54 protein-coding genes, 1 other RNA gene and 1 pseudogene (1 of these 56 cut by a window edge) are annotated in these 55,279 nt (G+C 70.5%); 21 read left to right on the forward strand and 35 right to left on the reverse strand.

Annotated elements, in window-relative coordinates; genetic code table 11:
• Nucleotides 1-634 (reverse strand): transposase (locus tag AC5RWQ_RS11485; RefSeq protein WP_494282727.1); only part of this gene is annotated, 634 nt, incomplete at its 3' end.
• A 13-nt stretch (nucleotides 635-647) separates the two neighbouring features.
• Between AC5RWQ_RS11485 and AC5RWQ_RS11490 the strand changes: the two genes are divergently transcribed.
• From AC5RWQ_RS11490 to AC5RWQ_RS11500, 3 genes are all read left to right on the forward strand, one after another.
• Nucleotides 648-1,016 carry a hypothetical protein gene (locus AC5RWQ_RS11490; RefSeq protein WP_494282728.1) on the forward strand — a complete coding sequence of 123 codons (369 nt, stop codon included), beginning with the start codon at nucleotides 648-650 and terminating at the stop codon, nucleotides 1,014-1,016.
• A 19-nt stretch (nucleotides 1,017-1,035) separates the two neighbouring features.
• Nucleotides 1,036-1,515 carry an NUDIX domain-containing protein gene (locus AC5RWQ_RS11495; protein ID WP_494282729.1) on the forward strand — a complete coding sequence of 160 codons (480 nt, stop codon included), beginning with the start codon at nucleotides 1,036-1,038 and terminating at the stop codon, nucleotides 1,513-1,515.
• Nucleotides 1,516-1,797: 282 nt separating this feature from the next.
• Nucleotides 1,798-2,526, forward strand: coding sequence for a class I SAM-dependent methyltransferase (locus AC5RWQ_RS11500; protein WP_494282730.1), 729 nt, complete (start codon nucleotides 1,798-1,800; stop codon nucleotides 2,524-2,526).
• A gap of 676 nt (nucleotides 2,527-3,202) precedes the next feature.
• Here the strand turns inward: AC5RWQ_RS11500 and AC5RWQ_RS11505 are convergent.
• Entirely contained in the window at nucleotides 3,203-4,132 is a 930-nt protein-coding gene (locus tag AC5RWQ_RS11505) for a DUF4365 domain-containing protein (protein ID WP_494282731.1), read from the reverse strand.
• Nucleotides 4,133-4,344: 212 nt separating this feature from the next.
• Nucleotides 4,345-5,493 carry a DUF4238 domain-containing protein gene (locus AC5RWQ_RS11510; protein WP_494282732.1) on the reverse strand — a complete coding sequence of 383 codons (1,149 nt, stop codon included), beginning with the start codon at nucleotides 5,491-5,493 and terminating at the stop codon, nucleotides 4,345-4,347.
• Nucleotides 5,494-5,911: 418 nt separating this feature from the next.
• Here AC5RWQ_RS11510 and AC5RWQ_RS11515 point away from each other — a divergent pair, with 418 nt between their 5' ends.
• Nucleotides 5,912-6,553 carry an adenylate kinase family protein gene (locus AC5RWQ_RS11515; RefSeq protein WP_494282733.1) on the forward strand — a complete coding sequence of 214 codons (642 nt, stop codon included), beginning with the start codon at nucleotides 5,912-5,914 and terminating at the stop codon, nucleotides 6,551-6,553.
• Nucleotides 6,554-6,723: 170 nt separating this feature from the next.
• On the opposite strand, the gene AC5RWQ_RS11520 is transcribed toward AC5RWQ_RS11515, so the two are convergent.
• Together AC5RWQ_RS11520 and AC5RWQ_RS11525 are read right to left on the reverse strand one after the other, a co-directional pair.
• Nucleotides 6,724-7,338, reverse strand: a complete 615-nt coding sequence (locus tag AC5RWQ_RS11520; protein WP_494282734.1) for a DUF6346 domain-containing protein — start codon at nucleotides 7,336-7,338, stop codon at nucleotides 6,724-6,726.
• 504 nt (nucleotides 7,339-7,842) lie between these two features.
• Nucleotides 7,843-8,475, reverse strand: coding sequence for a DUF6346 domain-containing protein (locus AC5RWQ_RS11525; RefSeq protein WP_494282735.1), 633 nt, complete (start codon nucleotides 8,473-8,475; stop codon nucleotides 7,843-7,845).
• A gap of 231 nt (nucleotides 8,476-8,706) precedes the next feature.
• On the opposite strand from AC5RWQ_RS11525, the gene AC5RWQ_RS11530 reads away from it, so the two are divergent.
• Entirely contained in the window at nucleotides 8,707-9,126 is a 420-nt protein-coding gene (locus tag AC5RWQ_RS11530; protein WP_494282736.1) for a hypothetical protein, read from the forward strand.
• Nucleotides 9,127-9,470: 344 nt separating this feature from the next.
• On the opposite strand, the gene AC5RWQ_RS11535 is transcribed toward AC5RWQ_RS11530, so the two are convergent.
• The 3 genes from AC5RWQ_RS11535 to rnpB form a co-directional block, all read right to left on the reverse strand.
• Nucleotides 9,471-10,280 carry a hypothetical protein gene (locus AC5RWQ_RS11535; RefSeq protein WP_494282737.1) on the reverse strand — a complete coding sequence of 270 codons (810 nt, stop codon included), beginning with the start codon at nucleotides 10,278-10,280 and terminating at the stop codon, nucleotides 9,471-9,473.
• Nucleotides 10,281-10,842: 562 nt separating this feature from the next.
• Nucleotides 10,843-12,015, reverse strand: a complete 1,173-nt coding sequence (locus AC5RWQ_RS11540; protein WP_494282738.1) for a hypothetical protein — start codon at nucleotides 12,013-12,015, stop codon at nucleotides 10,843-10,845.
• A 726-nt stretch (nucleotides 12,016-12,741) separates the two neighbouring features.
• An RNA gene (rnpB, locus tag AC5RWQ_RS11545) (RNase P RNA component class A) lies at nucleotides 12,742-13,158 on the reverse strand.
• Nucleotides 13,159-13,309: 151 nt separating this feature from the next.
• Between rnpB and AC5RWQ_RS11550 the strand changes: the two genes are divergently transcribed.
• Nucleotides 13,310-14,071 (forward strand): sulfite exporter TauE/SafE family protein, encoded by a 762-nt coding sequence (locus tag AC5RWQ_RS11550; protein ID WP_334485830.1) that lies wholly within the window; start codon nucleotides 13,310-13,312, stop codon nucleotides 14,069-14,071.
• 20 nt (nucleotides 14,072-14,091) lie between these two features.
• On the opposite strand, the gene AC5RWQ_RS11555 is transcribed toward AC5RWQ_RS11550, so the two are convergent.
• Nucleotides 14,092-15,324 carry an MFS transporter gene (locus tag AC5RWQ_RS11555; protein ID WP_494282739.1) on the reverse strand — a complete coding sequence of 411 codons (1,233 nt, stop codon included), beginning with the start codon at nucleotides 15,322-15,324 and terminating at the stop codon, nucleotides 14,092-14,094.
• 53 nt (nucleotides 15,325-15,377) lie between these two features.
• On the opposite strand from AC5RWQ_RS11555, the gene AC5RWQ_RS11560 reads away from it, so the two are divergent.
• On the forward strand, nucleotides 15,378-15,830 hold the full coding sequence (locus AC5RWQ_RS11560; protein WP_494282740.1) for a MarR family winged helix-turn-helix transcriptional regulator: 453 nt from the start codon (nucleotides 15,378-15,380) through the stop codon (nucleotides 15,828-15,830).
• 286 nt (nucleotides 15,831-16,116) lie between these two features.
• Here the strand turns inward: AC5RWQ_RS11560 and mctP are convergent, their stop codons facing one another.
• The 7 genes from mctP to AC5RWQ_RS11595 all read right to left on the reverse strand — a co-directional run bounded on the left by mctP (nucleotide 16,117) and on the right by AC5RWQ_RS11595 (nucleotide 22,876).
• Nucleotides 16,117-17,772 (reverse strand): monocarboxylate uptake permease MctP, encoded by a 1,656-nt coding sequence (mctP, locus tag AC5RWQ_RS11565; RefSeq protein WP_494282741.1) that lies wholly within the window; start codon nucleotides 17,770-17,772, stop codon nucleotides 16,117-16,119.
• Nucleotides 17,772-18,014 carry a DUF3311 domain-containing protein gene (locus tag AC5RWQ_RS11570; protein ID WP_494282742.1) on the reverse strand — a complete coding sequence of 81 codons (243 nt, stop codon included), beginning with the start codon at nucleotides 18,012-18,014 and terminating at the stop codon, nucleotides 17,772-17,774. The genes mctP and AC5RWQ_RS11570 overlap by 1 nt, the downstream gene beginning before the upstream one ends.
• Nucleotides 18,015-18,167: 153 nt before the next feature.
• Entirely contained in the window at nucleotides 18,168-19,325 is a 1,158-nt protein-coding gene (locus AC5RWQ_RS11575; RefSeq protein WP_494282743.1) for a bifunctional RNase H/acid phosphatase, read from the reverse strand.
• 4 nt (nucleotides 19,326-19,329) lie between these two features.
• Entirely contained in the window at nucleotides 19,330-20,067 is a 738-nt protein-coding gene (locus AC5RWQ_RS11580; protein WP_334485820.1) for a zinc ribbon domain-containing protein, read from the reverse strand.
• A gap of 2 nt (nucleotides 20,068-20,069) precedes the next feature.
• Nucleotides 20,070-20,930, reverse strand: a complete 861-nt coding sequence (locus AC5RWQ_RS11585) for a Nif3-like dinuclear metal center hexameric protein (protein WP_494282744.1) — start codon at nucleotides 20,928-20,930, stop codon at nucleotides 20,070-20,072.
• Between the two features lie 124 nt (nucleotides 20,931-21,054).
• Entirely contained in the window at nucleotides 21,055-21,633 is a 579-nt protein-coding gene (locus AC5RWQ_RS11590; protein WP_494282745.1) for a flavoprotein, read from the reverse strand.
• Between the two features lie 13 nt (nucleotides 21,634-21,646).
• Nucleotides 21,647-22,876 (reverse strand): helix-turn-helix domain-containing protein, encoded by a 1,230-nt coding sequence (locus AC5RWQ_RS11595; RefSeq protein WP_494282746.1) that lies wholly within the window; start codon nucleotides 22,874-22,876, stop codon nucleotides 21,647-21,649.
• A gap of 250 nt (nucleotides 22,877-23,126) precedes the next feature.
• Here AC5RWQ_RS11595 and AC5RWQ_RS11600 point away from each other — a divergent pair, with 250 nt between their 5' ends.
• Together AC5RWQ_RS11600 and AC5RWQ_RS11605 are read left to right on the forward strand one after the other, a co-directional pair.
• The gene (locus AC5RWQ_RS11600; RefSeq protein WP_494282747.1) at nucleotides 23,127-23,798 is read left to right on the forward strand and encodes a bifunctional DNA primase/polymerase; all 672 of its coding nucleotides are present in this window, start codon (nucleotides 23,127-23,129) and stop codon (nucleotides 23,796-23,798) included.
• Between the two features lie 98 nt (nucleotides 23,799-23,896).
• A complete protein-coding gene (locus AC5RWQ_RS11605; protein ID WP_494282748.1) occupies nucleotides 23,897-24,061 on the forward strand; it encodes a hypothetical protein in 165 nt (54 codons plus the stop codon).
• Between the two features lie 15 nt (nucleotides 24,062-24,076).
• On the opposite strand, the gene AC5RWQ_RS11610 is transcribed toward AC5RWQ_RS11605, so the two are convergent.
• From AC5RWQ_RS11610 to AC5RWQ_RS11630, 5 genes are read right to left on the reverse strand one after another with little or no spacing between them, the layout of a single operon-like run.
• Nucleotides 24,077-24,799, reverse strand: a complete 723-nt coding sequence (locus AC5RWQ_RS11610) for an FAD:protein FMN transferase (RefSeq protein WP_494282971.1) — start codon at nucleotides 24,797-24,799, stop codon at nucleotides 24,077-24,079.
• Nucleotides 24,800-24,848: 49 nt separating this feature from the next.
• Entirely contained in the window at nucleotides 24,849-25,454 is a 606-nt protein-coding gene (locus AC5RWQ_RS11615) for an FMN-binding protein (RefSeq protein WP_494282749.1), read from the reverse strand.
• Between the two features lie 14 nt (nucleotides 25,455-25,468).
• Nucleotides 25,469-26,890 carry a ferredoxin reductase family protein gene (locus AC5RWQ_RS11620; RefSeq protein WP_494282750.1) on the reverse strand — a complete coding sequence of 474 codons (1,422 nt, stop codon included), beginning with the start codon at nucleotides 26,888-26,890 and terminating at the stop codon, nucleotides 25,469-25,471.
• Complete coding sequence (locus tag AC5RWQ_RS11625) at nucleotides 26,887-28,254, reverse strand: DUF1501 domain-containing protein (protein WP_494282751.1); 1,368 nt, start codon at nucleotides 28,252-28,254, stop codon at nucleotides 26,887-26,889. Before AC5RWQ_RS11625 ends, AC5RWQ_RS11620 begins: the two co-directional genes overlap by 4 nt.
• A gap of 20 nt (nucleotides 28,255-28,274) precedes the next feature.
• Entirely contained in the window at nucleotides 28,275-30,341 is a 2,067-nt protein-coding gene (locus AC5RWQ_RS11630; RefSeq protein WP_494282752.1) for a DUF1800 domain-containing protein, read from the reverse strand.
• A 448-nt stretch (nucleotides 30,342-30,789) separates the two neighbouring features.
• On the opposite strand from AC5RWQ_RS11630, the gene AC5RWQ_RS11635 reads away from it, so the two are divergent.
• A complete protein-coding gene (locus AC5RWQ_RS11635; protein ID WP_334485799.1) occupies nucleotides 30,790-31,047 on the forward strand; it encodes a DUF3040 domain-containing protein in 258 nt (85 codons plus the stop codon).
• 99 nt (nucleotides 31,048-31,146) lie between these two features.
• On the opposite strand, the gene AC5RWQ_RS11640 is transcribed toward AC5RWQ_RS11635, so the two are convergent.
• Together AC5RWQ_RS11640 and AC5RWQ_RS11645 are read right to left on the reverse strand one after the other, a co-directional pair.
• Nucleotides 31,147-32,082 (reverse strand): SWIM zinc finger family protein, encoded by a 936-nt coding sequence (locus AC5RWQ_RS11640; protein ID WP_494282753.1) that lies wholly within the window; start codon nucleotides 32,080-32,082, stop codon nucleotides 31,147-31,149.
• The gene (locus AC5RWQ_RS11645) at nucleotides 32,079-35,222 is read right to left on the reverse strand and encodes an SNF2-related protein (RefSeq protein WP_494282754.1); all 3,144 of its coding nucleotides are present in this window, start codon (nucleotides 35,220-35,222) and stop codon (nucleotides 32,079-32,081) included. The genes AC5RWQ_RS11640 and AC5RWQ_RS11645 overlap by 4 nt, the downstream gene beginning before the upstream one ends.
• A 63-nt stretch (nucleotides 35,223-35,285) precedes the next feature.
• Between AC5RWQ_RS11645 and AC5RWQ_RS11650 the strand changes: the two genes are divergently transcribed.
• Together AC5RWQ_RS11650 and AC5RWQ_RS11655 are read left to right on the forward strand one after the other, a co-directional pair.
• Complete coding sequence (locus tag AC5RWQ_RS11650; RefSeq protein WP_494282755.1) at nucleotides 35,286-36,158, forward strand: carbohydrate kinase family protein; 873 nt, start codon at nucleotides 35,286-35,288, stop codon at nucleotides 36,156-36,158.
• A 95-nt stretch (nucleotides 36,159-36,253) separates the two neighbouring features.
• The gene (locus AC5RWQ_RS11655) at nucleotides 36,254-36,460 is read left to right on the forward strand and encodes a DUF8847 domain-containing protein (protein WP_494282756.1); all 207 of its coding nucleotides are present in this window, start codon (nucleotides 36,254-36,256) and stop codon (nucleotides 36,458-36,460) included.
• Nucleotides 36,461-36,473: 13 nt separating this feature from the next.
• Here the strand turns inward: AC5RWQ_RS11655 and AC5RWQ_RS11660 are convergent, their stop codons facing one another.
• Nucleotides 36,474-37,622: a polysaccharide pyruvyl transferase family protein gene (locus AC5RWQ_RS11660; RefSeq protein ID WP_494282757.1), complete on the reverse strand. Its 1,149-nt coding sequence runs from the start codon at nucleotides 37,620-37,622 to the stop codon at nucleotides 36,474-36,476.
• 188 nt (nucleotides 37,623-37,810) lie between these two features.
• Between AC5RWQ_RS11660 and AC5RWQ_RS11665 the strand changes: the two genes are divergently transcribed.
• The gene (locus AC5RWQ_RS11665) at nucleotides 37,811-38,857 is read left to right on the forward strand and encodes a phosphotransferase family protein (protein WP_494282758.1); all 1,047 of its coding nucleotides are present in this window, start codon (nucleotides 37,811-37,813) and stop codon (nucleotides 38,855-38,857) included.
• Here AC5RWQ_RS11665 and AC5RWQ_RS11670 read toward each other — a convergent pair.
• Nucleotides 38,779-39,576 carry an alpha/beta fold hydrolase gene (locus tag AC5RWQ_RS11670; RefSeq protein ID WP_494282759.1) on the reverse strand — a complete coding sequence of 266 codons (798 nt, stop codon included), beginning with the start codon at nucleotides 39,574-39,576 and terminating at the stop codon, nucleotides 38,779-38,781. The genes AC5RWQ_RS11665 and AC5RWQ_RS11670 overlap by 79 nt on opposite strands.
• Nucleotides 39,573-40,136 carry a GNAT family N-acetyltransferase gene (locus AC5RWQ_RS11675; protein WP_494282760.1) on the reverse strand — a complete coding sequence of 188 codons (564 nt, stop codon included), beginning with the start codon at nucleotides 40,134-40,136 and terminating at the stop codon, nucleotides 39,573-39,575. The genes AC5RWQ_RS11670 and AC5RWQ_RS11675 overlap by 4 nt, the downstream gene beginning before the upstream one ends.
• A 290-nt stretch (nucleotides 40,137-40,426) precedes the next feature.
• On the opposite strand from AC5RWQ_RS11675, the gene AC5RWQ_RS11680 reads away from it, so the two are divergent.
• The gene (locus AC5RWQ_RS11680; protein WP_494282761.1) at nucleotides 40,427-40,816 is read left to right on the forward strand and encodes a hypothetical protein; all 390 of its coding nucleotides are present in this window, start codon (nucleotides 40,427-40,429) and stop codon (nucleotides 40,814-40,816) included.
• 119 nt (nucleotides 40,817-40,935) lie between these two features.
• Entirely contained in the window at nucleotides 40,936-41,862 is a 927-nt protein-coding gene (locus AC5RWQ_RS11685; protein ID WP_494282762.1) for an SCO6745 family protein, read from the forward strand.
• A 33-nt stretch (nucleotides 41,863-41,895) separates the two neighbouring features.
• Here the strand turns inward: AC5RWQ_RS11685 and AC5RWQ_RS11690 are convergent, their stop codons facing one another.
• The 3 genes from AC5RWQ_RS11690 to AC5RWQ_RS11700 all read right to left on the reverse strand — a co-directional run bounded on the left by AC5RWQ_RS11690 (nucleotide 41,896) and on the right by AC5RWQ_RS11700 (nucleotide 45,901).
• Nucleotides 41,896-42,522: a response regulator gene (locus AC5RWQ_RS11690; protein ID WP_494282763.1), complete on the reverse strand. Its 627-nt coding sequence runs from the start codon at nucleotides 42,520-42,522 to the stop codon at nucleotides 41,896-41,898.
• Entirely contained in the window at nucleotides 42,515-43,696 is a 1,182-nt protein-coding gene (locus AC5RWQ_RS11695; protein ID WP_494282764.1) for a sensor histidine kinase, read from the reverse strand. The genes AC5RWQ_RS11690 and AC5RWQ_RS11695 overlap by 8 nt, the downstream gene beginning before the upstream one ends.
• Before the next feature lie 69 nt (nucleotides 43,697-43,765).
• Nucleotides 43,766-45,901: an MMPL family transporter gene (locus AC5RWQ_RS11700; protein WP_494282765.1), complete on the reverse strand. Its 2,136-nt coding sequence runs from the start codon at nucleotides 45,899-45,901 to the stop codon at nucleotides 43,766-43,768.
• Nucleotides 45,902-46,175: 274 nt separating this feature from the next.
• Here AC5RWQ_RS11700 and AC5RWQ_RS11705 point away from each other — a divergent pair, with 274 nt between their 5' ends.
• Nucleotides 46,176-46,586, forward strand: a complete 411-nt coding sequence (locus AC5RWQ_RS11705; protein ID WP_494282766.1) for an NUDIX hydrolase — start codon at nucleotides 46,176-46,178, stop codon at nucleotides 46,584-46,586.
• Nucleotides 46,587-46,636: 50 nt separating this feature from the next.
• On the opposite strand, the gene AC5RWQ_RS11710 is transcribed toward AC5RWQ_RS11705, so the two are convergent.
• Both AC5RWQ_RS11710 and AC5RWQ_RS11715 read right to left on the reverse strand, forming a co-directional pair.
• The gene (locus AC5RWQ_RS11710) at nucleotides 46,637-47,023 is read right to left on the reverse strand and encodes a hypothetical protein (RefSeq protein WP_494282767.1); all 387 of its coding nucleotides are present in this window, start codon (nucleotides 47,021-47,023) and stop codon (nucleotides 46,637-46,639) included.
• 202 nt (nucleotides 47,024-47,225) lie between these two features.
• Entirely contained in the window at nucleotides 47,226-47,543 is a 318-nt protein-coding gene (locus AC5RWQ_RS11715) for a hypothetical protein (protein ID WP_494282768.1), read from the reverse strand.
• A gap of 538 nt (nucleotides 47,544-48,081) precedes the next feature.
• On the opposite strand from AC5RWQ_RS11715, the gene AC5RWQ_RS11720 reads away from it, so the two are divergent.
• Together AC5RWQ_RS11720 and AC5RWQ_RS11725 are read left to right on the forward strand one after the other, a co-directional pair.
• On the forward strand, nucleotides 48,082-48,801 hold the full coding sequence (locus tag AC5RWQ_RS11720) for an alpha/beta fold hydrolase (RefSeq protein WP_494282769.1): 720 nt from the start codon (nucleotides 48,082-48,084) through the stop codon (nucleotides 48,799-48,801).
• 113 nt (nucleotides 48,802-48,914) lie between these two features.
• On the forward strand, nucleotides 48,915-49,523 hold the full coding sequence (locus tag AC5RWQ_RS11725; protein ID WP_494282770.1) for a hypothetical protein: 609 nt from the start codon (nucleotides 48,915-48,917) through the stop codon (nucleotides 49,521-49,523).
• Between the two features lie 314 nt (nucleotides 49,524-49,837).
• On the opposite strand, the gene AC5RWQ_RS11730 is transcribed toward AC5RWQ_RS11725, so the two are convergent.
• A complete protein-coding gene (locus AC5RWQ_RS11730; protein ID WP_494282771.1) occupies nucleotides 49,838-50,035 on the reverse strand; it encodes a hypothetical protein in 198 nt (65 codons plus the stop codon).
• A 48-nt stretch (nucleotides 50,036-50,083) separates the two neighbouring features.
• On the opposite strand from AC5RWQ_RS11730, the gene AC5RWQ_RS11735 reads away from it, so the two are divergent.
• Nucleotides 50,084-50,533 carry a helix-turn-helix domain-containing protein gene (locus AC5RWQ_RS11735; protein ID WP_494282772.1) on the forward strand — a complete coding sequence of 150 codons (450 nt, stop codon included), beginning with the start codon at nucleotides 50,084-50,086 and terminating at the stop codon, nucleotides 50,531-50,533.
• 54 nt (nucleotides 50,534-50,587) lie between these two features.
• Nucleotides 50,588-51,040, forward strand: a complete 453-nt coding sequence (locus tag AC5RWQ_RS11740) for an IS30 family transposase (protein ID WP_494282773.1) — start codon at nucleotides 50,588-50,590, stop codon at nucleotides 51,038-51,040.
• On the opposite strand, the pseudogene AC5RWQ_RS11745 reads toward AC5RWQ_RS11740, so the two are convergent.
• Both AC5RWQ_RS11745 and AC5RWQ_RS11750 read right to left on the reverse strand, forming a co-directional pair.
• Nucleotides 50,979-51,205, reverse strand: a pseudogene (locus AC5RWQ_RS11745) (NF041680 family putative transposase); the annotation flags it as partial. The gene AC5RWQ_RS11740 and the pseudogene AC5RWQ_RS11745 sit on opposite strands and share 62 nt — an antisense overlap.
• Before the next feature lie 153 nt (nucleotides 51,206-51,358).
• Nucleotides 51,359-51,913, reverse strand: coding sequence for a hypothetical protein (locus tag AC5RWQ_RS11750; RefSeq protein ID WP_494282774.1), 555 nt, complete (start codon nucleotides 51,911-51,913; stop codon nucleotides 51,359-51,361).
• Nucleotides 51,914-53,530: 1,617 nt separating this feature from the next.
• On the opposite strand from AC5RWQ_RS11750, the gene AC5RWQ_RS11755 reads away from it, so the two are divergent.
• Entirely contained in the window at nucleotides 53,531-54,061 is a 531-nt protein-coding gene (locus tag AC5RWQ_RS11755; protein ID WP_494282775.1) for a hypothetical protein, read from the forward strand.
• A 1,051-nt stretch (nucleotides 54,062-55,112) separates the two neighbouring features.
• On the opposite strand, the gene AC5RWQ_RS11760 is transcribed toward AC5RWQ_RS11755, so the two are convergent.
• Nucleotides 55,113-55,279, reverse strand: partial view of a hypothetical protein gene (locus AC5RWQ_RS11760; protein ID WP_494282776.1) — the 3' end only. 187 nt of this gene lie beyond the right edge of the window; the window shows 167 of its 354 coding nt (coding positions 188-354); its start codon lies beyond the right edge, outside the window; its stop codon occupies nucleotides 55,113-55,115.

Consider the following 55,279-nt stretch of genomic DNA (forward strand, 5'->3'; position numbering starts at 1 on the left):
GACATCTTGTTCGGCGCGTATCTCGGCATGCGGACCCCGTCTCACCAGGATTCGCAACGACCGGTAGAAACCGCCCCGGGTCGAGTGGCCGGTTCTGCCACTCGGTCATCCCCTCGACGACCTTGTCGGTGATCGTGGAGATCGTCTGCCGGGACACCTCCGCGCCATACACCTCGGCCAAGTGGGCCTGGATCTCCCCGGTCGTCAATCCCTTGGCCGACAAGGAGATCACCATGTCCTCGACCCCGGACAGCCGGCGCTGACGCTTGCGCACGATCTGCGGCTCGAAGCTGCCGTCGCGATCGCGGGGCACCTCGATCTGCACCGGGCCGAACTCCGTCAGCACCGTCTTGCCCCGCACCCCGTTGCGGGAGTTCCCACCGTTGTTCCCGGCTGGGTCGCCCTTGTCATAGCCCAGGTGATCGGTGATCTCACCGTCCAGAGCGGCTTCCAGGACCCGCTTGGTCAGCTGCTGCAGCAGCCCACCCTCGCCGGTGAGCTGCAGACCCGCCGCGCGGGCCTGTTCCACCACCTGGGCGACGAGCTGATCGTCGACCCCGTCTCCCACCGGCCGCGCCGGTCCACGCTTCGCCACCTGGCCAGTATCGACCTCGGTGATCACGACATCCGTCATCAGGTGCTGCTCCTTGATCAGGAGTTACACCGTTCGTTTTACAGTCCCTTTGGCGACGAACGTGGCTATCCACCGCGTGACGACGGCGATGGACCTCGATGACGTACAGGTCGCAATCGACCTCGGCCCGCGCATCGACACCACGGGGCTGCCAGTCGAGCGGCAAGCGAGGCACGCCTTGGAGACCGCCCGGGCGCTGAGTGCGTGGAACAGATCGGATGAGGCACTGGCCGTCGTCCTTGCCGCCGAACAGAAGGCACCCGAGCAGATCCGCCACCACGCGATCAGCAGGCAGCTCGTGCAGAACTGGATGCGCCGCGGCCGAGGCCGTCCCAGCTACCAGCTGGCCAGCCTGGCACAGCGCGTGCATGTCACGGCCTAGATCCGTAGAGTCCGAGAGCGTGACCGACCAAGCCAAGAACGCGCGTCCGCAGGCCACTCCCAAGGTGGCGGCGGGCGCGCTCTTCGTTGACGAGCGAAACCGGCTGATGCTCGTCCGGCCTACATACAAGAGCCACTGGGACATACCAGGTGGTTATGTCGAGGAGGGCGAGAGCCCGCTGTCGGCCTGCACCAGGGAGGTCTACGAGGAGTTGGGTCTCCGAGTCACGATCGGACCTCTACTCACAGTCGACTGGGCTCCCAGACCAGACGAGGGCGACAAAGTCCTCTTCATCTTCGACGGCGGCACGCTCTCGACCGACCAGCTATCAGCCGTCGCCTTCCGGGACGGCGAGATCGCGGAATGGGCGTTCGTGGAGGCCGGGCAGCTCGACGAGCTGACCATCCCGAGGCTCGCACGTCGGCTCCGAGCCACCATGCAGGCGCGGAAGCAAGGCTTTGCGTATCTCGAAGAGGGCGCCGTTCCCGCCAAAGGTTGAGCGGGTCTTGGGCCGGACGGCCGGCCGCCGGCGATGCCGGGCTCCACTTGATCCGTTACACATCGACTTCACTTGAAGGGTGCCAGTTGGCCGGCTCTCTCCGGGCTCGGCTGTCACGGTGCGTAACTGGCGTGCCGCCTATCGCTTGGGCATGCGATCCTCGACGCTGGTCATGACGCGCGATCAGCGGCAGAAGCGGACATCTCTTGGCGGGCCGCAACTCACCAGATGTGGCACTCAGCGTCGGGGTGCCCGGCCGGCTGGCCGGGCTAGATTGCGGTCGTGATCGATTACAACCTAGAGGCCGACCGCTACGACGAGTCTCGCGGGGGCGAGGCGCGCGCCGCGGCGGCGGCTGCCGCGGTCGACCAACTCCTGCCACCCAGCGCACGGCTGCTTCTCGACGTGGCCTGCGGTACCGGCGTTGTCAGCGCCCGCTTGCGCCGGCCGGGCCGGACCATCGTTGGCGTCGACCGGTCCGCGGGCATGATTGCGAAGGCCGCCGGCCGGCTTCCCGGTAACGTGTTATTGGGCGACGCAGCGGCGCTGCCAGTGAGGTCGGGCTGGGGCGACGGGGTGCTGATGATCTGGCTGCTGCACCTCGTGCCGAATTCGGAGCAGATGATTGCCGAGGCGGCGCGGGTACTCGGCCCAACCGGTCTGCTGCTCACGACGGTGGACAAGAACGAGGCGCCGTTCACGGTGGCAAGCGACGTCGCCGAGCTGACCGGATCGCTGCGGTGCCGGTACGCCGGCGAGCGGGCTGACGGGCACGGCCGGGTTATCGCCGCGGCAGACCGGCATGGGCTGCGCCAAGTGGCCGAGACGACGTTCGCTGGCGTCGGCCAGGGCCGTACGCCGCGGCAATGGATCGGGCGCATCCGTGGCGAAGTGATCCCCTGGGTGGGCAAGGACGAATCGGACGAGCTGTGCAGTGCCCTCGCGGCGCTGCCCGATCAACACACGCCCCGGCCGGACCCGGTGTACCGCTTGGTCGCACTCGCCCGCTGACGAGAACGCCGACCAAGCGCCGAAGCCCGTCGGCACCGGACGGATCAGTGCAGACTCAAGGCGTCCAAGATGCAGTGCACCCACCTCGGCAGAAGCGGATGCCTGGCACACCAGCCGTCGTGGACAGTCGGCGTCACGGTCCGTATCCGGCATGCTCAAGGCCCTGTTAACCCATCAACTGAAGTCACCGTTTAGTGCATCAAGCGGAGTACGACAGCCGGCCGCCGGCGATGTGGTTCAAACTTTCTGTACGTCTTCAAGGCGGCCCGCAACGGGCCGCACGCGCCGCCGCCAGGGCGCGCGCCGGCCGCTGCCGCTGGCGCTCTGCGGCCGTCACGCCTGATGCCCGGCGGCTGGCGCGGACAGCGGAAAGCCCGGGGGGCCGCCGCTGAACGACACGCCGTTGACCGGTGGTGTGGTGGGCCGGCAGCCGGTCGGGCCGCGCGGCCAGGACCCGCGCGGCGTAGGGGAGCGCACGCCGGCCGCGTCGGCGATCTGGCGGCGAGTGCGGGGTTGCGGTTAGTGCGCCTCCGGCGGGGGCGCTCCGGCTCCAGGATGGCCGGGGCTCCGCCGGCGGGTCACGGTTCGTGGGTGGTTGCGGCAGGCCATCCCGTCTGCCACCGACCCGGGCGAGCCGAGCAGACCACCGCCCGACCCGCCACCGCTCGAACGTGCGTCAAGGTCCGCCTGACGTGGCGGGCCGGGCGGCGGCCCGCTCCCCGGAGGGCGGGTCGACGGCAGACGGGATGGCAAGGGAGCGTCGTGGCTGGGGAACCCAGTCTGGTATACCGCCATACTTAGCCTCAACCGCGCTCCTGGTGGCATTTGCTAAGCCTGACCACAACACACTCCGCAAGCCACTGCCGGTCACCCTATCGAAGTGACCTAGCACCGCTAGCGACAGGGCCATGTCCAGGACATCTTCTCTGGGCTTGTCGGGAAATTCTCGGCGAATATTGCTGCACGCATTATTAACGGCTTGCTCGAATTCAACAAGAATTCCATCGGGGGCGAAAATGCCAACCGAACATAGTAGATCCCATAAGACGAACGCTCCGTAGCTGTGAGCGGCGTCAGCGGCCTTCCGGTTCTCGCGTTCCTTCGCCTCTCTAAACCATTCTTCGCCCAGAAGAAACTTTCCCTCCGCGTGACTAATCCGCGCCTTCCATGCAATTTTACGCGCCGCGTCCTCATCGAACACGGCGCCGTTACGAAAATTAATCAGGCAACTCTTCTTGCTTGACGTAATCAGCTCGTATGGGTGCACCTGCTCACGAGGGTAGGCATACCAACCTTGATCCTGCGCCACATCCCAGAGGACCAGGACGACAATGTCGGCGCTGCTCACCCATCGAACTGCGTGCTCCCAAGGTACTCGGAGAGAGCGGTGTGACGTGTCGACTGCAAGGGGCGAGCTAGATGTTCCTTTTACCTGCACCCAAAATCGCGATGCATCTACTCTGTCGTCAAGGCATGTCTGGACTAACAGATCTTCCCCATAATCGTTTCTGATTTCTTCTGCCGCCGCACCGACAGCCGCCCATACACGGGAAACGGCGGCGACAGCTATAGATCCGACCCTGTGCTCGTGTGCACCCCGAGGCATTCAATCTCCTGGGTAGCGTTTGGTCCCCGAGATGACTGAGGATATATCAACGGGGGTTGTTGGCCCAATGAGCGAAGGTCGCGAGCGAGGACCGATTGTCGGGTGGCCGACACGACGGCGCCCTGCTGCCGAAGAGGCCGTCACGGCGAGAGGGTAGCGCTTCCGAATGCTGTCCCAACCCTGCCCTGACTATTCCTGAGCCCCTGCCCTGACTATTCCTGAGCCTCGTCGGGGAGAACCTGGCCAGTAACTAAATCCCACGGCACGCTGCCATCTCTGGCGTCTGTATAGCCCTCGACGCCCGTCATGAACAACGAGACGGACCGGCCTCTCAGGCGTAAACCGCCGCGGAAACTCGGAAGGTTAGTCGGGAACATCGGAATAGGATGCCAACCTCTTGCGACTTCGTCCCATTCTATTTCGAATTGGTCATTCCTTAGCGCCGACGAGGGGCGGGCGATCAAGCTAACTGCCTTGTACCAATCGAACTCGTGAACCTTTTGCAAGCGCGGAAAGGTTAAGACGCTCAAATCCACATCAACGGGATCGGGATTTCTCTGTAGGAATTTCAGACAACTTTCTGCGTCTAAGCGAGAACTGCACACAAGGAATGCTTGTGCGCTTCGGCAAACCGATACATTGATTTTGCCAACATCTTTGTCTGAAAGGTGGGAATGTTCAATGATGGCGCGCCAATTTCCCTCGCCCGACTCAAAAAGAATCTTGCGGCCGTAATGTAGCGGCGTAGGAGAAAGGCTGAGTGCAGTCGAGGGGTCAAGGGGAATCATGATGTTAGAAGTCCCGGCAGGGTGATTGGCATAACCCACGTCGGAGGTTACGAATGACGTGCCGACGGGGGCGTGAAGGACCACCCACCTGCTGGCCATGATGGGGGCCAGAGCCCTCTGGAGGGCAATGTTCCTCGACATATTGACGCTATCTCGATAGAACCGCTCGGGATTCTGCTGACTCTCGGCTAGAAGAGAAAGCGTTGATGAATCCAACTGGGTCCGGTCGAAATGCGTGCCTCTCACGAACATCCCGGCGGCAAAGGGGACAAGTGTCCTAAGCCAGAGCCCCGCGTCGCATGATGGTGGTGCGATGTCGACAATGCTGTCGATCGCGGGACTAAGGGGACCTTCATATTCGGCCCAGATATCATCGATCACGGTAGGCGGCGATAAGGCCGGATCGGATATTCGGTAATAACCGCCAATGGCCGCAATGTGCTCCGCGCGTCCGCGATAAACTTTGCTAGGCGAACGGTTCGCCACCCACAAACGTCTATGGCGCGCTACCGAAAAAGTATCAAGTGAGAAGCGCGCTAAGAAACCTGCAGGAATATAATGGTCCTTTGCCATTTGGCCCTCGCCTACATCGACTCGCATTGTCTAGGGTAGGGCGGCCGTCAAGCAGCAGCTCGGCCGCACGGACGCGGACAGACCCCACCGGACGAAGCGCCCAGCGAAATCATCGATCACGATCCGTCTCTGACGACAAGTAGCGATGGCCGGGACCTGCATGGCGACCTGGTTTGGTGTCGACCGTCGACCGTCGGCAGGTTGGATCCGGCTCCCCCGACGGGGGTCGGAGCCCAGCGGGGTCGGCGGGCTGAGTAGCCACCGAAGTAGCCAAGGCGGCGTACCCGGTCGGACCACCCCGTACTTCGGCGGAACCGCTGAGCAGCGCCGGGCGAGGCTGACGGGCCTCTGCCTGCTCCTGGCAGTGTGGGGGTCAGGGGGTCGAGTGCCATCGACTCCAGCGGAATAGGATCGAGTCGTGGCATTGGCGGAGACCAGGCTGGTCTTGATTGGGTCACCTGGTGCGGAGACGGCTGAGGTGGCCGATCATCTCGCCGCCCGGCTCGGACTTCCCTCGATCTCCATTCGGGACGCGATTCAGTCAGCGGTGCGTGCGGGATCGGAGCTCGGCGACGATCTGCGTCGGTTCATGAACGCCGAGCAGCTGCCACCGCCCGAGCTCATCGCCGCGATCGTGCAGCGCCGGCTTGGCGAACCCGACGCTGTCGACGGCTTCGTGTACTGGACGGAGTTCCCAACGCTGGCGGTGATGCGGTCGCTGGAGACATTGGGGATTCAAGCGGTGGAGCTGGTCCTAGCCGATGCCGAGGCAACGCGGCGTTTGACTGGACGCCGCACGTGCCGGGGCTGCGGGAAGATCTGGCACATCGAGTCGTTACCGACGCTCGTCGAAGGTGTCTGCGACCGGTGCGGTAGCAAGTTGTTCCATCGTGACGACGACGCCCCTGCCGCCGTCGCCCATCAATTGAGCGTCTACCACAAGCACAGCGCCCCCGTCCTGGCCCATTACCGCGCCGCAGGTTTCTTGACCAGCGTCGACGCCACCCGCCCAACAGAAGAGATCGTGACCGAGCTGACCAGTCGACTTGAGCGGAGTTGAGCACACAAGTGGGTCCAACCGGGCCGGCGAACACCCGTCCGGGGCGATTGGTGCCGACAGCATCGGTGACAGCAACGAGAACGGACTCGGGAGGCCGTGGCCAGCGGGCGGCGGACAGCTCCCCGAGGTCGCAGACGGAGACGGACGCGGGCGGCCACGACGCCCAGAACTTACAAACGAGGGGTCGCCGGAGGTCGGCGCCCGCGGAAGCGCAAGTACCGGGGCGCGCCAAGGAGCGCCCGGGTCAGGAACATCACGACCCCGAAGCCGCTGAAGACCGACACCACCAAGCCCAACTTGACGATGACCAGTAAGCCGGCTTCGAGCAGGCGGCTGGTCGGCCTGCCGTACGAGCAGTCGGTGAAGCCTTCCTTGTCACGGCAACCCTCGCGCAGCTTGACCGACCGGCCCCGATGCTCCGGTGTGACGACAGACGGGCCGATCCGGGCCTTCCGGACAGTGCCGTCGGCCGCGGTCACCACCGCATCACACTCCCACCAGTAACCGAAGCCCCGCCGGCTGATCGGGCCAACCCGCTGGCAGTCGTCGACGACCACCCGCACAGGGTGCTCGCCTGGGCCCTGAACGACAGCCCCGCTACCCGGGAAGAGGCTGCCGACGGTCATGAACCCCAGAAAGACCGTCGCTCCGGCCAGGGCCAGCAGGGCGGCGAGTCCGGCGGATCGCAGACGATACTTGGCCGGCCCCAGCGTCTGCCAGAGCCGCATCTCGCGGCCATAAATGTCGGGGTCCATCAGGTCGGAGCCGAGCAACTTCCGGATCACGGCGAGGTACCGCCGAGACTTCCACCGGGCAGCCTGCCCGCAATGCACATGGACCGGCCTCCACTCTTACACATCAGGTATCCGGCGGTCAGGTCCGTCGATCCTCCATCAACGGCCACCACCGGCGGCAGTGCCGCCACTCGTGAGTGAGCCCGCGCGCGGGCCGCGGTTACGCCGTGTGGGGCACACAGGGGGCGCAAGACGCCGTGAAGCGTCGTCAAGCAGCAGCGACCAGTGGCAGCCCTAGACGCCCTGTAGGCAGGTGTCGGACAGGATAGCGCCGGACAGCTTCCACGCCTCCGACCCTAACCACGGTCAGCAACGCGCGCCGCGACCAGCAGGACAGCCGACCGTGGACGTCGTGCGGCAGGATGGGGCGGGTGAGCGACACGCAGGACTCTGACGAGGGCGTCGACAGCGCCGCGCGGCAGTCTAAGCGGTCAGGGAAAGCGCTCTGGGAAGCTGAACGATGAGCCGGTCAACTCCCAATGATCGCCAGGCAGTTCATCGCGGGACAGAAGTTGCGGAGCGACGGCGCCTGCGCCGGTTGTACCAGGCGAAGTACCTGGGGACGCCAACCACTGCGCGTACCAGATAGAAGCCGGCACCAATTATCAAGCAAAGCGATAGTGCGCGACTGACCATGCCCACCACCGCTCCGGCGAGTCCCCAGAAGAGGGAAGCTGGCCGGCCGTAGGGCCGGCCGTAGTTGCACTCGGTGTTGTTCTTGCCAAAGCAAGCCTCACGGAACTCCACCGGCCGTCCGCGGTCATCCGGCGTGACAACCGAGTGGCCCACTGTAGCCGAAACAGTCCGACCGTCGCTCATCCGCACCGTCACGCCGCAGCGCCACCAGTAGCCGAACCCGTAGACGCTCACCGGGCCCACCCGCTGACACTTCTCCACCATCGCTACCGCGGGCTGTTCCTTGGGGGAGGATTTTATGACCCCAGTTCCGGAATAGAAACTTGTGACGGTGCTGGCCAGCCCGGTCGAAAGGACCACCCCCGAAAGCAGTGCGAGTGCCGTCAGGAACTGGGTCAGCCGGCCCCAGAATGGCCCCCGCCGTTCATACGCGACGATCTGCTCGCGCACAAGCTCAGGGGTGCTCTTGGTCGGGCCACCCTTGTTTGGCACCTGCCACTTCCTTCCTGCAGCGTTTCAGCAGCATAGGAGGCACCGTCAAGCCGACATCTACCGCTGACATCAACCGTTGCAGACGCCGGCGGACAGATGAGGAGTCGCGGCGCGCCCGGCCAGGACGTGGTAGCCGTCGGGGGACGCTGCCGCTCGTGCCGGAGCAAGCGAGGGGGTTGCCGGCGGCGGTGATGATCGACGCAGGGCCGTACCTTGCGGCAGGATGGCTCGGTGAGCGACGCACACGACGCCGACGAGGCCGTCAACCAGGGGTGGTTCTCGGTGCGGTGCGTTTTCCAATACGGCAGCGAGGCGCCGTTCGTGTATGAGGAACGCATTACGGTGTGGCGGGCGGTGAGCTTCGACGCGGCCGTCGCCCTGGCCGAGGCTGAAGCCGCCGAGTACGCGAACGAGGCTGACCGCAGCTACCTCGGCTTCGCGCAGGCATACCGCATGTTTGATGAGCTTGGCCACGGTGCCGAGGTCTACTCGCTGATGAGAGACAGTGAGCTCCCTCCGGACGCGTACCTGACAGCGTTCTTCGACACCGGCGAGGAGCGGCAGGGGACCTTGGACGAGCCAGCGGCCGATCAGCAGGTACAGCCGAGAGGCACAGCAACCAACCACGAGGAACACGGAACCATCAGTTGAGCTCCGTATTGGCGCCGCGTTGAAACGCCTTGCTGGCAATCCGTAGATCCAGGGCCCAGCAGACAAGATCCGGAACATGCGCGGAATGATCAAGGGACGTGCTGGGAAGCCGTCGGGCGTATGTCCTGGTAGAACGACGGGTGCCCCAGCGGGCGCTACACCCTTCCTAAACCGTGTGTCGCTGCTACCGGCTACCCCGGACGGTGGAAGCCCGAGGGCCGGCAACGGGAAGCACGCACCTTCACTGGGTCCGGGCGGGCAATCGTTGGGCTAGCCCTCAGCGCAGGGGGTCGTGGCCGGGGCTCATCCAGTCGACCGCGAGTGACCGGACCTGCGGCTGCTGTTCATCTGTCAGAGCCTCCAGAGAGCCCGAACAAGTATGGCGAACCGCGCCGATACTTGATCCCGTCCAAGAACTGCGATTCTGCTTCTTGCAGGACGCTAAGGGCGCTCTGTTCTCCGGTAGGCGGTGCGTGTTCCAACGGTATCGCGTTGAAAAGCAAGTCAGTCCAGGCCCCTTCCTCTTTCGACCACATTGTCAAATGGTCCGGGGCCCACAACACCCATACCGTATCCAAGTCCCTAACCGGCAATGGAGCAAGAACGGCAGCCATGACCGGAGACTCATACGCTTCGATAGCGAACCGGTCAAAAGGATGAACGATTAAGAAGGCGTTCCTTGAGTCCGCTTCGCCGGCCTTCCTGGTCAAGCTGCTGGCCGCGCGATTGAGCAAGGGTTCGGCGTCCTCAAGGATGCTATTAGCGCTCTCCACCTTGACTTGGAGTCCAAGGCCTCTAGCCTCTCCGCCTCTGCCTTCTATCCGATCTATCGAGCTTTCGAGCTCACGGAAAGGACCTGGCATCGACTTCACTTCAAAAGCTGCAGACCTAACGTCCGGCGGAAGCAAGGCAGGCGGTGAGGATGGTGTCAACTCGAATCGGAGGTCGACATCGCCGTCGACATCTAAAGCATGTGGGGCTGTCCCGAGGAATGCTGTAACCAGAATCGCCGCAAGGTGCTCGCCCGACCGCAACTTCATGCCGCGGAGCAGGGCCGGGTCAAGTTTGTGCAGCTGGACGACACTCCATGAGACGGCTTGGGGCGAAATCATGAATACGCGGCCACCCGCGTACTTCGTCAACTTCTCGTCCAACAGAACTCCTCCGAGTGAGGAGGGGTGCGGAAGAGTGTCCGCCCGACCAATGCTTGCAACGATACGCCGTCGCGGGTGCCTTCGATGACGCCGAGCAGCTCGCCAGGTCAGCAGGCTCCGCATACGCTGCCGACCTTCCTGCGCCGCAGAGGAGCCCGCCGTGTCCAAGCCCCGTTCGTTCCCTGCCGACCCTGTGAACGCCTTGTGCGCCCTGATCGCAGGGCATGGCCGCGACGCCCGCCACGCGATGCACCTCGACTACCAGCCAGCGCCGGAGCGGCCCGCGCATCGCCCGGGGCCCCGACCAGGGAGTAAGCGGGCGGGAACGGTGTCGACAGCAACGCTGACAGCAACCCCACCGGACGACGGCGCGCAAGCGAGTGCGGAGACGGACGGCACTCCGAGCTAACGACCGTTCCCGGACAAGGACGGACGTGCTGCACAGAGCTTGTAAGCGAGAAGTCGTCGGTTTTGCGAGTCCGGTCACCGCTGCGCCGCACACGTGGCGAAGCGCACGGCGGGCCCCGGAGGGGGCCCGCCGTGGCGGCTGGTGCTGTGCCGGTTATCTGGGTGGGAACTGCGATTTGCGGGCCGGTTCTGCGAGGTTGGCGGTGGGTGCCTCGGCGGTGAAGCCGATGACCGCGCAGTTGATGTCGACACCGACCGAGCCGTAGGGTGCGGGCTCGCCGGTGGCCGGGTCGACGCCGGTCAGCAGGTCGGGTCGGGTGGCTGCCAGGTTGAAGACCTCGACCTCGTCGGTTTGGCGTGTGTTGAGCCCCTGCTCGACGGCCTTCTCGGTCCACAGGCCGAGCTGCGCGTCCCACAGCGGGCTGTAGGCGTGGGAGTGACGCGGGTCGGCCAGGGTCGGGAAGTCACCGAACACGTTGAGCAGGTCACCGCCGTTACGCAGCGCGTTGATCAGGCGCTCGTTGTCGGCGCGGGCGTCCTGGGAGATGTGCCCGTCTTCGGCCAGGTGGACGAAGCCTTGCGCCTCGGGGTTGTCGGCCCCGGTCTGGCCGTTGATGAAGCCGAACAGCCGTTCGCGGGCGGAGCCGAGGAAGTCGTCGCCGCCGTTGAAGGCCGCCCTGTCCAGCGCGGGTACGAAGGTGGAGCGCTCCAGCACTGCGGTCAGCGGCTGACCGGCGTCGGTGCTGAGGTAGAGGATCGGCTGGCCGGCGTCGAAGCCCTTGACGAACAGCATGTCGACCCAGGACTCGTTGAACTGGCCGGGCGGTGAGGGGGGTGCGATGTGCACGCCCAGGACCCGGTCGCCCGTGTCGGTGTGGTGCTTGACGTCGAAGTCGGGGCCGTCGCCGGTGGCCACGATCGGGGCGTTGTAGACGACGTTGGATCCCTTGATGCGGATGAACGGGCTGTACCCTTCGTTGGCCACCGCCCCGGGCTGGAACTCGGCGAGCGGGAAGCCGTTGGGCCCCGGTACCGCGACGCGGGTCGGGCTGAAGTCCGGCACGCCCTGGAAGTTGACCACCGCGGGTCCGAACCGGTTCTCCTGCGGGGTGGGCGAGTCGAGGGTCACCGTCTGCACGCACTCGCGGCAGCCGATGGCGAGGTTGGCCAGCTTGGGCGCGAAGTTCACGCCCAGGTCGTTCGCCAACCCCTCATCGGAGGCGTCCATCAGCACGAACCACACCGTCTCGCCGTCGGGACCCCTGCCCGGGTACAGCGGCAGCCGCACCGTCTCCTTGCTCAGATCGACCTGGATCGCGCTACCCAAGGTCAGCTTGTCCCGGGGCAGCAGCCCGTTCAGCTGCCCCAGGCCCTCAGCTGCACCCGGCCGGCCATGGGTGGGCGGCGGGCCCTGGTCCCCGTCATGCCGGGGCCCGTCATCGGCGAAGACAGGCTCAAGGATGGGTGGTCCAGCGGCGGACAGCACCGCAGCAGCCGCCAACACAGCCAGCCCGGCGATCCGTTTCCTTCGCATAATGCTCCTTCCGCAGCCTATGACGGCTAAGCGAGAAATCCACCGGTCTGGAGGCTATGCGAAGAACCGTTCAGGTTTGCCCGAGAAGCGGCCAGTGCACCAGAACGGGTGGTGGTGCGCCAAAACCCATTCCAACGGCACGGACGATGCGAGGGAGTCTGGACGGCTTCGAGGGATTGCAGCCAGTCTCGATCGTCCCCCCGATGCGCCCCCAGACCCTGAGCGACGACGGGTGATGGCTGGACTCAGCCGGACTAGACGAGAACGGCCCCCAACCGGCATTTCTGCTGGTCAGCGGCCGTTCTCGCACCTGGTGGCGGGTAGAGGATTCGAACCTCTGTAGCTTTCGCGACGGATTTACACGCCGCCGCCGCGGTGTCGCTGAACTGGGCCGTCTTCGGGCCGTCTGGGCCGTCAACGGGCCGTCAAACGTCGACCAACGATGACCGTGGACAACAAGCAGCACCCGAAGAAGCAGCAGGTCAGCCACCCCGTAAGGGCGGCTGACCTGGTGGGCGACGGACGAGTCGACCTGTACGCCGGATTCTGTGCGCGGCGCGTACCCCTCGCGAGTCACGCGCCGGCGGCGGCCATCCATCTCGGCCTGCCGTTGCCGACAGGCTCATGCGGCCTACCCGCAGACATCGGGCGGGCAGCCCTCAAGCGTCTGCGCCGGGTCGTCACCTTGCGGTGACTGCCCTTGCTTGGCCTTGCTCCGGGTGGGGTTTACCGAGCCACCCCGGTCACCCGGGGTGCTGGTGGGCTCTTACCCCACCGTTTCACCCTTACCGACCCGAATGGGCCGGCGGTCTGTTTTCTGTGGCACTGTCCCGCGGGTCACCCCGGGTTGCCGTTAGCAACCACCCTGCCCTGTGGAGTCCGGACGTTCCTCGGCGACGGGCCGGAGCCCGTCGACGCGACCGCCCGGTCGACTCGTCCGTCGCACCCCATCTTAACGACGCGGCGGTGCCGCCCATTTCCGCCCTGACGGAACGTCGCCTCAGTGCTCCGCGAGCGGTTCGGCGGCCGCCGGCCCACCGGACACGGCCCGAGCGGCGCGGACCGGGGCGTACTAGCCTCGGGCACCATGGATCTTTCCGACGCCGCGCTCCTGCTCGCCGCCGGTCTCGCCGCGGGCACGGTGAACGCGGTGGCCGGGGGCGGTTCACTCATCACCTTCCCCGCCCTGATCGCGGTCGGCCTGCCGCCGGTGCCGGCGAACGTGACCAACTCGGTCTCGGTCTGCCCCGGCTACCTGGCGAGCGTGGCGGGCAGCCGGGCCGACCTGCCGCCGGTCCGTCGGCTGGCGCCCCTGGTGCCCACCACCGTCGTCGGCGCGGTGCTGGGCTGCCTGCTGCTGCTGGCCACCCCGGCGCGCGCCTTCGAGCTGGTCGTACCGTTCCTGGTGCTCGGCGCGACGGCGGTGCTGGCCTTCCAGGATCCGCTGCGCCGGCTGGTCGGGCACCCGCGGGACCTGTCGCCGCGCCGCCGGACGGTCACCGTGCAGGCGATGGTCGCGGTGGGCGCGGTGTACGGCGGCTACTTCGGCGCGGCCCTGGGCGTCATGTTGGTCGCCGGGCTGGCCCTGGTGCTGGACAGCACGCTGGCCCGGGTGACCGCGATCAAGAACCTGCTCTCCGCGGTGGTCGGGCTGACCACGGTCGCGGTGTTCGCGCTCTTCGGCCCGGTGAACTGGGCGGCGGTCGCGGTGGTCGCGCCGGCCACGCTGGTCGGCGGGTACGCCGGCGCCCGGCTGGTCCGACGGCTGCCGCCAGTGCTGTTGAAGGCGCTGATCGTCGCCTTCGGCACGGTGATCGGGCTCTACCTGCTCTGGCGCGCGCTGCGTTAGAGCGGCCGGAGCACGGCCGGTCAGTACGCCTCGCCGACCGGCTCCTCCGGCGCGTGCTCGGCCTGCCGGGCGGCGCGGTTCCAGCGGGACCAGAGCACCCGCTCGCCGTAGCCGGCGGCCATCAGGTGCGCGAAGGCCAGGTAGACCAGCACCCCGACGGCGAGCACCCCGAAGCCCAGCCAGAAGGGCAGCGCGAGGCCGTGCTCGGCGAGCTTGCCGGAGATGATCGGCGCGGGCGCGGCGGCGCCCCAGCGGACCAGGTTGAACGCGCCGGTGGCGACCCGCCGGTCGGTGGAGCCGAGACCGAGCGCGAGGTCGGTGAGGTTGGCGTTGGCCAGGCCCATGCAGAGCCCGGCGAGCACCAGCACCACCAGCGACTCCGCGGTGCTGCCGGAGGTGGCGAAGAGGACCATGCAGACCAGCAGGCCGGCGATGGCCACGCCGACGGTCTGCACCGCGCCGATCCGGTGCGCGAGCCGGTGGCCGATCACCAGGATGCCGGCGGCCAGGCCCAGGCCCCAGCCGGTGAAGGCCAGGCCCAACGGGATGACGTCGAGGCCGAGGAAGAGCGGCGTGTAGCCGAGCACCACGAAGAAGACGAAGTTGTAGGCGGCGGTGACCACGCAGAGGGTGACGAACGCCGGCCTGCGGTAGGTCGCGAAGATCTGACCCACCCGTACGGGCGCCTGCCGGTTGGCCGGCTCGCGGAGCTTGCGGGACGCCACGGCCAGGGCGAGCACCATGAACACGCCGCAGACGAAGAACGGCAGCCGCCAGCTCACCTCGCCGAGCAGGCCGCCGATCAGCGGGCCGACGGCGAAGCCGAGGCCGAGCGCGGTCTCGAAGAGGCCGACCACCCACTCCCGGTCGTTGGCCAGGTTGACCAGCACCACCATGGCCGTGGCGAAGAACATCGCGTTGCCCAGCCCCCAGACGCCGCGCAGCACCGACAGCTGCACGATGTCGTTGCTGAACGAGGCGAGCATGGCGGCCAGGCCGACCACCGAGACGCCGGTGACCAGCACCGGCTTGAAGCCGAACTTCCCGCTGGCCAGGGTGGCCGGGATCATGCCGAGCGCCATCACCGCGATGTACGCGGTGAAGAGCAGCTCGACCTGCCAGGCGGTGACGCCGATCGCCGCGCCGATGGCGGGCAGGATCGGGTCCACCACGGCGATGCCGGCGATGGCGAGGAAGGCCACCAGCGTGGTGGCGTAGATGGCACTGCGGTTGGGCTCGGTACGCCGATCCACTTCGCCTCCCAGGTAGCTGTATCGTACAGGTAAATCTGTTGTATCATACAGTTATGAGCGACGAGATCACCCTCGGACGGATCGAGACCCAGGTCGCCCTGCTGATGCGGCTCGGCGAGGCCACCCGGCGGGCCACCGGCACCGCCGAGCACCGGGTGCTCGACCGGGCGGCGTACGTGATCCTGCGACACCTGGACACCGCCGGCCCGCAGAACGTCTCCACGCTGGCCGCCCGGCTCAACCTGGACGGCTCGACGGTGACCCGCCAGGTGTCCGCCATGCAGCGCGACGGTTTGATCACCCGCGCCCCCGACCCGGCGGACGGCCGCGGCACGGTGATCTCGGCCACCCCGGCCGGATTGCAGCGGATGGGCGCCGTGCAGGTGGCCCGCACCCGGCTCTACGGCGACATCCTCGCCGACTGGACCAGCGACGAGCGGGACACGCTGGCGACGATGCTGGGCCGGCTCAACGAGGCCCTGGAGTCCCGCACCCGCCGCCGTTGACCCAGCCGGCGCCCCGCTGGGTGGCGCCGCCCGCCGACCCCCTCGCCGGGGTCCACCGGCCCGACGCTGCAACCGGGGGTCTGCTCGGCACGGTACGAAACTGATGACGTGGATGCATCGCCCGGCCCGGTCGGGACCGATTCGTTGACGACATCAAGTTCGTAGCGTGGCAGGAAGGGACCCGGCACCCAGCGCCGGCCGGTGGGCGACGCACCCCGACCAACCCGCACCCACGGCACCGCCCGGGTACCCGTCGTCGGAACGGGCACCCGGGCGGAGACGTGCGTTACGCGACCGGCTCGCGAGCGGAGTCGGCGTCCCGGGCCGTACCCGGGACCAGCCGCGGGTCGCCCTCGTCGGCGAAGTAGTCGTCCGGCGTGGTGCCGTCCGCCCCGTCGGCCACCTTCGTCGCCCGCAGCACCAGGGTCACCAGCGCGGCCACCACCAGGTTCACCAGCACGGCCACGATCCCGACGTAGATCGTCTTCTTGGTGTCGAAGCCGAAGTCGGAGAGCGGGAACGCCGAGCCACCGAAGTGCGCGCGCTTCGTCGCCGCGTTCGGGACCTGGTAGAGCATCCACAGGCCCATGCCCATGCCGGCCGCCCAACCGGCGATCAGCGCGGTCCGGTGGAACCAACGGGTGTAGAGCCCCAACGCCACCGCCGGCAGCGTCTGCAGGATGATCACGCCGCCGATCAGCTGGAGGTCGATGGAGAACTGCGGGTCGAGGAAGATGATGCAGGCCACCGCGCCGACCTTGACCACCAGCGAGGTGATCTTCGAGACGTTCGCCTCCTGGGCCGGGCTGGCATCCCGCTTCAGGTACTCCTTGTAGATGTTGCGGGTGAACAGGTTCGCCGCCGCGATCGACATGATCGCCGCCGGCACCAGCGCCCCGATGCCGATGGCCGCGTACGCGACCCCGGCGAACCAGTCCGGGAACTGCTGGTCGAACAGGACCGGCACCACGGTGTTGCTGTCCACCGTGCCCGCCTTCGCCCCCGGCAGCGGCTTCACCCCGGCCGCGATGGCCATGAAGCCGAGCAGCGCGATCAGCCCGAGCAGCAGGCTGTACGCCGGCAGCGCGGACATGTTCCGCTTGATCACGTCCCGGTTCCGGCTGGCCAGCACGCCGGTGATGCTGTGCGGGTAGAGGAAGAGCGCCAGCGCCGAGCCGAACGCCAGGGTGACGTACTGGAGTTGGTTGTTGGCGTTGAGCAGGATGCCGTCGTTCGGGCTCGGTGAGGCTTTGAACTTGGCGTCGGCGGCGTCGAAGATCGAGCCCCAGCCGCCCAGCTTCCACGGCAGGTAGATGATCGCGACCAGGATGACGATGTAGATCAGCGTGTCCTTGACGAAGGCGATCAACGCCGGTGCACGCAGCCCGGACTGGTAGGTGTAGGCCGCCAGGATCGCGAACGCGATGATGATCGGCAGGTGCCGGGCGACCACGTTGTCCCCGGTCACCCCCATCGTCTTGAGCACCGCCTCGATGCCGACCAGCTGCAACGCGATGTACGGCATGGTGGCGACGATGCCGGTGATGGCGATCAACAGCGCCAGCACCGGCGAGTCGAACCGGGTCCGGACGAAATCGGCCGGCGTGACGAAGCCGTGCCGGTGCGACACCGACCAGAGCCGGCAGAGCACCAGGAACACCAGCGGGTAGATGACGATCGTGTACGGCACGGCGAAGAAGCCGGCCGCGCCGGCCCCGAACATCAGCGCCGGCACCGCGACGAAGGTGTACGCGGTGTACAGGTCACCGCCGACCAGGAACCAGGTGATCCAGCCGCCGAAGCTGCGGCCACCCAGCCCCCACTCGTCGAGGTGGGCCATGTCCTTCGGGGCGCGCCACCGGGCCGCCACGAAACCCATCGCACTGACCAGCAGGAAGAGCACCGAGAAGACGATGATCTCGGTCAAATGGTCGCGCCACATCACCGATCACCCCGCTTCTTCGTCATCTGGTAGACCAGCGTGGTGGTGGTGACGCCGAGCAGGATCCAGGCCAGCTGGAGCCAGTAGAACCGCGGGAAGCCGAAGAGCCGGGGCGAGTCCGCGTTGAACAAGGCCGGGATCAGCGGCACCACGATCGGTATGAAAAGCAACCAGTTCCAGGGACTGTGGTCCTTCGCCCTGGACGACGCCGTTGCCGGCGCCTCCGGTTCCGGTGCAGCCATCTGACACACCTCCGGGAAGTCGTAACTCGCCATGTGACGGCCGGAGGCTACGACCCTGTGAGCGCAGTCACGTTCGACCGGGGAACGGCCCTGCGCCCAACGGCCGCCGGGCTGCGCCGAACGGCGTCGGCGGGCGGCCCGGCGGCCGGGAGTTCAGCGGGCGGCGAGGTGGGCGGTGTCGTTGACCGAGCGGACCGCGACCCCGCCGTCGGGCCACATGTCCAGTACCGAAATGCCGGCCGCGTCCAGGTAGAGCCGGTGCAGGAAGGCATCGCCGGCCGCCAGGGCATCGCGCAACGCCAGCTTGATCGGCGAGACGTGCGAGACCACCACCACGGTCTCCCCGGTGTACGCCTCGCGCAGCGCCGCCACCGCCCGGTCCACCCGTTCGGCGACGACGGTGAACGACTCCCCGCCGGGCGGCGCGATCCGGGTCGAGGCGAGCCAGGCGTCCAGCTCGCCCGGCCAGCCCTCGCGCACCTCGGCGAAGGTCTTGCCGTCCCAGTCGCCGAAGTCGCACTCCACCCAGTCGTCCTGCCGGCGCACCGTCAGGTCGCCGAGCGCCCCGGCGATCGCCTCGGCGGTGGCCGTACACCTCGACAGCGGGGAGCTGACCACGGCCGCGACGGACGGCGCCAGCTCGGCCACCCGCGCCGCGGTGGCCCGGGCCTGGGCCCGGCCCTGGTCGGACAGCGGCACGTCCGCGCGACCGGCGTAGCGGTGCTGGACGGTCCACTCGGTCTCGCCGTGCCGGACCAGGATCAACCGGGTCGCGGTGAAGCTCGGCCGGGGCTCCCAGGAGGGCTTCGCGGTGGCCGGATCGGTGCCGGTGTGGCGGGTCGCCGCGCGGGCGGCCACCTCACGGGGCGGCTCGGCCGCCGCCCGCTTGGCCGGCTTGCCGGCGGCGGCGTCCATCGCCGCGTTGGCCAGCGCGTCGGCGTGCCGGTTGCGCTCCCGGGGGATCCAGCTGAACCGGACGTTCTCGAAGCGGTCCACCAGCGCGGCGGCCCGGGCGGCGAGCGGGCGCAGCCCGGGGTGCTTGATCTGCCAGCGGCCGCACATCTGCTCGACCACCAGCTTGGAGTCCATCCGTGCCTCGACCTCGGCGGCGCCCAGCTCGGCCGCGGCCTCCAGCCCGGCGATCAGCCCCCGGTACTCGGCGACGTTGTTGGTGGCCGTCCCGATCGCCTCGGAGCGCTCCACCAGCACCTCGCCGGAGGCCGGGTCCCGGACCACCGCCCCGTAACCGGCCGGCCCCGGGTTGCCCCGGGACCCGCCGTCGGCCTCGACGACGACCGCGCGTACCGCCACCGGGCTACAGGCCCGACTCGTTGGTACGCACCATGATCCGCCGGCACTCCTCGCAGCGGACCACCTCGTCCGGCGCCGCCTTGCGGATCCGGCCCAGGTCCGCGCCGGAGAGCTCCAGCCGGCATCCGCCGCAGCGGCCCGAGGTGAGCAGCGCGGCGCCCAGGCCGGTGTCCTCGCGGATCTTGTCGTAGAGGGTGATCAGGTCGGCCGGGAGGTCGGCGGCGAGGGGCTTGCGGGCGTTCCGCTTGAACTCCTCCTCCTTGGCGATCTCGGCCAGGCTGTCGTCGCGGCGCTGCTCGGCGGCGGCCCGCCGGTCCCGCGCCTCGGCCATCCGGGCCTCGATCCCGTCGAGCACGCCCTGGGCGGTCTCCCGCTGCTCCATCAGCTCCAGCTCGGCGTCCTCCAGATCGCCCTGCCGGCGGTTCAGCGACGCCAGCTCGTGCTGCAGCGCCTCCAGCTCCCGGGACGGGCCGGTGCCGGCGGCGAGCCGCGCCTCGTCCTTGCTCTTGCGGGCCCGGACCTGGTCGATGTCCTTCTCCAGCCGGGCGATGTCCCGGTCCAGGTCGTCGACCGCGACCTGGGCGCGGACCCGGTCGTCCTCCAGCGCGGAGAGCTCGCGGGCCAGCCCCTCCAGCTCGGCCCGCTCGGGCAGCGTCCGACGTCGGTGGGCGAGCTGGGCGAGGGTGGTGTCGATGGCCTGCAGATCGAGCAGGCGGCGCTGGACCTGGGGTTCAGCCTTCACAGTCAGGGCTCCTTGTCGTCCAGTGCGGGCGCGGCGGCGTGCACGGTCCAGGGGTCGGTGTCCAGGTCGGACACCACGGTCTCGACACCGAGGCCGGCCCGCAACTGGGCGGCCAGGTCGTCGAGCCAGGGTCGTTCGGTCGCCCAGTGGGCGGCGTCGAGCAGGGCGGGCCCGCCGGCGGCGAGGTGCTCGCCGGCCGGATGGTGCCGCAGGTCGGCGGTGAGGAACGCGTCCACCCCGGCGGCGGCCGCCTCGGCGAGGAAGTCGTCGCCGGCGCCACCGCTGACCGCGAGGGTACGCACGATACGCCCGGGATCGCCCGCGGCGCGAACGCCCCAGACGGTGGCGGGCAGGACGGCGGCCGCGTGCCGGGTCAGGTCGGCCAGGGTCATCGGGGTGGGCAGCTCGCCGATCCGGCCGATGCCCCGGCCCGGGCCGGCGGCCGGGGAGCCGGGTGCCGGCGGGTGCAGCGGGCGCAGCCCGGTCAGCCCGAACCGGGCGGCGAGCGAGTCGGAGACGCCCGGGTCGGCGACGTCGGCGTTGGTGTGCGCCACGTACAGGGCCACCCCGGCACGGATCAGGTCGTGCACGATCCGCCCCTTGTACGTGGTGGGGGCGACCGAGGAGACCCCGCGCAGCAGCAGCGGGTGGTGCGCGACGATCATGTCGGCGCCCACGGCGAGCGCCTCGGCGACGGTCTCCGGGACCACGTCGACCGTGCAGAAGACGCGGCGGACCGCGGCGGCGGGCTCGCCGAGCACCAGGCCCACCCGGTCCCACTCCTCGGCCCAGGCGGACGGGTGACGCCGCTCCAGCTCGGCCACCACGTCGGCGACGGTCGGCGGGGCTGCGCTTGTGCTCACGGGCGGTCAGCTTACCGGCGCGGGGCGGCGGGCACGGCCACGCCCGCCGCCCGTGTCCCCCGGCCCGACCCGAATCGCCCGGGCGACCGGGTGGCAACGACCTCGTCCGGTCACGCGGGCCGGCTCAGGCGGCGGACGTGACGCGGGACCGGTCGCGCAGCGGGGCGAGCCCGACCTCCCAGGGGAAGACCTGGAGGTGTCGCTCGCCCGCGCCCGGCGGGTGCAGGGGGAAGACGTGGTCGCCGAAGAGCACCGTGGTCCCCCACTCGCGCAGCCGAGCCAGCCCGGCCTGGAACGCGGGATGAGCCGCCATGGCGGCGTTGGTGAACGGGACGGCCACCACCGGCAGCCCCCTGCCCTGCCCCTCGATCAGTAGGCCCAGGGCCAGCGTGTCGGTGATCCCGGCCGCCCACTTGTTGATCGTGTTCACCGTCGCGGGGCAGACGATCATCGCGTCGGCGGGCGGCAGCAGATCCGGGTCGCCGGGGAACTTGTAGTGGGTACGGACCGGATGACCGGTCTGCCGGGCCAGCGCGGCCCGATCGACGAACTTCGCCCCGTCCGGCGTGGTGACCACGCACACCTCCCAGCCGTCGGACTGGGCCAGCTCGACGAGGCGACCGACGTGGCGGGCCAGCGGCGAACCGCAGGCGATGACGTAGAGCACCTCGGGGCGCTCACTGCTCGGGTGCGGGCCGTTCATCCGGCCGGCACCCTCATACTCCGACTCCCATGTGCCCAGCCAACTCCGCAATCGGCGGAGGCGGCGCACCCCGTGTGCGACGCAGCACGTCCGCCATCACCTCGTGGGCGATCGGGCGGCAACGGATCTCCGAGGCAGCGAGGCGGTCGCCGAGCAGCAGCATTTCCCCCGCGTTGGCCACGTCGCCGAGCTGCGCGTAGCCGCGGGCGATGTCGAGCAGGTGGTGGGCGCGGCGCTCGGGCAGCAGCGCGTTGAACGACGCCTGCGGGATCCGCTGGTGGATCTCCACCGCCCGGCCGCCGTCGCCCAGCTCCACCGCGGCGGCGGCCCGGTGCAGCTCCAGGTTGGTGGGGCCGAACGAGGTCCAGTAGCGGTTCTGGTCGCTGCCGAGGAGGTTCGCCGCCTCGTGCGCGCCGTTGAGCAGGTCGTCAACCGTCGCGGAGTCGCCGATCCGGGCGGCGGCCATCGCGCCCTGCAGGAGCAGCATGCCGTAGACGGAGAGCCGGTCCGGGTCGTCGTGGTCGGCGCCGCCGGCGGGGGCGAGCCGGTTGGCGATGGTGACGTTCAGCTCCAGGGCGGGGCGGGGCCGCCCCATGGCGACCAGGGCGTTGCAGACCCGGGTGGTGGCGACGCCGGCCAGCAACTGGTCGTCGGCCCGCTGGGCGACCGCCATCGACCGGTCCGCCGCCAGCCAGGCCAGGTCGCACTCGCCGAGCTTGCGCAGCACCGACGAGGCGATCTGGTAGACCTGCCCGAGCAGGTGGGCGGCCTCCTTCGCCTGGTCGCCGCCGTAGCCGGCGTCGGCCGCCTGGGCGTCGCGCAGCAGCTTCGGCAGGGCCCGGGTGAGCATCCCGTAACGGCCGTACTGGTAGGTGAGCCAGGCGTGGTTGACGGCCTTGCGCATGTCGAGCAGCGGTGGCGGGTACGGCGCCGCGTCGAAGTACGCGCTCATCGAGTCGTACCGCTCGAGGGCGGCCCGGATCTCCTGCACCTCGATCTGGTCGATGCAGTTGAGCCCGTCGGTGCGCCGCTCCGGATCCTTGCCGAGCAGGAGTTGGACGTCGACCTGGAGGATGTCGGCGATCTCGTAGAGGACGGAGAACTTGTCCAGCCGACGCACGCCGCGCTCGACCTTGTCGACCCAGCTCTTGGACTTGCCCAGCCGGTCGGCGAAGACCTGCTGGGACATCTTGCGCCGCCCGCGCCAGTAGGCCACCCGTCGCCCTATCGGAAGCTCGTCCATCTCCCCCTGCTCCTCCCCCTGGTCTCCGTCCGGCCACTCTCCGGGCGGTCCCCCGCGGGTGCGGCGGTCCGTCCGTCTCAGGTTTTCGCTGGTCGCACAGGTTGTACGTCAGCCATACAGCCAGTCCTCGTACTTTTCGTGCAAGTTGCACGAGCCGTTTCGTCAGCTCAACGATCGCGGGTTACGGCAGTGACGGTGCTCGACGTGCAGCGCGGCGGGCGTCCGGGCTGGCGAGGGGAGATCACGGGTTATGTGGGGAAACGTCGGACCGCGGGTCGCCCAGTTGTCGCCGATCGAGCGGGTCCGACTGCGCCGGATCGCCGTGCGGTACGCCCTGCACGGCTGGGAGGTGACCCCCGGCGCCTGCCTGGCCCGCAGCCGCTTCGTCTGCGGCCGGGCCGGCTGCCCGACCGTCGGCTGCCATCCGGCCCTGGAGGACTGGGAGCACGCGGCGAGCGCCGACCCGGCCCGGGTGGCGACCTGGTGGCGCGACCGGCCATACGGCGTGCTGCTCCCCACCGGCCGGGCCTTCGACGTGCTGGAGGTGGCCGCGCACCTCGGCCGGCACGTGCTCGACGCGCTGCCGCACCACCCCGCCGGCACTGGGGTGCGCGGCCCGGTGGTGGTCACCCCGACCGGACGGTGGATGTTCCTGGTCCGCCTCGGCGACCCGCTCCGGCCCGAGCTGGAGCACTGCTTCCACGTGGTCCGCCACGGCCCTGGCTCGTGGATCCCGGCGCCGCCGACCCGGCTGCCCGAGGGGGCCGTGCGCTGGGCGGTCGCCCCCGAACAGGCACGCTGGCAGCTGCCCGACGCCTACCTGGTGCAGAACGCCCTGATCGACGCGCTCCGGGAGACCGGCGTGACGCTCACCCCCGAGCTGCTCCCCGGCCAACTGCCGCTGCCCCGCCGGGGTTACTGAGGCCCGCACCGGGTAGCCGGGCGGCCAGTCGCGTCCCCGACGCGGCCGACCTCGTTGGACAGGTGACGGCGCGCGGACGCCAGGAGCGGGGGTACGTAATGGCCAGCGACGACGCGACTCAGCCCACCGGCGGCACCGAACCGCCGCCGCCGCCCTACCGGCGCGCCCACCGCTGGCCGGGCACCCGCCCGCCCGGCGCCCGCCCCGGCCGCCCCCGCCCGACCAACACCCGCCCCGCCGGGACCCAGCGCACCATCCGCTGAACCGCCGGCGACGGATCAGGCGTCGACCGGCAGGGCGGTGGAGTGCAGCAGGCGGCCGTCGTCGGTCACCACGGCGTGCAGGTGCCCGTCGAGGCGGTCGAGCCAGCCGATGCCCGCCATCCCCATCGCCACCGCCGCGGTGGCGTACGCGTCGGCGAGGCCGAGGTCGGAGCCGACCACGGTGACCGAGCGCAGGCCCTTCGCCGGCTCGCCCCGACGCGGGTCGACCACGTGGTGCCCCCGCTCGTACACGCCGGAGGTGGCCACCGCCAGATCGGTGCCGGTGAGCACCAGGCAGGTCGACGCCGGGTCCCACGGATGCCGGACGCCGATCCGCCACGGCCGGCCGGCCGACGACAGGCCCCGGACGCGGACGTCCCCGCCGGCGTTGAGGCAGTGGTTGGCCGCCCCCGCGGCGACCAGCCGGTCCGAGGCGACCTGCGCCGACCAGCCCTTCACATAGCCGGACGGGTCCAGCCGGCCGGTGGCGTACGCGTCGAAGAACCCGTCGGTGACGTCCCACAGGTCGGCGCAGCGTTCGAGAACCCGGCGCAGGTCCGCCGACGCCTCGGAGAGCAGCAGCTCGCCCCGTTCGAAGCGGCACACCTCGCTGTCGTCGGAGTAGGTGCTGAACCGGGTGTCGACCTCGCGCAGCCAGCAGAAGGTCTCCTCGGCCAGCTCGTGCAGGGTCGCGGTGGGCAGGTCGTCGGCCAGGTCGAGGCTGATCGCCGTACCCATGATCTGCTCGACCCGGCGCAGGCCCGGCCGGGCCGGCGGCGCGGTCACCTCAGCGGGCCTGGTCGATCGCGGCCTGGAGCGACTGCTTGTAGGAATTGCTGGTGTAGGTGGCCCCGGAGACGGTGTCCAGGTTGGCGCTCTGCCGCTTCACCACCTGGCCGGAGGTCCCGCTGTACGCGGCGTCGACCTTGTCACTGCGCAGCGAGGACTGGCCGCCGTCCGGCAGCTCCAGGGCGACCGCGTTGACGATCTTCGTGCCGGAGAGGGTGATCTGCACCTGCACGTTGCCGTACTCGTTGCTGATCACCGGGCCGGTCACCTTGCGGGTGGTGGCCGTCGGCGCGGCGGTGGTGGTGCGCGGCGCGGCGGTGGTGGTCCGGGGCGCCGCCGTGCTGGTGCCGCCGCTGCTGGTGCTGGTGCGGGCGCCCGGGGTACGGCTCGCCGTGGCGCTCGCCCGGGCGGTCGGCGAGACGGCCGGACCGGCCGACGGGGTCGCGCCTGGGGTGCCGCCGGGGGGCGGCCCGCCCGGCGTCGCCGTCGCCTGGCCGGCGGGCAGGTCCTGGGCGACCGGGCTGGCGTTCGGCGCGCCCTTGAACGCCACCAGCGCGGTGGTGCTGGCGGCCAGGCCGGTGATCGCGAGCAGCGCGCGACGCATGTTCCGATGCCTCTCTACAGCTCGAACGTGGCGAGATGGATCTGCCGCCGGGGCACGCCGGCCTCCCGCAGCACCCGCACGGACTGGGCGACCAGCCCGGCCGGACCACACAGGTAGACGTCCCGGCGGGGCAGGTCGGGCACCAGCTTGCGCAGCCCCGCGGGGCTCATCACCTGGCGCGGACCCGGGTCGTCCCGGGAGCCGATGACGTACCAGACGGACGTCTGCCGGGCCTGGGCCAGCCAGTCCAGCTCGTGGTGCAGCAGCACGTCGGCGGGGGTACGGGCCCGGTAGATCAGCGCCGCGCCGGGCGGCAACTCCTCCAGCATGGCGCGCAGCGGGGCGATGCCGCTGCCGCCGGCGATCAGCAGGGCCCGTTCCCGGGTCCGGTGCGCGGCGGTGAAGGTGCCGGACGGGCCCTCCGCCCAGACCCGGGTGCCCGGGTCGAGGTCGCGCAGGTCGGCGGTGTGCGCGCCGACCACCTTGACGGTCAGCCGCAGCCAGCGGCCGTTGGCCGCGGCGGAGAGCGAGAACGGGTGCGACTGCCACCAGCAGCCGGGGGTGAGGAAGCGCCAGCGGAAGTACTGCCCGCCGAGCATGTCGAGCTGGTTGAGCCGGCGGCCGGTCAGGTAGACCGAGATGGTGTCCGGACTCTCCGCCACCACGTCGGCCACCCGCAGCCGGTGCCGCAGGTTCAACGCCAGCGGCGCGACCAGCCGACCCCAGACCAGCGCGGCGGCCACCAGCAGGTACGCCGCGATCCAGCCGATGCGTACCGGCCCGGGCGGGAAGAGCTGCGCGCCGTTGCTGAACTGGTGGCCGAAGCCGAGCAGCAGCGCGGCGTAGCTGACCAGGTGCAGGTGGTACCAGAGCTCGTAGGGCATCACCCGGCGGATCGCCCGGATGCCGGTGAAGCCGACCAGCACCATGATGCCGGCGGCGGCGAACGCGGAGACCATGTCCTCGTAGTCGCGCAGCAGCACCCCGACCTCGCCGAAGATCGAGTGGCTCTCGATGTCGGCGTAGGCCACCACGATCAACGACAGGTGGGCGAGCACGGCGACCAGCAGGGTCGCGCCCAGGTCGCGGTGCAGGCGGGAGATCCGCTCCCCGCCGAGCCACCGTTCCAGCGCGCCGAGCCGGCTCATCATCAGCACCTGCACCAGCAGCAGGTAGCCGGCGACCAGCCCGGTGATCCGGCCGGCGGCGGTGAGCACGTCGGCGGTGCCGGTGAACGACCCGGCCGGCGTGTCCAGCCACCAGGGCAGCACCGCGGCCACCAGGCCGAGCCAGAAGAGCGCGGCGAGGATCCGTCGACCGCCCGGTCCGCGGCGCGGCAGGGCCGGGGGCGGGGGTACGGGGCCAGCCGAACGGCCGCCGTACGGGAATGGATCCCCGGTACGACGGCCGGCGGCGTGGATGTCCTGATATGTCACGCGTACAGCTTCATCGGGGTGTACTTCTGCCTCGGGAAGATCTTGTCCACCTCCGCGTTGGTCAGGCCGAACCGGCCCTGCGCGACGCTTCCGTAGACGTTGAACATGTTGTTGTACTCGGGTACGTCTCCGCTGTCCAGATCGTTCAACCCGTTCCAGGCGCCGAGCAGCGAGCCGGCGAGCTTGCGCCCGGACAGGATGGTGACCACCCCGCCGTGGCCGTGGTCGGTGCCGCCGCTGTTGGAGGCGACCCGGCGGCCGAACTCGCTGGACACCATGATCGTGACGTCGGCGGCCCGGTCGCCCAGGTCGGTGAAGAACGCCGCCATCGCGCCGGCCAGCTCGCCCAGCCGCCGGTGCAGCTGCCCGCCCTCGCGGGGGCCCTGGTTCTCGTGGGTGTCGTAGCCACCCATGCCGACCGTGGCGACCCGGACGTTCGCGCCGCCCTTGATCAGCTGGGCGAGTTGCTCGAACGCGTAACCGACGCCCTTGTACTCCACGCCCTCGCCCGGCTGGTACGGCTTCGCGGCGAGCTTCTGGGCGGTGGCCAGCGCCCCCATGCCCTCCAGCACCGCCTCCTCCACCGGGTGGTTGATCCCGGTGAAGAGGCCCCGGATGGCCCGCTCGGTGGCCTCGCGATACTTGTCGTCGCCGTTGAGCCGCAGCGAGCCGACGTTGTTGATGGAGAGCGCGCCGTTGGTGCCGACCAGCGACCGGGGCAGCGTGCTGCCGATGCCGACGCTGCGGAACGCGGTGCCCTTGCCGAGCGCGTCCACCAGGCTGTCCAGCCAGCCCCGGCCGCCGGTCTCGCTGGGCAGGCCGCCCAGGTTGCAGGCGTCCGCGGCCTGGAAGTGGCTGCGGGACAGCCGCTCGTCGGAGACCGCCGGAATGAAGCCGAGCTGTCCGGCCCTGAGCCACTGCTCCAGCGGCTTGAAGGCGCTGGTCAGCTTGAAGCCGCGGCCCAGGGCCAGCGAGTCGTCGCCGAGCAGCAGGTCCGGCCGGGCCTTCGCCAGGACCGGGTCGTCGGCCGGGGCGACCAGGCTGAGCCCGTCCAGCCCGCCGTAGAGGAACACGTGGATCAGGGTGCCGGTCTTCGTCGCGGCGAAGGACGCCGAGGTGGTGACGAACTGGGCGGTGGCCAGCGCGGTCGCGGTGGCGGCGGCGCCGGCGACGAAGGTCCGCCGGGTCACTCCCCGGCCGTCCTGCTGGGCCTCCTCCAGGTCCTCCAGCCGGCGGTAACGGTCGGCCTCTGCGGCGTTCTCGGCGGCGACGACGTCGGCCTCGGCGCGAAGCACCGCCTCCGCCGGGTTGTCGGCCAGGCGGCGGAGGTCGGGGCATTCGGGGTGCAGGGGGAACGTGTGCACAGTCTTCTCCATCGGGTGCCTCACCGGAGGTGGTGCTGGGGGGAAGCGAGGATCGCCCGCGCGACGGCGGTGATGGCCCCGTTGAACGTGGCATCGACCCTGGCGGTCGCCGGCACGCCGGCCACCCCGAGGATCAACGCCTTCTCCTTGGCGCTCAGCTTCTGGTGCACCAGCCGCAGGGCGAGCGCGTCCACGTACGCCCCGGCCGTGGCCGGCGGCTTCGCCACCAGCTTCTCGGGCTTGGTGAACGTGAACTGGTTGCGGTAGCCGGCGAGCAGCTCACCGGCCTCGTTCCAGCCGTTGACCATCGTGCCGGCGGAGGTCCACGCCACGTAGACGTCCGGGTAGCCGTCCGGGGTGGGCTGGCCCATCGGGTACTGGCCCAGCTCGCGCAGCTTGTCGTGGATCTGCCGCAGCCCCTGGGCGTACGCGGTCCGCTTGCTGTCACCCAGCCTGAACTCCGGCGACGCCTCCGGCGAGACGCCGAGGGTCCGGTACGTGGCGACCAGGTACTCCATCGGGCGGCGCACCTTCTGGCCGACCGCGGCCCAGAACTCCGAGGAGCTGAAGAGCGCCATCACCAGGGGCTTCACCATGCCCTTGTTGACCGTGTAGACCTTCGCCAGCCGGTCCACCAGGGACTTCGGCGGGGTGTCCGAGACGAACCGGGTGGCCAGGCTGCGGGCCACGTACCGGGCGGTCGACGGGTGCAGCGCGATGTAGCGGATGTACGCGTCGATCACCGCGTCGGCCTTCTCGGCCGAGGCGTTGGGGTGGCTGAAGCCGAGAATCTGCACCTTGCCGACGTAGTGCCGGTCGGGCCGGAAGACGTACTTGCCGTCGTCGACGCCGCGGCCGGTCTGGAGCATGGCCGCCTGCCGGACGTCCTTCTCGGTGTAGCCGCCGTCGACGCCGACCGAGTAGAGCTCCAGGTTCTCCCGGGCCAGGTTCTCGTTGATCGCGTCCTTGCGGGAGTCGACCTGGCTCAGGTAGAGCAGCAGCGCCGGGTGCTTGTTGGCCGCGACCAGCATGTCCGGGTAGCTGCCCAGGGCGTTGGCCCGGATCACGTCCCGGTCGAAGGAGTTGCGGTGGATCTCGCCGCCGTCGAAGTCGGCCGAGACGTGCAGGAAGTCGTTCCAGAAGTCGACCATCACCTCGAAGAGCTGCCGCTCCGACCAGATCTGCCGGGCGAGGGTGGCGTCGACCGTCTCCTTCTCCGGCTGCACGCCCCGCTCGTTGAGCTGGTCCCGCTGCTCGCGCAGCTGCTGGGTGGTCAGCTTGAGGCTGGGCAGGTCGGCGAGCTTCAGCTCGGCCTTCGTCGGCGCGATCTTCTCCGGGTCGAGCTGCGAGCGGATCCAGGCGTCGATGCCCATCCGCCTGATGTCGGCGATCACCTTGGGCGTGGCGCCGAAGGTGGCCCGGCTGGCGAGGTGCCGGACCGGGTCCTTGGCCAGCACGGTCTTCACCGTCACCTTGGTCTCCGCCGCGGCCGCTGCCGGCCCGGAGAAGGTCCGACCACCGCTGGGGGCGTTCTTCTTCAGCGCCGCGCCGGCCCGCGAGCCCATGTAGGACTCGTTCTGCTCGGTGTAGGTGCGTACCGTGCTCGCCTGCTGGCCGCTGGGGCGGGCGGCGGTGCCGTCGGTGACCCTGGCGCGGGTGGCGTCCCCGGCGACCGAGGCCTCGTCGCCGCCGAAGAGGCCCCGGACCTGGGGGCTCATCGCCAGGGCACCACCGGCGACCACCGCGGCGGTGCCACCGAGCGCGACGAGGGCGCGCCGCCGGCCGACCCGGCCGTCCCGGTCGTCGTCGTCCAGGTTGGGCAGTCCCGCGCCGGCCGGCTGGTACGGCGCCTGCGGGGCGAGGCCCTGCGGGCCCACCCACTGCGGACCACGGGCCGGCGACCGGACGGCGGTGGGATACCCGGCGTGCGCGTGCTCGGCGGGGTCCGCGGCGTACGGGTAGGCCTGCTGCTGCTCGTACGGGGTGAAGCCGTGGACGTCGCGGTACCCGTCCGAGGTGGGGTGCTGACGCCCGTCCCAGCCGCGGTCGTCCCGCAGTCGACGTGGTGGCACAGTCTGGTCGGCCATGTACCAATCCCGTTTTCTTCAAGGCGCCACACGCTGCGACCGGGGCGGGGCGAGGGTGCGGCGACTGTTGCCTGAGGAGTTGCTACGGGAAAGTAGCCAAGGCCCCAGGCCCCTTCAAGGCGGTCGCGAGCGGGCCCGGAGCGCACTTAAGGCACCGCTCACCACCCCACCCGTCTGGCCGGTTTCGCCCCCGGTGGGTGGCGACGTCCGGAGCAGGGGCGACACGGCCGGACGCGACACCGACGTAACGTTTTCGGCTCACGCGACGCTTCTTGCCACATTCACCGGCACAGCGAAACTTAAGGAACGGATAAGCCGGTACTGAGGTCCCTCCCATCGCTGTCCGGGTCCCGTCCGCGCGGCAAAAGTGCCAGCAGCAGGGGCGCGTGAGTCGCCGCCGCAGCGGGTAAGCCGCCGAACCGCTGAAGCCTGAGGGGAAGGCATCGCCATGCTCAGCAAAGAGGATCAGCGCAGATTCGAACAGATCACCCGGCAGCTCCGGGAGAGCGACCCGAAGTTCTTCGCGAGACTCGACCATCGAGCCCGGGCCCGACGTGGACGCTGGCTGATGCTGCTGACGGTCGTGCTGTGGGCGTCGCTGCCGGCGATGACCGTACTGGCCGGGCGGCTCGCCGGCGCGATCTGCGCCGTGGTGCTGGCTGCCAACGCCGGCCTGATGTGGCGGATGCGCCGCCGCTGGCTATGACCGCGGCGGGTCACCACGCGCAGCAGCCGGTCCGAGATCCTGGACGGTCACCGTTCGCGCGGAACGGTCACTGTCCAGGATCCAGGGCGGCGTCCGCGTTCAGGGGTGGCCGAACTCGCGGTAGGCGCGACGCAGCCGTTCCAGCAGGCCCGGCCCGCCGATGGCCGGGGCGGGCGCGCCGAGCTGGCGCAGCAGCAGGTCCGGGCCGGTGGCCAGGCTCGGCGGCCGGTCCGGCAGGGGAACCGGGGCCAGCCAGAACCGGTCCACCGCCTCGTCCAGCGGGGCGGGGGGCAGACCGGTGAGCACCCGCGCCGCTCCGGCGGCGGGCAGGTCCCGCCCGGGCACGCCCGGCGGCGCCGCGCCGGCACCGTCCCCGGTGGACGCTGCGGCGGCCGGCGTGGCGTCCGTTCCGGCCGCCTCGGCGCGCAGAGCGCGCAGCCGGTCGAGCAGCTCGGCGCGACCGCGACCCCGCCAGTGCAGCAGCTGGAACGGGTCGGCGTCGAACGCCTCGGCGAGCAGGTAGAACGTCGCCGCCAGATGCTTGCACGGCACCGCGAAGTCGGGGCAGCTGCACCGCTGGGTCAGCTCCCCCACCCCGCCCGGGAAGAGTGGGGCGCCGGCGGCCGCGAACACCTCCTCCAGCTCCGGTGGGAGATCCCCGGCAAGCAGCCGGGCGCTGAAGAACGCCTGCCCGGCCAGCTCCCGCTCGACCCGGTCCCAGAGCGCCGCCGGGAAGGGCGCCAGCGCGATCGTGACCCGGTACGGCTGCGGCCGGGAGCCCTGCACGTCGGCCTCGACCCGGCCCGGGGTGACCTCGAGCCGGATCACCTGACCCCGCCGCGCGTACGACCGGCCGCGGGTCAGCCGGGTGCCGAGGGCGAACGACTCCAGCACCTCCAGGAACCGGCGGGACCACCAGGAGACCCCGATGGCGCCCCGGGTGCTGCGCGCCTTCAACCCCCCGTCGACCCGGCGCGGCCGGCCGTAGTCGGCGAACCGGCCGGCGCCGTCCGGCGGGGACCCCGGGGCGCTCACTCGACCACCGCCCCGGACTCCAACGCGAAGAGTTCGCGCAGCTGAGAGGTGGAGAGCTCGGTGACCCACTGCTCGCCGGTGCCGACCACCGAGGCGGCCAGGCCGCGCTTGTCGGCGATCATCGCGGCCACCTTCTCCTCGACGGTGCCCGCGCAGACGAACTTGCGGACCTGGACCCGCCGGCGCTGGCCGATCCGGAACGCCCGGTCGGTGGCCTGGTCCTCGACCGCCGGGTTCCACCACCGGTCGACGTGCACGACGTGGTTCGCGGCGGTCAGGGTGAGCCCGGTGCCGCCGGCCTTGAGGGAGAGCACGAAGAGCGCCGGGCCGTCCGCGGACTGGAACCGGGTGACCATCGCGTCCCGGTCGGCCTTGCCGACGCCGCCGTGAAGGAAGAGCACCTCCCGGCCGAAGCGGGCCGAAAGGTGGCCGCGAAGCATCCCGCCGAACTCGGCGTACTGGGTGAAGAGCAGGGCCTTCTCCCCCGCCGCGAGCACCTCGTCGACGATCTCCTCCAGCCGCTCCAGCTTTCCCGAGCGCCCCGGCAGCGGCGAGCCGTCGCGCAGCAGCTGGGCTGGATGGTTGCAGACCTGCTTGAGCCGGGTCATCGTGGCCAGCACCAGGCCGCGCCGCGCCATCCCGTCGCTGGTCTCGATCTTCGCCAGCATGTCGTCGACGATCGCCCGGTAGAGCGAGGCCTGCTCGGCGGTGAGGTTGCAGACCACCTCCATCTCCAGCTTCTCCGGCAGGTCGGAGATGATCGAGGAGTCGGTCTTGAGCCGGCGCAGCACGAACGGGCCGGTGATCCGGCGCAGCCGGGCGGCGGTCTCGGCGTCGCCGTGCCGCTCGATCGGCACCGCGTACGACTGGCGGAAGCTGGCGGCCGGGCCGAGCAGCCCCGGGTTGGCGAACTGCATGATCGACCAGAGGTCGGCCAGCCGGTTCTCCACCGGCGTACCGGTGACCGCGACCCGGTGCCGCGCGGGCAGCGACCGGACCGCCTCGGCCTGCCGGGTGGAGGCGTTCTTGATCGCCTGGGCCTCGTCCACCACCACCCGGTGCCAGCCGACCGAGGCCAACGCGACGGCGTCCCGGGCGGCCACCGAGTACGTGGTCAGCACCAGGTCGGCCTGGTGCACCGCCTCCTCGAACGCCGCGCCCCGGGCCCGGTCCGCGCCGTGGTGCACGTGCACCCGCAGCCCGGGGGTGAACTTCGCCGCCTCCCGCTGCCAGTTGCCGACCAGCGACATCGGGCAGACCAGCAGGGTCGGCGGCGCCTCCGGCGGGTCGGCGGCCAGCAGCGCGAGCAGCTGCACCGTCTTGCCCAGTCCCATGTCGTCGGCGAGCACCCCGCCCAGCCCGAGCGACTGGAGGAAGGCGAGCCAGGCCAGCCCGCGCCGCTGGTACGGCCGCAGGGTGCCCTTGAAGCCCGGCGGCGGGTCCAGCGGGGTCAGCCGCCGCTCCGCCTCCCCGGCGAGCAGGTCGCCGAGGGGGCCGTCCGCGGTCACCTCCAGCACCGGCAGCGCCTCCGCCCGGTCGGCCTCGCCGAGGCCGAGCCGGAGCAGGTCGGCGACGGTCAGCTCACCGGCGGAGCGGAGCAGCCGCAGGCCGGCGGCGAGACGCTTCGGGTCCAGCTCGACCCACCGGCCACGCATCCGCACCAGCGGGGTCTTCAGTTCCGCGAGCGCGGCCAGCTCGTCGGCGCCGATCGTCTGGTCGCCGAGCGCCACCTCCCAGCGGTAGTCGACCAGCGCGTCCAGGCCCAGCCCACCGGAGGTGCTGGCGACGGTGCCCGGCGCGGTCCGGCTGCGCGCCTGGAGGCGGGCGCCGAGCCGGGTCGACGGGCGCTGCCACCACGACGGCAGCAGCACCCCGAACCCGGCGGCGTGCAGCACCGGCGCGCCGTCGCGCAGGAACCGGTGGGCACCCTCGGCGTCCAGCTCCAGCCGTTCCGGCGCGGGCGTCCGCAGCGCGCCGTCCAGCTCCGACCAGAGCCGCCCGGCCCGGCCCAGCTCGGCCAGCAGGGTCTCCTGCGGGCTGTCCAGCCGGCCGACGAGCCCGGCCAGCGTCCCCGGCGCGCGCCAGACCTGGCCGGCGTCGACGTGCAGGCCGGGCTCGTCGGCGGCCTGGAGGCCGAACTCGACCCGCCACGGGCCGCCGGGACGGACCACGGTCGACGGGTCCGCGGGGACCACCACCAGCGGCTCGGCGATCTCGTCCTCGGCGGGCTCGACGAGTCGGAAACTGGCCCGGACCGCGCCACCGGCGGCGTCGCGCTGCCAGGCGTCCAGCTCGGCGCGGAGGGTGGCCAGCGCGTCCGGGTCGGCGGTGAAGCCGCGGTCCGGTCCGGTCAGCGCGGCCAGCCACCGGCCCACCGCCCCGTCGCGCCGGCCGCCGCGGGCCAGGTCGGTGTCGACGAGCGCGACCCGGGCGGCGGCGTCGGTGAGCGCGTCCAGCGCGTCGGCCGCTACCACGCCCGGTCCGGGGTCGACGGCGGCGGCCCGGGCGGCCGGTGGCAGGGCCAGCGCCAGCGAGCGCGCCCAGCCGGCGTCGGTGCCGGTGAGCAGGGGCCGCCACACCGCCCGGGCGACCTCGCCGCCGGCGACCGGTAACCACGGGTCGTCCCCCGGCGCGACGGACCGTTCTCCCGGCGGGACGGGCACCGCCCCGGGCGGGACGGCCGGGCCGGCGACGCCGGGCAGCAGCCGCCCGCGGGCCACCAGGTCGGCCGCGAACGAGGCCAGCTCGGCGAGGTGGCGCAGGCTCGCCCCGGGTACGACCGCCCCGTCCAGGGCCGAGAGCAGGGCGTACGCGGCGTCCGGGGCGTACCGGAGGACGGGTGCCCGCCAACCGGCGAGGGTGACCGGCCCGCGGACCGGTTCCGCGACGGCGGTCCGGACCAGCTCCGGCGAGTCCAGCGGCGAACCGGCCCGGGTGGGCAGGCGCAGCACCACCGTGTCGGCCTCGGCCGGCACGTCACCGAGCGCGGCGGTCAGCGTGGCGTGGTCGGCGGCGAACGGGTGGGGGCGCTCGCGCGGGGCGCGGCCGGGCCGGCGCGGCGCGCGGGCCGGCAGCGCGCTGTTCTCCGCCCAGACGGCGAGACCGGCGCCGACCAGCCACACCCCGTGGATGACCAGCACATGCTCCCCCTCGTCGACGCCCGGGCCAAGGATAGGCGGCGCCGACCGGCTAGCGTCGGCGCCATGTTCGACCTTCTCGTCATCGGCGGCCTCGGCGTGGACATCCGGGCCCGGGTGCCGCAGCTCCCGTTGCCGGCGGCCGACTCGCTCACCGTCCCGCCGATCGAGCTGCGGATCGGCAATACCGGCGCCGGGGTGGCGCTGGCCGCCGCCGCGATCGGGCTGCGGGTGGCCGTGGTGGACGTGCTCGGCACCGACCCGCCGGGCGACGTGGTCCGGGCGGCGCTGGCCCGCAGCACGGTGCGGTCCGTGCTGGCCGACGACCCCGGCGGCACCCGCCGGTCGGTGAATCTGGTCGACCCGGCCGGCCGCCGGATGTCGCTCTACGATCCGCGCCCCTGGCACGGCGGAGCGCCGTTCCCGGCGGACGACCTGGCGGAGCTGGTGCGGGACGCGGCGCACGTCCACGTATCGATCATGGACTGGGCCAGGGACGCCCTCCCGGCGCTGCGCGACGCCCGCGCCGACGGCGTGTCGCTCTCCACCGACCTGCACGACTGGGACGGCGCCAACCCGTACCACCGCCCCTTCGCCGAGGCCGCCGACCTGGTCTTCGTCAGCGGCGTCCAGTTGGGTGAGCGGGCCGGGAAGGTCGCCGCCGGGCTGGCGCCGCGCACGGTCGTGGTGACCCGGGGCGCGGACGGCGCAGAGCTGCACACCGGCCAGGGCGAGCCGCTGCCGGTGGCCGTCGCCACGCCGCCCGCCGCGGTGGTCGACACCAACGGCGCCGGGGACGCCTTCGCCGCCGGGCTCATCGCCGGCCGGCTGCGCGGCGCGGCGCTGCCGGAGGCGGCCGGGTACGCCGCCCGGGTGGCCGCCGCCGCCTGCACCCACGACGGCATGGAGTACCCCGCGGGCCTGCTGCCGCGCGCCTGAGCCGGCCGCCGGGAATCCGGGTCGGAGCGCGCCGGTCTCGCCCCACTGCCCCGGCAAATCCTGCGGGCCGGCGGCGACCGGGGCAGGATGGGCGCATGGCTTCGAACGTGCGGATCCCCCTGGTGGACGGCCCGGCCGACGGCGAGTCGGTCGACGTCGAGCTGGACAGCAACGACCGCCCCCCGCTGACCCACCACCACATGGGGCCGCACGGCCTGGCCGAGGCGCAGATCTACGAGCTGGAGACGGTCGACCACGACGCCCGGCGGTGGTGCTACCGCTGGCGCGGCCCGGCGGTCTGAGGCCGCGGGGGCGTCAGACGACCGCCCGGGACAGGCTCCGGGAGCGGATGCTCTCCAGCACCGCCCGGGTGACGTGGGAGGTGCCGCGGGCCTGGTCGCAGACCTCGGCGACCCGCCGCGCGGTGGACTCCGCCCGGGACTCCCGCTCGTCCCAGAGCCGGTCGACCTCGGCCAGCAGCGGACCCTCGACCTCCCGCTGCAGCCCGCGCAGCGCCGGCACCCCGAGCCGCTGGGCCAGGTCGAAGACCTTGCCGGCGTACGGCAGCGGCAGGAACGGCGTGCCCACCATGGCGGCGAAGATCAGGAAGTGCAGCCGCATGCCGACCGCCAGGTCGAAGTGCTTCATCAGGCCGAGCACCTGCCGGGGCGAGTAGTCACCGTGCAGGATCCGGCCCCGCTCGGCGGCGATCATGTGGGAGAGCACGCCGTGCGAGTGGCGGATGTCGTCGCGCTCCATCGGCACGAAGAGCACGTACGCGTCGATCCGGTGCACCAGGAAGTCGCCGATCTGGGCGAGCAGCCGGTGGTACCCGTCGACGTCGAGCCGCTCGGCGGCCCGGCCGGGCTCTCGGACGCTCAGCCCGACCAGACGCGCCCCGGCGGGTACCCCCTCCTCCCGCAGCAGCTGGGCCGGGAAGTCCTCCGGTTCGAGCAGGAACGCCGGGTCGGCGGTGACGGTGATCGGGTTGACCAGTCCTGCCTCCTCCAGCACCATCCGGGACTCCTGGTCCCGGACGGTCACCTCGGCGGCGGCGGAGAGGGTCTCCCGCACCATGCCGGTGTCCACCGCGTCCGACAGCGGCCCGACCCCCACCGCGTACGTGAGCAGGGGCAGTCCCCGTTCCTGGGCGACCCGGACGACCCGCAGGTAGCGCCGCGCCTCCTTGTCGTAGAGGATGCCGCCACCGCCGAGGATGAGCAGGTCCAGCTCGGCCAGCACCTGGGCCGAGTCGACCCGGCTGACCCCCTCCCAGGGCACCGCCTCCACGTCGGGGTGGGCCAGCGCGGTGTGCGCCGGATTGCGGGAGAAGACGATGATCCGGGCGTTCGGCTCCTGCTGGCGCAGGTCCGCCAGGAGCCCACTGAGGATCGCCTCGTCGCCGAGGTTCCGCCCGCCGTACGAGCCGAGCACACCGATGGTCAGGCCGGTGTCGTCCGTCATCCTCACTCCTCCCGGGTACGTCGGGGCGCGGTTTCCCGCTGCGCGGGTGGACATACCTCAGGCGCGCGGGAGCGGGCCGGTCCGGACACCGACCTCGGACGGCGACGGGCCACGCGACCGGGTCGGAACAGGGCGGCCACGCCGTAATCTGCTTGCCCGGGCCACGGCTGCGGGTCACCGTGGGTGACATGGACGGCCTGACGAAGACCCGGCTCGACTGGGTCGACCTGCCCGCGCACGTCCGGTCGGCCGTGGAGGGGATCCTCGGCGACCAGGTGGTCGAGGCCGTCTCGCAGCCCGGCGGCTACTCCCCCGGCACGGCCGACCGGGTCCGCACCGCCGGTGGCCGGCGGGCGTTCGTCAAGGCGGTCAGCCCGGCGCAGAACGGGGACTCCCCCGGGATGCACCGCACCGAGGCCCGCAACACCGCCGCCCTTCCGGCGTACGCGCCGACCCCCCGGCTGCTGGGCTGCCACGACGACGGCGAGTGGGTGGCGCTGGTCCTCACCGACGTCGACGGCCGGCACCCGGCGACGCCGTGGCGGCCCGACGAGCTCGACGCGGTGCTCGGCGCGCTGGAGACCATGTCCGCCGCGCTCACCCCGAGCCCGGTCGGGCACGCGCCGACCGCCGCCGACCACCTGGCGTACGACTTCGCCGGCTGGCAGCGGATCGCCGCCGACCCGCCGGACGGCCTCGACCCGTGGGCCCGGGCCCACCTGGACGAGCTGTGCGACGCGGCGGACCGGGGCATCGCGGCGCTCGGCGGCGACACGCTCTGCCATCTCGACGTCCGGGCCGACAACCTGCTGGTGGACGCGGCCGGCGCGGTGACCGTGGTCGACTGGCCGTGGGCCAGCCGGGGACCGGCCTGGCTGGACACCGCCCTGCTGCTGGTCAACGTGCGGCTGCACGGCGGCCACGACACCGAGGCGCTGCTCCGCCGGTCACCGCTCACCGCCGACGTCGACCCCCACGCCCTGACCGGCGTGTACGCCGGGCTGGCCGGCTTCTTCGCCGACGCGGCCCGGCGGCCGGCGCCGCTGGGCATCCCCACCGTGCGGGCGTTCCAGCAGGCCCAGGCGGACGCCCTGCTGCCCTGGGTCGCCCAGCGGCTGGGCCAGGCCGCCGACCCGCCGACCGGCCCCGGGGAGGCTCAGCCCGGCGAGCGGACCTCGTGGGTGAGGAACGGCAGCACGACCCCGGGCAATGCCGGCGAGGCGACGATGTCGTAGTGGGTCAGGCCGGGCAGCACGGCCAGCCGGGCCGCGGGCCGGTCGGCGCCGTCCCAGCCGGCGTCCCGGTGGCCGCCGCCGAGCAGGCCGAAGAAATCCGCCATGTGGGTCACCGGAATTGAGTCCGCGTCGGCGTAGACCAGCATGGTGGGTACCGTGAGGGCGGCCACCTCCGCCGACCAGTCGTACTCCCGGCGCAGCAGGTCACCGGTCTTGACCCAGAGGGCCGGCCAGTCCTGCGGGCGGGGCGCGAGCCGCTCGTAGAGCTGGTGCATGGGCGTGCCGCGCATCTGCTCGCCGACCCGCTCGTCCTGGGTCGCCATCGCGGCGAGCACCTCCGGGTACCAGCCCCGCCGCCGGCACGGCACGGAGACCAGCACCAGCCGGCGGAGCAGCCCCGGATGCTGGATCGCGGTACGCAGGGCGACGCCGCCGCCGAGGGAGTAGCCCAGCACGTCCGTCTCGGGCAGGCCCAGGTGGTGGATCAGCGCCGCGACGTCGTCGGCCATCGACTCGTACCGCAGTGGACGGTCCACGTCGGCGGTGCGGCCGTGCCCCTGGAGGTCCACGGCGATCACCTGCCGCCGCGCGGCGAGCGCCGGCAGGACCGGGGCGAACATCTCCACCGCCCCGTAGCCGCCGTGCAGCAGCACCAGCGGGTGACCGCTGCCGTGGACCTCGTACCACAGGCGCAGCCCGTTGACGTCCGCGTAGCTCATCGGGCGCCTCCCTCCGGTCGTGTCCCGTCGCCACCGGGTACCACGTCGTGGGCGCCGATCACGTACCGGCGCAGTTCCCCGTCCGCCCGGGCGGAGCGCACGGCGGTGGGGGTTCGCCGCAGGCCCGCCTTCTCCAGCACCCCGACCGAGGCCACGTTGGCCGGGTCGACGTCCGCGACCACGGTACGCACGCCGGGCAGGGTGAGCGCGAAGGCGACGATCGCCCGGGCGGCCTCGGTGGCGTACCCGAGGCGGCGGCGGGACGGCACGACGCCGTAGCCGAACTCGACCACGCCGTCGGTGGGCGGCCAGAACAGCCCGATCGCGCCGACCACCAGGCCGGTGTCGCGTTCGATGAGCTGGCGGTGGCCGTACGGGTGCTGGCGCTCCGGGTCGGCCGCGAGCTGGCCGACTCTGATCCGGTCCACCTCGGACGGGAAGTCGGCCGTCCAGTGCGGCAGCCGGTCGCCGGAGACGACGGCGGTGATCTCGGGGAGCGACCACGGCCGCAGCACGAGGCGGTCGGTGGTCAGGTCGGTGTCACAAGGTGCGGGTACCACGCGGATCTCCTGGTCACGAGGAGCGACCGGGTCGCGGGCTTCAGCGCGACGCAACCCGGATGAGGGCATGATGCGGCGACTCCTGGTGTCCCATGGCCTCATCCTCCTCGCTGCCGGTCGCGGACGCCCGCGCCGTCGGACCGTACCAGCGCGACGGCCGGCACGCGCACGTCTTTTCGGCCCGGCGCCGGTCCGGGTGTCAGCCGACCCGGTCGGCGAGCACGCCTCGACCGACCGTCGCGCGGTCTCCGGGGTGACCGCCGTGCCCGGCGCGCGTTACGTTGCCCGCCATGACCGCCGACCAGCCGGACGACCTTGTACCCGGGCAGGTGCTCGCCTACCGGGCCCGCAGCGGCCGGTACCACCTGTTGCGGGTGGCCGGGTTGCTCGACATGGGCGCCGGCTGCACCCAGACGGCCATCCGCTTCCTGGCGTACAACGAGCCACGGCTGCCCGATCCGGCGCTGCTGGCCACCATCCCGGACCGCCGCCGCCATCCCCGGTGGAAGAAGACCGAGCTGCGGATCGTTGACGACGAGCCAGCCTCCCGCGCCGCGGCGGGGCTGACCGCGGTAGGTGCCCTGCCCGGTCCCGCCTCGTCCGAGGAGGCGGATCCGAAGGGCACCGCCACCTGGCAGCAGGTCGCGGCGTACCTCGAGACCCGGGACGCGATGATCTGACGGCACGCCTGCCTGCCGGGGCGGGCCCGGGAAGGAGCGGCGCGGAACTGGTGGGTGACACGGCCGTCGCCGGCATGGGAAGCTACCGGCCGGTAACGTCGTCGACGGAAGGCAGCGACATGACGGACGTGGCGGATCCCAGCTGGCCGAAGCCGGCGGCGCTCGACCCCGCCGTCGCGCGCCACGCCTGGCGGGTGACCGAGCCCCTGCACGGGATGATCTACTTCGTGCCCGAGGCGCACGAGCGGTACGCCGCCCTCGGCATCGCCGAGCCGGCCGGCTACTTCGCCTCCCGGGCGGCTGCCCTGGGGCCGGTCGGCCCCGGCCCGGTCGTCGCCACCTTCTTCAACTTCAATCCGGACCTCGTCGCCCGGGTGCTGCCGGCCGCCTGGGAGCGGGCGACGCCGGCGGCCGTGCTGACCGCCCGGCTGGAGGCCGCCGGTGCGGCCCTGACCCGCGCGCTCGGCGACGCGGTGCACGGCCCGGAGATGGTCGAGGCCGCCGAGCTGGCCCGGCGCGCGGCCGAGTCCGCGACCGTCTATCCCGAGGGGCGGCCACTGTTCGCCGCCCACGCTGCGCTGCCCTGGCCGGAGCAGCCGCACCTGGTTCTCTGGCAGGCCCAGACGGTGCTGCGGGAGTTCCGCGGCGACGGGCACGTGGCCGCACTGGTGCTCGCCGGCCTGACCGGGTTGGAGGCACTGGTGCTGCACGCCGCGTCCGGCGAGGTGCCGGTCCGCTTCCTGCGCCGCACCCGAGGCTGGAGCGGCGAGCAGTGGGCCGACGCGGTCGAGCGGCTGCGCGGGCGCGGGTTGATCGAGGGCGACGAGCCGGCCCTGAGCGACCGCGGGCGGGCGCAGCGTGCGTGGATCGAGGCGGCCACCGACCGGCTCGCCACCCCCGCGTACGCGGTGCTGGGCGCCGAGGGGTGTGCCCGCCTCGCCGAGCTGACCCGGCCGATGAGCCGGGCGGTGGTCGGCGCGGGGCTGCTCAACGTCGACAACGCCGTACCGTCGCGTGCCGACCGGGTGGCGTCCCGCTCGACATGAACCCGGCCCAGATCTTCTCCGGACCGACACGTCTCAGGCGATGATGCCGCGGCGACGGGCCTCGGCCACGGCGGTGGTGCGGTTGTCGACCCGGAGCTTGGCGAACACCTGGACCAGGTGGGACTTGACGGTGGCCTCGGTGATGAACAGGGCCCGCCCGATGGCCTGGTTGGACAGTCCGTCGGCGACCATGGACAGGATCTCGGTCTCCCGGGCGGTCAGCGCCGGTTGTGGAGAGCGGGCGCGTTCGACCAGCCGGGTGGCCACCGAGGGGGCCAGCACGGTCCGACCGGCGGCAGTGTCGTGCACGGCGCGGCGCAGCTGCTCGGGGGCGGCGTCCTTGAGCAGGTAGCCGGTGGCGCCGGCGGCGATGGCCGGCAGGATGTCGGCGTCGCGGTCGTACGTGGTCAGGATCAGCACCCGCGGTGGGTCGGGCAGGCGGCGGATGCGGGCGGTGGCTTCGGCGCCGTCGACTCCGCCGCCGAGCTGCAGGTCCATCAGCACGACGTCGGGCCGCAGCGCCCGTGCCTGGGCGACGCCGTCGTCGCCGGTGGCGGCCTCGCCGACGACGATGATCGCCGGGTCGGTGCCGAGTGCGGCGCGTAGCCCGCCCCGCACGACCGGATGGTCATCGACGAGCAGGACCCGGATCTCAGTCATCGGTGGGCTCCCGGCGGGGCACGGTGAGGTTGAGGGCGGTGCCGCGCCCGGGCGCGGAGTCGATCTCGACGCTGCCACCGACCTCGGCGGCGCGGCCGCGCAAGCCGGTCAGGCCCAGCCCGGTGCCGGTGCTGGGCCCCATGGGCAGGAGGGGGTCGAAGCCGACGCCGTCGTCGACGACGTCGAGGCTGAGGGTGTCGGGCAGGAAGGTCAGGGTCACCTCCACCCGCCGCGCCCGGGCGTGGGCGCGCACGTTGGCCAGCGCTTCCTGGGCGCCGCGCAGCACCGCCACCGCCACCGGCGTGGGCACCGGGACCGGTTCACCCTCCACGTGCAGCCGGGCGACCAGGCCCGGCTGGTCGGCCACGATGCGGCTCAGCGCATCGGGCAGCGACCGGCCGGCCAGCTCGGCAGGCGTCAGATCCCGGACCAGCCGGCGGGTGTCGGTGAGTGCGGTACGGGCGGCGGCGATCGCGGTGTCGAGCTGGGCGCGCAGTGCCGCGGCCGGAGTGGGATCGGTGTCGCGGGCGGTGCGCAGGACCAGCACGATGCTGGTCAGGCTCTGGGTGACGGTGTCGTGGATCTCGCGGGCCAGCCGTTCGCGTTCGGACAGCACCCCGGCCCGCCGCTCGGACGCGGCCAGCCGGTCACGGGTGGCGGTCAACTGGTCGATCAGCGCCGCCCGCTGCCGCACCTGCTCGGCCATATCCCGGTAGACCACGGTGATGACCACCGCCACCGTCGCACCCACCAGCGGCCCCACCACCGTCGCCGAATCCAGCCGGCCCCGGTCCAGCGCGATCGCGGTGACGGCGCCGGCGGTGACCACCACCACCGCCGGCACCGAGAGGACCAACGGCAGCATCTGGGTGTAGAGCAGGAACAGCGGGAATGCCAGCCACACGAAGCTCACCGAGGCGGCGACCAGCCCGGCCCAGCCCGCGGTCAGCACCACCAGCCACCCGGCGGCCCACCGCCGGGCGCGGCTGCGGCGGGCCAGCACCACCCCGGCGGCGTACCAGCCGGCCAGCCCGACCGCGCCGCCGGCCAGCAGCCAGCGCCGCGGCCCCGCCCCCGCTCCGGTCACACCGACGAGCAGCAGCACCGCGAAGAGCACGTGCTCGCTGCGGCGCAGCAGCACCAACGCGACCGGACGCGACCAGGCGGCAGACATGGTGCCGATCACGCTAGCCGCCCCACTCGTCGTACGACGCGTTTCGGCGGGTGGGGACGCGGCGGCGGCTCATCGTCCCGCTCGGTCGACCGCGGCGGCCGACACGTCGACGGCCCGCGCGGGCAGCGTTCCCGTGACCTCGGCCCCGGCAGCAGGCTGCCGGGTTACCCGGTGACGCAGCCGGCCCGGCCACCAGATCCGGTCACCGGCCAGGGCCACCACCGCGGGAACCACGATGCTGCGTACCAGCAGGGTGTCGATCAGCACGCCGAGCCCGACGATCAACCCCAACTGGGCGAGCATGGTCAGCGGCAGCACCCCCAGAGCGGCGAACACGCCGGCCAGTACCAGCCCGGCGCTGGTGATCACGGCGCCGGTGTGGGTGACCGCCTCCACCACCCCGCCGCGGGTACCGTGTGCGGCTGCCTCCTGCCGGGTGCGGTGGGCGAGGAAGATCGTGTAGTCGATGCCGAGTGCGACGAGGAACAGGAACGCCACCAGCGGCACGTTGACATCCAGGGCGGGAAACCCGAAAAACCGGGTGCCCACGAACGTTCCCACCCCGATCGACGCGACCGCCGCCGCCAGGTTCACCGCCACCAGCAGCAGCGGAGCCACCAGCGCCCGCAGCAGCAGAGCGAGCAGCACGAACGCCACGGCCAGGATCAGCGGCGCGATGGTGAGCAGGTCGTCGCGGAACGCGACACGCACGTCCAGGGCCTGCGCATCCTGGCCGCCCACCAGCGCGTCGGCGCCCGGCACCGTTCGCACCGCCGCGCGCAGCTCGCGTACGGCGTCCAGGCTTGCGGCGCTGCCCGGCTGCGCCGAGCCGACCACGGCCAACCTGGCCAGCCCGTCGGCGGTCCCGGCCGGGCGCACCGAGGTCACCCCCGGTACCCGGAGCGCGGCCTCGGTGACCGACTCCGCGGTCGAGGAGTTGGCGATCACGGTCAGCGGCGCCGACTCACCGGCCGGGAAGTGGCGGGCGAGCGCCCGCAGCCCGGCTGCGGACTCCGACGGGACCCTGAACTGCTCGAGCTGGCTGAGGCCCACCCGGGCGCCGATCAGCCCGCCGGCCGCCACCGCGAGCACCAGCAGCGAGGCGGCCAGCACCGGTCCCGGCCGCCGGGTCACCGCTTCCGCCGTACGCCGCCACACCCGTCCCGCCGCCGGCTCGGCGCCGACCCTCGGCACGAACGGCCAGAACAGCCGCCGCCCGCACACCGCCAGCGCCGCGGGCAGCATCAGCAGCGCGAACGCCAGCGCGATCACCAGTCCGGCCGCGGCGGCCAGTCCCAGTCCCCGGGTGCTGGGCATCGCGGCCAGCAACAGGGTCGACAGCGATGCCACCACGGTGAGGTTGCTCGCCACGATTGCCGGGCCGGTTGCGCGCACCGCCGCGGCCAGCGCCGCCCGGTGATCGTCGCTGCGGTGGAGCTCCTCGCGGTAGCGGGAGATCAGCAGCAGGGCGTAGTTCGTGCCGGCACCGAAGACCAGCACGCTGATGATCCCGGCGTCGAACGGCAGTTTCGCCACCTCGCCGAGCTCGGCCGTCACCACCGCGGCGACCTGATCGGCCAGACCCACCACCGCCAGCGGCACCAGCCACAGGATCGGCGACCGGTAAGTGAGCAGGAGCAGCAGTGCCACGATGCCGATCGTCACCGCCAGCAACGTGACGTTCGCCCCGTCGAACGCCGAGGCGATGTCGGCCCCGAACGCCGGCCCACCGGTGATCCGCACCGTCAGCGCGGCCGGCGCGGCCTCCCGCGCCGTGACGCGCAGCCGGTGAACGGTGTCGGCGATCTGCTCGCTCGACCGGTCGACGTCGACCATCACGGTCACCACCGTCGCCCTGCCGTCCTCGGACCGGATCGGTGGCGAGGCCGGCCGATCCGCGTCCTCCGCCAGCTTCTGCCCCACGTTCGTGGCGGCAACCAGGTCGTCGTCGGTCAACGTGCCGCCGTCGTGGCGGGTGAACACCGCCACCACCGGCGCCAGCCCGTGGTGCGGGAAACGCTTCTCGATCTGCTGCACCCGGGCCGCCTCCGACCCGGTCGGCAACGCCTTGCCCGCGCCCGGCGCCTGGGCCCCCCGCAGCGCTCCGGTGACCGCCGCCGCCACGACCAGACCCGCCACCAGGACGAGCCATGCGGTCCTGCGGCCGGCCACCAGCCGCGCCACACGGTGCCATACGCCTGCCATCAGATTCCCCTTGTCGAATCGCCACCACACATCCGACACCCACGCTAGGAGCGCAGCTGGCCGGTGGCCTGGCGCGAAAGTGGAGACCTCGAACCCAACGAAAGTCGCAGGTGCTCGGGCGGCGGTTCACAGGCACGACCTGCTCCGGCACGCTGCTGACCGACCGGGCGGCACCGGAGCTCGACGAAGTCGCATCGCGCGCCGGCCGCCGGCGAGGGCGTGTCCTGCCGATCACGAAGTGGTTCTCGTATATCGGGCATGGCAAGCTCTCGCGGTGGCCACCTATGACGTCGCACTCCTGCTGCTTGTCGATCCCTCAGGCGCGGTGCTTCTACAGCACCGCGATGAAGGCGCGACCGCCTCGCCGAACCAGTGGAGCCTGCCAGGCGGCCATGTCGAGCCCGGCGAGTCGCCTGAGCAGGCGGCCCGCCGCGAACTGCGGGAAGAGACGGGTCTGACAGCGGGTGAGCTGCACCCGCTGTGGAGTGGTCCGCGTCCGTACGAGGCGGGCTTCCCCCACTCTGTGACGGTCCACGTGTTCTGTGGCACGACCAGGGCGCGGCAGGAGGACGTGGTACTCGGCGAGGGACAGGCCGTGGTGTTCGTCCCCCGAGACGAGGTACTCGACCGTGAGCTGGCGGTCTCCTCCGCGCTGGTCCTGTCTTCGCACCTCGAGGGCACATGACACGTGCCGCCACTGCGCCGCGTGGACGCGCTTCGGCTACCTCAGGCGGGTCACGACGGCGGCGGACACCAGGCCGCGCCTGACAATCCCATCACCGCCGGCCAGCCGGCAGCCAGGATCGCCACCGCAGCGACCAGCCAGGGCCACCAACGTCGACCCCGGTGCAACCGTGTCATGGCGAGACCGAGGCAGAGCGTGCCCGCAACGCCCGCCGAGCAGGCCACGACCCACACGAACGTCCCGTTGTCGGGTCCCCATCCCGCGGACTCCTGGCGACACCAACCGGGACTGGTGATCTCGGGGCTGAACCAGGCGAGCATCCCCGCGTACGCGAACAGCACCGGACCCGTCACAGCCAAGCTCAGGACTGTCACCACGATCCGCGGTCCCCGGGCGGGCACCGCCACGACGGGCTGGGCGGCCTCGAGGTCGGTCATGCCGGCACTTTTCGCACCGTCGTCGGCTCTCCACCTCTTCGCCTGGCTACTGCCGCGCCTCGTTGCTCGCAGTCCCCTGTGTCCGACTGTTGACAGCCGGAAAACCATACGGGTAATGGGCGTCCACTCCTGCGGCCAGTCACACTCGCGCAGTGAAGCACCGCGCTCCCCCGCCGGCCGGAGTCCTCTCGAAAGCCAAGCGCTACCCGGCGACGGTCATCGAGGTCACCTTCGCGGTGCTGCTGATCCTCTGCTCTTGCGGTAACGCCTTGGGCGAGTTCCTCAGCGACGACGAGCCGACGACCACCCCTTCGGTGAGCGCAAGCGCCGACCGCATCGCCGCCCTCCCCTCCAACTCCGCCCCGGCCAGTCCATCGCCGACGCCGAGCAAGACGACCAAGCCCACCCCGAAGCCGACGCGCAGCCCCCAGTCGACGGTGAGGCGCACCACCCACCCGTCCATGCGCAACGGTGTGCACCCCGGCGGGTCCTGCAAGGCGGCCGGCGCGGTGGGACGCACCAGCACAGGGAAGCTGATGGTGTGCAAGCGCTCGGCCGGAGACAATCGGCTGCGGTGGCGGACCGCCTGACCGACGCCCGGATTACCAGCCTCCCAGCGCTTCGCTACACCAGGTCGGCTTACAGCGCGCCGAACACCCCGACAGTCCCCGGGAAGACGGCCTCGACTGGATCTTCACATCGCACTGGCCCAGACGATTCGCATCCATCAGGCACCCGAACTTTTCGGTGTTAACGCGGTTACGGGACATCGTTCGATGACATCCGATGTCGTCTTGCACTGCGGAGCATGGCCCCTCTGCCGCCTTGTGTGGTCTGGTCTCGGCCGTCGCTGGTCGTCTCGCTGTCTCCTCGCTGCCTCTCCCTTTGGTTCTCGACTGGCCGGACCGAGCACGTTTACGCCTAGGCCGATTTGGTACTCGCAACTTGACTGCACCTGGTCAGGGCGGCGGGCACAGTCAACGTGGGGATATCGGCCGTCGCCCGCAGGCCAGCATCGGCAGAAATGGCCACTCAACCCAGTAGGGAAGGAACCCACCATGAATGGCCGACCGAACATCGTCCTCGTCCACGGTGCATGGGCCGACGGCTCCTGCTGGAGCGGCGTTATCGAGCGCCTACAGGCCGATGGCTACCACGTGACGGCCCCGCAGTTCCCCTTGACCTCGACGGCCGATGATGTCGCCCGGCTACGCCAAGTCCTGACCTTGCAGGACGGCCCGACGATCGTGGTCGGGCACTCCTACGGCGGCCAGATCATGACCGCCCTCGGCACCGACGCGCCGAACGTGGCCGGGCTGGTATACATCGCGGCCTTCGGGCTCGACCAAGGGGAATCGCTCGCCGCCCTGCTGTCGCAAGGACCCACACCGCCGGCGCTGGCGCACCTGTTCACCGACAAGCAGGGCTACATGTGGCAGCCGCAAGACGACTTCGTCCAGCACTTCGCCGCCGACGTCGACCCGGTCCGGGCCAAGGTGATGCACGCCGTACAGCAGCCAATTGCCAGCTCAACCTTCTCGGAAGCGATGGGCGTCCCGGCCTGGAAATCGCTACCGTCCTGGTACCTGATCGCCACGCAGGACCAAGCGATCCCGCCGGACGCGCAGCGCATGTTCGCCAGCCGCATGGGCGCCACCACCAGCGAAGTCCCTGCCAGCCACGTCCCGATGGTTTCTTACCCCGACGAAGCGGCACAGCTCATCAAGGCGGCAGCCGAAACCCGGACCGCAATGCCGGCGGGTCATGCAGGCAGCTGACAAAAGCCACAAGCAGCGGTGGAGGCCCGCTGTGTGGCCGCATACCGATCGTTGGCACTGCTGCTGCCAGCTCAGAGTAGTTCGCGGCGGGCCACCAGCACCGGAGGTGCGGCATGGACGAGGATGCGCGCGAGCAGGGGCTGCTCACCGCCCTAACCACGGAGCATTTCGTGCTCCAGACCTCCCGCAGCGCCACGATCACCGAGTCCGTTGGGCGGGCGACCGTGTTCCTGTCACTGCTCTCCGCCTCGCTGATCGGGCTCGGCTTCGTCTCCAGCAGCGGCCACCTGATCAAGCCGTACCTCGGCGCGGTGCTGCCGACCCTGGTGATCACTGGTCTGCTCACCTTCGGCCGGCTAGTTCAAAACATGGTGGAGAACTCGCTGAACCTCAAGCGCATCCAGCGCATCCGCGCCTACTACCACCGCCAGCTCGCCGGTGAGCACGACTTCTTCGCCGACGCGGTCACCGGCGGGGGCGACGTGCAGGCAATCTCGGCGGCGGTGGGCGGCAGGCCGGCTCGCTGGCAACTGCTGCTGACCACGGCAGCGATGGTGGGCGCTGTCAACGCACTGCTGATCGGCCTGGGCGTCGCCCTGCTGACCGGGGTGCTGGGCGGATCCGCCGCGCTGGCGATCGCGCTCGGTGTGGCGGTGGCACTGGTCGCCTTCGCCGCACAGCTCGCGTACATCAAACGGGCCTCGATTTGGCTGACCGGCTGATCGCCGGTGGGCGCTACCCAAGCGTCAGACGTTGAAGCGGAACTTGGAGCTGCCGGCCCGCCACCAGCGGGAACGTGCTCGGCCCCTGCTCGCACGGCTTCTGAGGCTGTCATTGTTGGTCGCTGGCCGACGACGTTTGACGGTGTCTTGTTGGCCCCTGTGTGCCCCACACTGCCCGGAGCGGGCGATGCTCGGTTACCTCGCGCGGCGCTGTGCCCGGGTCTGCCGACGTCCAGGCAAGTACCTCGGGAAGTGTTCCCTGGTTACTCGTCCTCGGCACCGCCCGAGCGGTGGGCAAATCGTCGGATCGACCGTCAAAAGTCTTCAAGCTCAAGCGACTGCTCTGCAACGTCATGGAAGGCATCGTGCGCCTCCCGCTGATCCGCGAACGCTGGACTGAGGTGGACCAGATCCTTGGCCTCGCCAAGGCTGACGCCCCGCATGGTGCGGACCGCCTTGACGCAGGAGATGATCCAGAATCCTTCCCTGCGCATGAACGCCGGCGGGTTCAACCGGTCAGCGCAACGGTCTCGTGGGTCAGCGAGAAATCTCGTTGATCCATGAGGAAGACTTTGATAAGGGCCCATCTGACGGTTGAGCAACGACAGTTGGCGCGACGGCTCAGCGCGCGGGGTCTGTCGTTACGGGAGATCGGCCGGCAGGTCGGCTGCTCCCATGAGGTCGTGCGTGCCATCGCGCGCCGCGATTCGAAGCAGCCCGTGCGATCAGATCCCTGGGAGCCTGGGCCGGGGCGGCTGACCTTGGCCGATCGGGAGGAGATCAGTCTCGGCCTGCGTGACGGGGAGTCGTTCACCGCGATAGCGGCCAGGCTCGGCAGGGCCGTCTCAACGGTCTCCAAGGGAGGGGCCGGCAATGGCGGCCGAGGCGACTACCGGGCATGGCGCGCGCATCAGCGTGCTCGAGCGCGGGCCCGCCGGCCGAAGACCCCGAAGCTTTTGGCCTGCCCTCGGCTGGCCGGGAAGTTCGTTGAATGGCTGCGGGCCTGGTGATCCCCGCACGAGATCTCGCAACGCTTGCCAATCGAGTTTCCGGGCGATCCCCTGATGCGGGTGAGCCACGAAACCATCTACCAGGCCCTGTTCGTGCAGGGCCGCAGTGAGCTACGCCGAGAGTTGGCCCGCTGCCTGCGCACCGGGCGGGTCAAGCGCCGGGCCCGCCAGCGGCCCGAGGACACCGGCCGGATCCCGGACATGGTGATGATCAGTGAACGCCCTGTTGGGGCCGACGACCGTGCGGTGCCCGGCCACTGGGAGGGCGATCTAATCCTCGGCAAGGACAGCAAGTCCGCAGTCGGCACCCTGGTGGAGCGAAGTACCAGGTTCCTGGTGCTGCTGCATCTACCCGAGGGCCGCACCCCGCACAGCGTCGAGCACGCGATGCGGCAGGCCATCGCCGCCCTGCCCGACGAACTGGTTCGCACCATCACCTGGGACCAGGGCAAGGAGATGTCCCCAGCTCACGCCGCAGCCGATCGACCTGCAACTGGCCGGCATTGACCGCGTCGCACAGCGCCCCATGACCGCGGCAGTGCTCGACGGCTAGCGACAACCCGACCAGACTCCCCACCGGACCATCCGCACACAACACCGCATCAGCTCGAACAACGCGTCCGCCCGCCGGTGCAGACAGTCATAGACCGCCTCCCGGAACGCCGCCAGCATCCCCAGCTCAGCAACCGACCCCGCATCGTGCACACCGATCACGGCAGCCCTTGTCTTTGGTCACGGTTTCCTTCGCAAGAACCATGATCAGACAAGGGCTGTCTTCGTGATCAACCGGGTTGCATCGCCGGACCCGGAAGGTTAAACGACAAGCTAAGCCACTCCACCGCGTAAGCCGGTGATCCGATCAGTTAGACCCGAATCGTCCCACACCCCCAAAGTCACGGGATCACCCTCTGAGAGGCTAAGGTCAATTCTCTTATAGTCAATCACACTGTCAGTGCCCGCGGGAACGTAAGGACCAAAGGTTTGAATTGTTGCCTCATTGAGGAGATTCGTATAAACACTATCGCCGTCATTTCGCGTGTCATAGACGTAGAGAATTTCGCCATAAGGGTGGAATTCTTGCTTCGCCACCATTCCACTGCCGTCATGAAGTTCGATTTTTAGCGCACGCCCCCCCGTATCTTTGTAGAAGTACGTGTCATCTGCCGAGTCGTAGAGAACGCACTTGTCGGTTTGAGCAGTGACCGCCAGGTCACCCGAAATGCGTGCACAGTTACCGGTATCCACTACGGCCCACTTAACAGTGAGCCCGCCGTATGCCTGGGCGGGGCTTGCGATGAAGAAGATTGAGGATATCATTGCGAGGCTTGCAACAAGCCCCCCAGATAGAAGTCGGCGCAGTCGGCGCTGTGATCTATGCACATTCTCTCCTCGGAAAGATGAAGAATACAAGCCATAGAGCGAATACCGCTTACTCCAGTTGGGCTCGCCAATGAACAGTAGGGCTTGACTTTTGGCCGTGTCAAGATCTCGGAACCCGCGCCGCGCTTCTTCCCCGGCAGTGGCCGCAGCCAAGGCATTCCTTCTGACCGTTTGGTCAGGTAGACCCTGATTTTTCGTGGGTCTGGCGCGTGTCGATGAAGGACGAGACTCGACTCGACCGTTCGAACCGGGGAACGGCGTGACATGGCTCGATCCTCCACAAGAGGTCGGGCCGCTATCAAACCCGGGGCGATTCACTGGTCTTCTTGTTCAACATGTTGTCCCGGTCTGTGATCGTTCGCAGGTGCCCGCCGGTTTGGCTGCTCGCTTGGCTGCTCGGCGCAACCCTGGCGTGGCATTCGTCTGCTGCCTTGGCCCCTGCCGAAGCTTCTGGTCCCTAGCTTGCGGCAGAGCGGTTGGCTTCAGTCGGGTGCCCTTGTCAGCCAGTCGATTGAAGGTGGTCGTGATTGCTGAGGTCTCTCGCCTGCCATCCCTGTCTGCCGTCGACCCGCCGCCCTGGGGAGCGGGCCGCCGCCCGGCCCGCCACGTCAAGCGGACCTTGACGGCTCGCACGGACGCTGGCGGGCTGGGCGGTGGTCTGCTCGGCTCGCCCGGGTCGATGGCAGACAGTGAGGATGGTGGGGTGGGTCGCCGGGTTGGTCTGACTCACCGGCAGACCGACACTTGCTGTCCTGATCCCGATTCGTCGGCTGGCTCGGTGGCCCCGACAGCTGCATCACCCATCAAGTGGAGCCCGACAATTCTGGTCAGGGCGTTCTGGTCAGGGTGTCCCGCCGGCCGGGCCTGACCCGAGTTTGAACCGGCTCCGTGCCCTGAAGTTGACCCGTCGGCGCGGCAGGCGGGGCACCGTTCTCGGCGCGTGCACGGGCCGGCGTGGTGACCTGATTAGGAGCTTGGGTTCGTCCCTCATCCCCGTTTAGTCCAGCGTTCTCCTCGTGTTCAGCGGTCGAGCTGTGACGTACCAGATAGGAGGCGGAGTGAACGAGGACCTGGGCGTGACGGTAGGGGTCGACACCCACAAGGACGTGCATGTCGGGGCGGTGGTGGATCAGGCTGGCAGGTCTACTCGCATGCCAACCTCGACGCGATGCGTCAGGCGCTCGGTCATCGGCCGAATCTCTGATCTTCGGTCTGGCATTCTTGCTGGTCAATCATGGTGGGCGCGGCAGGTTTCGAACCTGCGACCCCTCGCTTGTAAGTTCTGGGCAGCCTTCCGACCGCGTCCGTCTCCGGCCGGCCCGGCCATGTCTGACCGACCAGGAGGACGTGATCGTGCGCGGCCGTCCGTAATCGTTGCTACAGCCGCTGCTACACCACCGGCATCCATCGCGGATGCCGGGTCAGAGGACCGGGTGCCTGGCCGCACGGTCCGGAGGTGTCGGCTGCTGTCGTTCTTGGCCCGGCCCGGTGAGGCGGCGCGTCCCGCCCGCCAGGCCGACTTGACCGCGGCAAGCCTCGCTTTGGGCCGTTGACACGAAACCGCGTAATCAGGATGTTACGGTCTTTCGGTCATGTGACAGACAAAGGGGCTGGAAGATGAAGATGAAGACCATTGCGCTCGTGCCGGCGGTGCTGGCAGCGGCCGTTCTGCCGATTGCGGCGCCCGCGTCGGCCGCGCCCGGCAACATCGGCTTCGGCTTCAACGCGACCCGCATCAGCGGCTTCCCAACAGGTGCGGCCAGACTCACCGGCGGCGGTGCCTACAACCCGGGCACAGGTTTCGTCAAGTCCGCTGGCGGCTTCCGGTGCACCAGCGACGTCGGCCAGGGCCCGCTGGCCGGGTGCCTCGCCGGCCAGGGCGTTCGCTGGGACACGGTCGAACTGCTTGCGAGCACGACCTTCAAGTGCACCGGGGCAACGGCGGAGTCCCTCAAGACCGCGAAGACCGATGAGGACACGATCGTGCTCCTCGCCGACTTCTACCGCGCCGGTGACGGTAACGACGAGTCCTTCACTGCGCAGATGATCGTCTCCGCCGGCGACATCGCACCCGACATCGCCGGGATCCAGAACGTCTGGATTCAGGGCGTCGGCTGCGCCCCGGCGATCGTGCATTTCAGCTCCTGAAAGGCGACCCGGCAGGAGTAGACCACAAAACCGCCGAGCTGTCCGGGCACCTGACCCGCCATCGTTCCTTGCTCATTGGTTCACCATGGTCTCGCTCGATCCGGTAAGGATTCGGGCGTGCCGCTGGTGATCGCAGAGGCGGAACAGCCGTTTCTGCTTCTTGAAGTGCACGGTCGCTTTTGGTGGCCCGACTAGAACACCCTGTCCTCGCCAGGACTCCGCGCTGGCCGTGACGTGCTCATTTGTCGTTTCGGTCAGGCTGCTCGTCGGTATTCGTTAAGGACGCCACCGAGGACCCGTCGTCGTCGTACGGGCGCGTCGATCGACACGACAACACCCGGCCGTCGTCGGAACGGGCATGTAGCGGGCACGGCCAGCGCAAGAAGCGGTAGCAACGATCGAGGCCCCAGCCAGGAAACCTGTCCTGAGCTGGGGCCTCACGCTGGAACGGTGACGGGAATCGAACCCGCACTGTCAACGCCCTTCAATGCCCTGCGGGCGGATCTGTGGCTCCCGTTCGGATTGCGGACAAGGGGGACTTGAACCCCTAAACCGCTAGGTGGTGGCAGATCCACAGAACGTGGAGCCAGCGGCCCCCTGACCTGGATCGCGTTCCTCGGTGCCTCTCGACGTTTCGCATGCGTTGTCGCTGTCGGCTGTGCCGGATCTGTGCCCGATGATCTCCGGATACCAAGCAGCGCACCGAAGATGGTCTGGACCCCGGACGCCTGCCTTGCAAAGGCGGCTCGATGCCGTGGACGCTTGCCGATCAATGTCGACGACTGGCGTTGGCGTCAAGGACCTTGCTGTCCTGTACCAGGGGTTGTCGGCTGTTGTCGCGCGTCTCGCTGACTTCTTGCTGACGGACAGCCCTGATGAGGCGGCACTTGAACCTGAACCTATGGATTGCCGGCGGGCCGGGCGCTGACGGCCTGGTGAGCAGGTCACGAGTCTCGGCCGGCCAACCGAGGGCTGTGACGGTGACCTGAGTAGTGGATACGGACGGTGGCCCGGGGAATTCTCCCGGGCCACCATCGCCTTCATCCGATACTCAGTGCCGTGCCTTGCGCTCCTCTTCGCTGCGGTGGTTGCTTCCGGCCTTGGCCAGACCGCGGCTACCCAGGTAGCCGAGGGTCAGCAGCGTGATGAAGAACCAAGCCTGGTTGGCGCGGAAGATGTCTACGCCGACCGAGTTCTTCCCAACCAACTGCGACGCGG

This window comes from Micromonospora sp. BS32 (assembly GCF_059089345.1).

Excerpts from the sequence above, each read along its gene's own strand:
- AC5RWQ_RS11650 (WP_494282755.1), top strand. The coding sequence starts at position 35,286 with ATGTTCGACCTTCTCGTCATCGGCGGCCTCGGCGTGGACATCCGGGCC.
- AC5RWQ_RS11550 (WP_334485830.1), top strand. The coding sequence starts at position 13,310 with ATGGATCTTTCCGACGCCGCGCTCCTGCTCGCCGCCGGTCTCGCCGCG.
- mctP (WP_494282741.1), bottom strand. The coding sequence starts at position 17,772 with ATGTGGCGCGACCATTTGACCGAGATCATCGTCTTCTCGGTGCTCTTC.
- AC5RWQ_RS11755 (WP_494282775.1), top strand. The coding sequence starts at position 53,531 with ATGAAGATGAAGACCATTGCGCTCGTGCCGGCGGTGCTGGCAGCGGCC.
- AC5RWQ_RS11570 (WP_494282742.1), bottom strand. The coding sequence starts at position 18,014 with ATGGCTGCACCGGAACCGGAGGCGCCGGCAACGGCGTCGTCCAGGGCG.
- AC5RWQ_RS11595 (WP_494282746.1), bottom strand. The coding sequence starts at position 22,876 with ATGGACGAGCTTCCGATAGGGCGACGGGTGGCCTACTGGCGCGGGCGG.
- AC5RWQ_RS11610 (WP_494282971.1), bottom strand. The coding sequence starts at position 24,799 with ATGGGTACGGCGATCAGCCTCGACCTGGCCGACGACCTGCCCACCGCG.
- AC5RWQ_RS11665 (WP_494282758.1), top strand. The coding sequence starts at position 37,811 with ATGGACGGCCTGACGAAGACCCGGCTCGACTGGGTCGACCTGCCCGCG.
- AC5RWQ_RS11635 (WP_334485799.1), top strand. The coding sequence starts at position 30,790 with ATGCTCAGCAAAGAGGATCAGCGCAGATTCGAACAGATCACCCGGCAG.
- AC5RWQ_RS11720 (WP_494282769.1), top strand. The coding sequence starts at position 48,082 with ATGAATGGCCGACCGAACATCGTCCTCGTCCACGGTGCATGGGCCGAC.
- AC5RWQ_RS11655 (WP_494282756.1), top strand. The coding sequence starts at position 36,254 with ATGGCTTCGAACGTGCGGATCCCCCTGGTGGACGGCCCGGCCGACGGC.
- AC5RWQ_RS11685 (WP_494282762.1), top strand. The coding sequence starts at position 40,936 with ATGACGGACGTGGCGGATCCCAGCTGGCCGAAGCCGGCGGCGCTCGAC.
- AC5RWQ_RS11680 (WP_494282761.1), top strand. The coding sequence starts at position 40,427 with ATGACCGCCGACCAGCCGGACGACCTTGTACCCGGGCAGGTGCTCGCC.
- AC5RWQ_RS11630 (WP_494282752.1), bottom strand. The coding sequence starts at position 30,341 with ATGGCCGACCAGACTGTGCCACCACGTCGACTGCGGGACGACCGCGGC.
- AC5RWQ_RS11670 (WP_494282759.1), bottom strand. The coding sequence starts at position 39,576 with ATGAGCTACGCGGACGTCAACGGGCTGCGCCTGTGGTACGAGGTCCAC.
- AC5RWQ_RS11690 (WP_494282763.1), bottom strand. The coding sequence starts at position 42,522 with ATGACTGAGATCCGGGTCCTGCTCGTCGATGACCATCCGGTCGTGCGG.
- AC5RWQ_RS11740 (WP_494282773.1), top strand. The coding sequence starts at position 50,588 with ATGCGGGTGAGCCACGAAACCATCTACCAGGCCCTGTTCGTGCAGGGC.
- AC5RWQ_RS11605 (WP_494282748.1), top strand. The coding sequence starts at position 23,897 with ATGGCCAGCGACGACGCGACTCAGCCCACCGGCGGCACCGAACCGCCG.
- AC5RWQ_RS11590 (WP_494282745.1), bottom strand. The coding sequence starts at position 21,633 with ATGAACGGCCCGCACCCGAGCAGTGAGCGCCCCGAGGTGCTCTACGTC.
- AC5RWQ_RS11660 (WP_494282757.1), bottom strand. The coding sequence starts at position 37,622 with ATGACGGACGACACCGGCCTGACCATCGGTGTGCTCGGCTCGTACGGC.
- AC5RWQ_RS11695 (WP_494282764.1), bottom strand. The coding sequence starts at position 43,696 with ATGTCTGCCGCCTGGTCGCGTCCGGTCGCGTTGGTGCTGCTGCGCCGC.
- AC5RWQ_RS11510 (WP_494282732.1), bottom strand. The coding sequence starts at position 5,493 with ATGGCAAAGGACCATTATATTCCTGCAGGTTTCTTAGCGCGCTTCTCA.
- AC5RWQ_RS11710 (WP_494282767.1), bottom strand. The coding sequence starts at position 47,023 with ATGACCGACCTCGAGGCCGCCCAGCCCGTCGTGGCGGTGCCCGCCCGG.
- AC5RWQ_RS11725 (WP_494282770.1), top strand. The coding sequence starts at position 48,915 with ATGGACGAGGATGCGCGCGAGCAGGGGCTGCTCACCGCCCTAACCACG.
- AC5RWQ_RS11700 (WP_494282765.1), bottom strand. The coding sequence starts at position 45,901 with ATGGCAGGCGTATGGCACCGTGTGGCGCGGCTGGTGGCCGGCCGCAGG.
- AC5RWQ_RS11600 (WP_494282747.1), top strand. The coding sequence starts at position 23,127 with ATGTGGGGAAACGTCGGACCGCGGGTCGCCCAGTTGTCGCCGATCGAG.
- AC5RWQ_RS11505 (WP_494282731.1), bottom strand. The coding sequence starts at position 4,132 with ATGCCTCGGGGTGCACACGAGCACAGGGTCGGATCTATAGCTGTCGCC.
- AC5RWQ_RS11735 (WP_494282772.1), top strand. The coding sequence starts at position 50,084 with ATGAGGAAGACTTTGATAAGGGCCCATCTGACGGTTGAGCAACGACAG.
- AC5RWQ_RS11615 (WP_494282749.1), bottom strand. The coding sequence starts at position 25,454 with ATGCGTCGCGCGCTGCTCGCGATCACCGGCCTGGCCGCCAGCACCACC.
- AC5RWQ_RS11560 (WP_494282740.1), top strand. The coding sequence starts at position 15,378 with ATGAGCGACGAGATCACCCTCGGACGGATCGAGACCCAGGTCGCCCTG.